General features: G+C 71.3%; 58 protein-coding genes (1 of these 58 running past the window's edge). 30 read left to right on the plus strand and 28 right to left on the minus strand.

All coding sequences use genetic code 11. The features are described 5' to 3' along the window. Positions 1-122 precede the first annotated feature (122 nt). Together ABCR83_RS21555 and ABCR83_RS21560 are read right to left on the minus strand one after the other, a co-directional pair. On the minus strand, positions 123-986 hold the full coding sequence (locus tag ABCR83_RS21555) for a GNAT family N-acetyltransferase (protein ID WP_462696749.1): 864 nt from the start codon (positions 984-986) through the stop codon (positions 123-125). Between the two features lie 54 nt (positions 987-1040). Beyond that, positions 1041-1328 carry a hypothetical protein gene (locus tag ABCR83_RS21560; RefSeq protein ID WP_462696814.1) on the minus strand — a complete coding sequence of 96 codons (288 nt, stop codon included), beginning with the start codon at positions 1326-1328 and terminating at the stop codon, positions 1041-1043. A gap of 470 nt (positions 1329-1798) precedes the next feature. Here ABCR83_RS21560 and ABCR83_RS21565 point away from each other — a divergent pair, with 470 nt between their 5' ends. Continuing rightward, positions 1799-2317 carry an RNA polymerase sigma factor gene (locus tag ABCR83_RS21565; protein WP_462696750.1) on the plus strand — a complete coding sequence of 173 codons (519 nt, stop codon included), beginning with the start codon at positions 1799-1801 and terminating at the stop codon, positions 2315-2317. Next, on the plus strand, positions 2314-3027 hold the full coding sequence (locus ABCR83_RS21570; protein ID WP_462696751.1) for a hypothetical protein: 714 nt from the start codon (positions 2314-2316) through the stop codon (positions 3025-3027). The genes ABCR83_RS21565 and ABCR83_RS21570 overlap by 4 nt, the downstream gene beginning before the upstream one ends. 13 nt (positions 3028-3040) lie before the next feature. On the opposite strand, the gene ABCR83_RS21575 is transcribed toward ABCR83_RS21570, so the two are convergent. The 3 genes from ABCR83_RS21575 to ABCR83_RS21585 all read right to left on the minus strand — a co-directional run bounded on the left by ABCR83_RS21575 (position 3041) and on the right by ABCR83_RS21585 (position 5155). Next, the gene (locus ABCR83_RS21575) at positions 3041-3979 is read right to left on the minus strand and encodes a M56 family metallopeptidase (RefSeq protein ID WP_462696752.1); all 939 of its coding nucleotides are present in this window, start codon (positions 3977-3979) and stop codon (positions 3041-3043) included. Between the two features lie 77 nt (positions 3980-4056). Further along, positions 4057-4641, minus strand: a complete 585-nt coding sequence (locus tag ABCR83_RS21580) for a DUF5134 domain-containing protein (protein WP_462696753.1) — start codon at positions 4639-4641, stop codon at positions 4057-4059. 121 nt (positions 4642-4762) lie between these two features. Beyond that, complete coding sequence (locus tag ABCR83_RS21585) at positions 4763-5155, minus strand: VOC family protein (RefSeq protein WP_462696754.1); 393 nt, start codon at positions 5153-5155, stop codon at positions 4763-4765. Between the two features lie 88 nt (positions 5156-5243). Here ABCR83_RS21585 and ABCR83_RS21590 point away from each other — a divergent pair, with 88 nt between their 5' ends. The 4 genes from ABCR83_RS21590 to ABCR83_RS21605 all read left to right on the plus strand — a co-directional run bounded on the left by ABCR83_RS21590 (position 5244) and on the right by ABCR83_RS21605 (position 9309). Further along, positions 5244-5771 carry a GNAT family N-acetyltransferase gene (locus ABCR83_RS21590; RefSeq protein WP_462696755.1) on the plus strand — a complete coding sequence of 176 codons (528 nt, stop codon included), beginning with the start codon at positions 5244-5246 and terminating at the stop codon, positions 5769-5771. A 288-nt stretch (positions 5772-6059) separates the two neighbouring features. After that, positions 6060-7454 (plus strand): DUF6421 family protein, encoded by a 1395-nt coding sequence (locus ABCR83_RS21595; RefSeq protein ID WP_462696756.1) that lies wholly within the window; start codon positions 6060-6062, stop codon positions 7452-7454. 29 nt (positions 7455-7483) lie between these two features. Next, entirely contained in the window at positions 7484-8245 is a 762-nt protein-coding gene (locus ABCR83_RS21600) for an SDR family NAD(P)-dependent oxidoreductase (protein WP_462696757.1), read from the plus strand. Continuing rightward, positions 8224-9309 (plus strand): threonine aldolase family protein, encoded by a 1086-nt coding sequence (locus tag ABCR83_RS21605; protein ID WP_462696758.1) that lies wholly within the window; start codon positions 8224-8226, stop codon positions 9307-9309. Before ABCR83_RS21600 ends, ABCR83_RS21605 begins: the two co-directional genes overlap by 22 nt. A 74-nt stretch (positions 9310-9383) precedes the next feature. Here ABCR83_RS21605 and ABCR83_RS21610 read toward each other — a convergent pair whose 3' ends face one another. Beyond that, entirely contained in the window at positions 9384-10115 is a 732-nt protein-coding gene (locus ABCR83_RS21610) for a lysophospholipid acyltransferase family protein (protein ID WP_462696759.1), read from the minus strand. Between the two features lie 191 nt (positions 10116-10306). Between ABCR83_RS21610 and ABCR83_RS21615 the strand changes: the two genes are divergently transcribed. From ABCR83_RS21615 to ABCR83_RS21635, 5 genes are all read left to right on the plus strand, one after another. Further along, complete coding sequence (locus tag ABCR83_RS21615) at positions 10307-10705, plus strand: TlpA family protein disulfide reductase (protein ID WP_462696807.1); 399 nt, start codon at positions 10307-10309, stop codon at positions 10703-10705. Between the two features lie 97 nt (positions 10706-10802). After that, a complete protein-coding gene (locus ABCR83_RS21620) occupies positions 10803-11306 on the plus strand; it encodes a flavin reductase family protein (RefSeq protein ID WP_462696760.1) in 504 nt (167 codons plus the stop codon). 188 nt (positions 11307-11494) lie between these two features. Beyond that, a complete protein-coding gene (locus tag ABCR83_RS21625; RefSeq protein ID WP_462696761.1) occupies positions 11495-12280 on the plus strand; it encodes an electron transfer flavoprotein subunit beta/FixA family protein in 786 nt (261 codons plus the stop codon). Positions 12281-12339: 59 nt separating this feature from the next. Beyond that, positions 12340-13320: an electron transfer flavoprotein subunit alpha/FixB family protein gene (locus ABCR83_RS21630; RefSeq protein ID WP_462696762.1), complete on the plus strand. Its 981-nt coding sequence runs from the start codon at positions 12340-12342 to the stop codon at positions 13318-13320. 160 nt (positions 13321-13480) lie between these two features. Then, on the plus strand, positions 13481-14752 hold the full coding sequence (locus ABCR83_RS21635) for a DUF6986 family protein (protein ID WP_462696763.1): 1272 nt from the start codon (positions 13481-13483) through the stop codon (positions 14750-14752). Between the two features lie 6 nt (positions 14753-14758). Here ABCR83_RS21635 and ABCR83_RS21640 read toward each other — a convergent pair whose 3' ends face one another. From ABCR83_RS21640 to ABCR83_RS21655, 4 genes are all read right to left on the minus strand, one after another. Continuing rightward, complete coding sequence (locus ABCR83_RS21640) at positions 14759-14974, minus strand: DUF397 domain-containing protein (protein WP_462696764.1); 216 nt, start codon at positions 14972-14974, stop codon at positions 14759-14761. Next, entirely contained in the window at positions 14950-15792 is an 843-nt protein-coding gene (locus tag ABCR83_RS21645; protein WP_462696765.1) for a helix-turn-helix domain-containing protein, read from the minus strand. Before ABCR83_RS21645 ends, ABCR83_RS21640 begins: the two co-directional genes overlap by 25 nt. Positions 15793-15895: 103 nt before the next feature. Further along, positions 15896-16885 (minus strand): LacI family DNA-binding transcriptional regulator, encoded by a 990-nt coding sequence (locus tag ABCR83_RS21650; protein ID WP_462696808.1) that lies wholly within the window; start codon positions 16883-16885, stop codon positions 15896-15898. 223 nt (positions 16886-17108) lie between these two features. Further along, the gene (locus ABCR83_RS21655) at positions 17109-17546 is read right to left on the minus strand and encodes a nuclear transport factor 2 family protein (RefSeq protein ID WP_462696766.1); all 438 of its coding nucleotides are present in this window, start codon (positions 17544-17546) and stop codon (positions 17109-17111) included. Between the two features lie 75 nt (positions 17547-17621). On the opposite strand from ABCR83_RS21655, the gene ABCR83_RS21660 reads away from it, so the two are divergent. From ABCR83_RS21660 to ABCR83_RS21675, 4 genes are all read left to right on the plus strand, one after another. Continuing rightward, positions 17622-18476, plus strand: a complete 855-nt coding sequence (locus ABCR83_RS21660) for a helix-turn-helix domain-containing protein (RefSeq protein WP_462696767.1) — start codon at positions 17622-17624, stop codon at positions 18474-18476. A 79-nt stretch (positions 18477-18555) separates the two neighbouring features. Continuing rightward, the gene (locus ABCR83_RS21665; RefSeq protein WP_462696768.1) at positions 18556-19512 is read left to right on the plus strand and encodes a GlxA family transcriptional regulator; all 957 of its coding nucleotides are present in this window, start codon (positions 18556-18558) and stop codon (positions 19510-19512) included. A 107-nt stretch (positions 19513-19619) separates the two neighbouring features. Continuing rightward, on the plus strand, positions 19620-20618 hold the full coding sequence (gene gap / locus ABCR83_RS21670; protein ID WP_462696769.1) for a type I glyceraldehyde-3-phosphate dehydrogenase: 999 nt from the start codon (positions 19620-19622) through the stop codon (positions 20616-20618). 288 nt (positions 20619-20906) lie between these two features. Beyond that, positions 20907-21335 (plus strand): VOC family protein, encoded by a 429-nt coding sequence (locus ABCR83_RS21675; RefSeq protein WP_462696770.1) that lies wholly within the window; start codon positions 20907-20909, stop codon positions 21333-21335. 281 nt (positions 21336-21616) lie between these two features. Here the strand turns inward: ABCR83_RS21675 and ABCR83_RS21680 are convergent, their stop codons facing one another. Then, positions 21617-22339 (minus strand): dienelactone hydrolase family protein, encoded by a 723-nt coding sequence (locus tag ABCR83_RS21680; RefSeq protein ID WP_462696771.1) that lies wholly within the window; start codon positions 22337-22339, stop codon positions 21617-21619. A 448-nt stretch (positions 22340-22787) separates the two neighbouring features. Between ABCR83_RS21680 and ABCR83_RS21685 the strand changes: the two genes are divergently transcribed. Together ABCR83_RS21685 and ABCR83_RS21690 are read left to right on the plus strand one after the other, a co-directional pair. Further along, the gene (locus ABCR83_RS21685) at positions 22788-23753 is read left to right on the plus strand and encodes an ROK family protein (RefSeq protein WP_462696772.1); all 966 of its coding nucleotides are present in this window, start codon (positions 22788-22790) and stop codon (positions 23751-23753) included. 133 nt (positions 23754-23886) lie between these two features. Beyond that, on the plus strand, positions 23887-24924 hold the full coding sequence (locus ABCR83_RS21690) for an NUDIX hydrolase (RefSeq protein WP_462696773.1): 1038 nt from the start codon (positions 23887-23889) through the stop codon (positions 24922-24924). A gap of 14 nt (positions 24925-24938) precedes the next feature. Here the strand turns inward: ABCR83_RS21690 and ABCR83_RS21695 are convergent, their stop codons facing one another. Then, entirely contained in the window at positions 24939-26327 is a 1389-nt protein-coding gene (locus ABCR83_RS21695; RefSeq protein ID WP_462696774.1) for a M20/M25/M40 family metallo-hydrolase, read from the minus strand. A gap of 177 nt (positions 26328-26504) precedes the next feature. On the opposite strand from ABCR83_RS21695, the gene ABCR83_RS21700 reads away from it, so the two are divergent. Beyond that, positions 26505-27734: a geranylgeranyl reductase family protein gene (locus ABCR83_RS21700; RefSeq protein WP_462696775.1), complete on the plus strand. Its 1230-nt coding sequence runs from the start codon at positions 26505-26507 to the stop codon at positions 27732-27734. Positions 27735-27927: 193 nt separating this feature from the next. Here the strand turns inward: ABCR83_RS21700 and ABCR83_RS21705 are convergent, their stop codons facing one another. Then, the gene (locus tag ABCR83_RS21705; protein WP_462696776.1) at positions 27928-28371 is read right to left on the minus strand and encodes a nitroreductase/quinone reductase family protein; all 444 of its coding nucleotides are present in this window, start codon (positions 28369-28371) and stop codon (positions 27928-27930) included. A 126-nt stretch (positions 28372-28497) separates the two neighbouring features. Between ABCR83_RS21705 and ABCR83_RS21710 the strand changes: the two genes are divergently transcribed. Then, positions 28498-29223 carry a TetR/AcrR family transcriptional regulator gene (locus tag ABCR83_RS21710; RefSeq protein ID WP_462696777.1) on the plus strand — a complete coding sequence of 242 codons (726 nt, stop codon included), beginning with the start codon at positions 28498-28500 and terminating at the stop codon, positions 29221-29223. Between the two features lie 52 nt (positions 29224-29275). On the opposite strand, the gene ABCR83_RS21715 is transcribed toward ABCR83_RS21710, so the two are convergent. Together ABCR83_RS21715 and ABCR83_RS21720 are read right to left on the minus strand one after the other, a co-directional pair. Next, complete coding sequence (locus ABCR83_RS21715) at positions 29276-30166, minus strand: DUF2797 domain-containing protein (protein WP_462696778.1); 891 nt, start codon at positions 30164-30166, stop codon at positions 29276-29278. 17 nt (positions 30167-30183) lie between these two features. After that, positions 30184-31395 carry an MFS transporter gene (locus tag ABCR83_RS21720; protein ID WP_462696779.1) on the minus strand — a complete coding sequence of 404 codons (1212 nt, stop codon included), beginning with the start codon at positions 31393-31395 and terminating at the stop codon, positions 30184-30186. 17 nt (positions 31396-31412) lie between these two features. Here ABCR83_RS21720 and ABCR83_RS21725 point away from each other — a divergent pair, with 17 nt between their 5' ends. Then, positions 31413-32636 (plus strand): ROK family protein, encoded by a 1224-nt coding sequence (locus tag ABCR83_RS21725; RefSeq protein WP_462696780.1) that lies wholly within the window; start codon positions 31413-31415, stop codon positions 32634-32636. Positions 32637-32680: 44 nt separating this feature from the next. Here ABCR83_RS21725 and ABCR83_RS21730 read toward each other — a convergent pair whose 3' ends face one another. Beyond that, positions 32681-33208 carry an ATP-binding protein gene (locus ABCR83_RS21730; RefSeq protein ID WP_462696781.1) on the minus strand — a complete coding sequence of 176 codons (528 nt, stop codon included), beginning with the start codon at positions 33206-33208 and terminating at the stop codon, positions 32681-32683. Positions 33209-33341: 133 nt separating this feature from the next. Then, positions 33342-33671 (minus strand): hypothetical protein, encoded by a 330-nt coding sequence (locus tag ABCR83_RS21735; protein ID WP_462696782.1) that lies wholly within the window; start codon positions 33669-33671, stop codon positions 33342-33344. 222 nt (positions 33672-33893) lie between these two features. On the opposite strand from ABCR83_RS21735, the gene cds1 reads away from it, so the two are divergent. After that, complete coding sequence (gene cds1, locus ABCR83_RS21740; RefSeq protein WP_462696809.1) at positions 33894-34976, plus strand: L-cysteine desulfhydrase Cds1; 1083 nt, start codon at positions 33894-33896, stop codon at positions 34974-34976. On the opposite strand, the gene ABCR83_RS21745 is transcribed toward cds1, so the two are convergent. The 6 genes from ABCR83_RS21745 to ABCR83_RS21770 all read right to left on the minus strand — a co-directional run bounded on the left by ABCR83_RS21745 (position 34939) and on the right by ABCR83_RS21770 (position 41194). Next, entirely contained in the window at positions 34939-35472 is a 534-nt protein-coding gene (locus ABCR83_RS21745) for an SRPBCC family protein (protein ID WP_462696783.1), read from the minus strand. The genes cds1 and ABCR83_RS21745 overlap by 38 nt on opposite strands. 70 nt (positions 35473-35542) lie before the next feature. After that, positions 35543-36391 carry a DeoR/GlpR family DNA-binding transcription regulator gene (locus ABCR83_RS21750; protein ID WP_462696784.1) on the minus strand — a complete coding sequence of 283 codons (849 nt, stop codon included), beginning with the start codon at positions 36389-36391 and terminating at the stop codon, positions 35543-35545. A 99-nt stretch (positions 36392-36490) separates the two neighbouring features. Continuing rightward, the gene (locus ABCR83_RS21755) at positions 36491-38923 is read right to left on the minus strand and encodes a right-handed parallel beta-helix repeat-containing protein (protein ID WP_462696785.1); all 2433 of its coding nucleotides are present in this window, start codon (positions 38921-38923) and stop codon (positions 36491-36493) included. Positions 38924-39034: 111 nt separating this feature from the next. Further along, positions 39035-39649 (minus strand): Rv1733c family protein, encoded by a 615-nt coding sequence (locus tag ABCR83_RS21760; protein ID WP_462696786.1) that lies wholly within the window; start codon positions 39647-39649, stop codon positions 39035-39037. A 160-nt stretch (positions 39650-39809) separates the two neighbouring features. Beyond that, complete coding sequence (locus tag ABCR83_RS21765; RefSeq protein WP_462696788.1) at positions 39810-40643, minus strand: MOSC domain-containing protein; 834 nt, start codon at positions 40641-40643, stop codon at positions 39810-39812. A gap of 59 nt (positions 40644-40702) precedes the next feature. After that, a complete protein-coding gene (locus ABCR83_RS21770) occupies positions 40703-41194 on the minus strand; it encodes a DUF6643 family protein (RefSeq protein WP_462696789.1) in 492 nt (163 codons plus the stop codon). A gap of 191 nt (positions 41195-41385) precedes the next feature. Between ABCR83_RS21770 and ABCR83_RS21775 the strand changes: the two genes are divergently transcribed. Continuing rightward, positions 41386-42672: a TerD family protein gene (locus tag ABCR83_RS21775; protein WP_462696810.1), complete on the plus strand. Its 1287-nt coding sequence runs from the start codon at positions 41386-41388 to the stop codon at positions 42670-42672. Between the two features lie 3 nt (positions 42673-42675). Here ABCR83_RS21775 and ABCR83_RS21780 read toward each other — a convergent pair whose 3' ends face one another. After that, on the minus strand, positions 42676-43836 hold the full coding sequence (locus tag ABCR83_RS21780) for a glycosyltransferase (RefSeq protein ID WP_462696811.1): 1161 nt from the start codon (positions 43834-43836) through the stop codon (positions 42676-42678). Positions 43837-43960: 124 nt separating this feature from the next. Here ABCR83_RS21780 and ABCR83_RS21785 point away from each other — a divergent pair, with 124 nt between their 5' ends. From ABCR83_RS21785 to ABCR83_RS21800, 4 genes are all read left to right on the plus strand, one after another. After that, entirely contained in the window at positions 43961-44749 is a 789-nt protein-coding gene (locus ABCR83_RS21785) for a glutamate racemase (protein WP_462696790.1), read from the plus strand. A 63-nt stretch (positions 44750-44812) separates the two neighbouring features. Continuing rightward, positions 44813-45433 carry a hypothetical protein gene (locus ABCR83_RS21790; protein WP_462696791.1) on the plus strand — a complete coding sequence of 207 codons (621 nt, stop codon included), beginning with the start codon at positions 44813-44815 and terminating at the stop codon, positions 45431-45433. A 509-nt stretch (positions 45434-45942) separates the two neighbouring features. Further along, positions 45943-47337: an MFS transporter gene (locus ABCR83_RS21795; protein WP_462696792.1), complete on the plus strand. Its 1395-nt coding sequence runs from the start codon at positions 45943-45945 to the stop codon at positions 47335-47337. Positions 47338-47413: 76 nt separating this feature from the next. Beyond that, on the plus strand, positions 47414-48832 hold the full coding sequence (locus ABCR83_RS21800) for an NADP-dependent succinic semialdehyde dehydrogenase (RefSeq protein ID WP_462696793.1): 1419 nt from the start codon (positions 47414-47416) through the stop codon (positions 48830-48832). Positions 48833-48861: 29 nt separating this feature from the next. Here ABCR83_RS21800 and dhaK read toward each other — a convergent pair whose 3' ends face one another. From dhaK to ABCR83_RS21815, 3 genes are all read right to left on the minus strand, one after another. Continuing rightward, positions 48862-49854: a dihydroxyacetone kinase subunit DhaK gene (gene dhaK / locus ABCR83_RS21805; protein WP_462696794.1), complete on the minus strand. Its 993-nt coding sequence runs from the start codon at positions 49852-49854 to the stop codon at positions 48862-48864. A 150-nt stretch (positions 49855-50004) separates the two neighbouring features. Then, on the minus strand, positions 50005-50565 hold the full coding sequence (locus ABCR83_RS21810; RefSeq protein WP_462696795.1) for a cation efflux transmembrane domain-containing protein: 561 nt from the start codon (positions 50563-50565) through the stop codon (positions 50005-50007). 66 nt (positions 50566-50631) lie between these two features. Further along, positions 50632-50985: a zinc ribbon domain-containing protein YjdM gene (locus tag ABCR83_RS21815; RefSeq protein ID WP_462696796.1), complete on the minus strand. Its 354-nt coding sequence runs from the start codon at positions 50983-50985 to the stop codon at positions 50632-50634. A 155-nt stretch (positions 50986-51140) separates the two neighbouring features. Between ABCR83_RS21815 and ABCR83_RS21820 the strand changes: the two genes are divergently transcribed. Genes ABCR83_RS21820 through ABCR83_RS21830 form a run of 3 tightly spaced genes read left to right on the plus strand, consistent with a single transcriptional unit; the run spans position 51141 to position 53655 of the window. Continuing rightward, a complete protein-coding gene (locus ABCR83_RS21820; protein ID WP_462696812.1) occupies positions 51141-51482 on the plus strand; it encodes an ArsR/SmtB family transcription factor in 342 nt (113 codons plus the stop codon). 5 nt (positions 51483-51487) lie between these two features. Continuing rightward, on the plus strand, positions 51488-53209 hold the full coding sequence (locus ABCR83_RS21825; RefSeq protein WP_462696813.1) for a SulP family inorganic anion transporter: 1722 nt from the start codon (positions 51488-51490) through the stop codon (positions 53207-53209). After that, the gene (locus ABCR83_RS21830) at positions 53206-53655 is read left to right on the plus strand and encodes a pyridoxamine 5'-phosphate oxidase family protein (RefSeq protein WP_462696797.1); all 450 of its coding nucleotides are present in this window, start codon (positions 53206-53208) and stop codon (positions 53653-53655) included. The genes ABCR83_RS21825 and ABCR83_RS21830 overlap by 4 nt, the downstream gene beginning before the upstream one ends. A gap of 359 nt (positions 53656-54014) precedes the next feature. Here ABCR83_RS21830 and ABCR83_RS21835 read toward each other — a convergent pair whose 3' ends face one another. Next, entirely contained in the window at positions 54015-54206 is a 192-nt protein-coding gene (locus tag ABCR83_RS21835) for a hypothetical protein (RefSeq protein WP_462696798.1), read from the minus strand. Between the two features lie 60 nt (positions 54207-54266). Here ABCR83_RS21835 and ABCR83_RS21840 point away from each other — a divergent pair, with 60 nt between their 5' ends. Beyond that, positions 54267-54407: the 5' end (the start) of a hypothetical protein gene (locus ABCR83_RS21840; protein WP_462696799.1), read on the plus strand. The gene runs 162 nt beyond the window's last position; only the first 141 of its 303 coding nucleotides appear in the window; it begins with the start codon at positions 54267-54269; its stop codon lies beyond the right edge, outside the window.

The following is a 54407-nucleotide window of genomic DNA, read 5'->3' on the forward strand; positions in this document are numbered from 1 at the left end:
CCGATAGTGCGTTTCTATCGGCGGATTCGGCCAACGCGGCAGATGTGCGTGCCGGGCGTCGCGAGCCCGGCATAGATCTTCAGTGCGCTCCTAGGGGGTGTCCTGGTCCATCGGCGATGCCGCTATCCCAGCTCAAGGGTGGTGACGCCAAAGGTACGGTCCACCGGGGTCAGGGGAGCGGGGCCGTGATACATGCGCACGGTCAGGGAGTCGGCCGTCAGGCCGCGGCTCTCCGCCAGCGCGCAGGCGGTGGCGTGGGGCTCGGGGATGTCCAGGGACACCTGCTCGTCCGGGGCGAGGTGGGCGGCGAGCGCGTCGAAGAGCGCCTCGGCGTCCTCGGTGGTGTCGGCGAACAGCGGGCCGATGCGGTGCCCTTCGACGGCGGGACGGATCACTCCATAGCCGGTGACGCGTCTTTCGCGCAGCAGGACACGGGCGGTGTGGCCGTCGGCCGTCAGCCAGCGGGCGAGGAATCCGGCGCGCTCGGCGGGGAAGCACTGCCGGTCGTATGCGGTGATGGCGTCGAGGTGGTCCGGGGTGACGGCCACCGGGCCGTCGGGGCGAGCGGCGGCGCGGACCGGGTGGCCACCGTAGCGGAGGGTGCGGTAGGCGGGGGTGAACCCGGCGCGCCGATAGGTGTTCTGCTGGGCGGGCACGGCGTCCAGCCCGACGGTCCGGTCCGCGGCATGGGGGAAGGCGGCCTGCCAGGTGGCCAGGCCCAGGCCGCGGCGGCGGTGGTCGGGGTGGACCAAGTAGAAGCCGAGGAAGGCGAATTGCGGGGAGTAGGTGACCACGGATATCGCCGAGACCGGCCGGGAGTCGCCGTCCAGGCGCCCGAGGAAGAAGCCGTCCGGGTCGGTGGGGTGGAAGCAGGCGTGGTCGCCGCGGCCGGGGTTCCAGCCCTCCTCGGTGGCCCAGGCGACCGCCTGCCGCCATTCGTCGAGGGAGGCGCGGTTGACGGTGAGCCGGTCGGTCGGGGGAATCATGGTGCTCGGTGGTCCTTTCGGGAGAGTCCGGGAGAGAGGGGTCAATCCGCACGGTCAGATGAGGTCCATGGCGGCGACTTCGTCGGGACTGCCGTAGCTCACCGGTCCCTTGAAGCGTCGTCGGGCGGTGGTGAACCACCACACGGTGGCGATCAGCAGCACCGCGGCCAGGACCAGCGACCGATGGGCCCGCACCCCGAAGTCCCGCTGGGTGTCCTGCAGCACGGCGAGCGCGCTGTGACAGAGCCCGGCCTGGACGTCCACACACGCCTGGGCCAACTGGTGGTCGTCGGCGGCCGGATGCCACACATACCGGCCCTCGAACGCGCCCGCGCCCATCATCACCCGCCACCTCATCGACGGCCCGGCCCGTCATCGCGCGCTCCGCTGATGCCGGGTCCGGCCGAGTGTGCTCACCGTTCGCACCGGCAGCAGGTCACACCTTACTCACCATCACTTCAACCGGAAGACGCATCCGGACGATCGACTGCCGTATCTCGCAGAGGAGTTACCGGACGGCAACGTTCCGTAAGATTTTACGGGCGCTCGATGCACAAACCTCCCTCAATGAACGCCATTAACGGCGGAGGGGGAGAAGGATGTCCCCTCCCGGGCCGGGGCGGACGAGGGGAACGGACGCCACGCCCGGTTACGACCGTCACAACCGGAGGGACCACCAGTTCCGTGAACCCACACCACGCAGGCGATCTGCCGAGCGCAGCGGCCATCGGCATCAGCGAGCTGCGCCGTGGTCCGCACCGGCGGCGGGGAGGCGAAAGGTGACCTTCTCCTGCCCTACGAGTACGCTTCCCATGACCGAACTACCTGCCGATTACCGGGCCTTCCACCAGCTCTACCGCAGCGCCTATGTGCACTGGGCCGAGCTTTATCTCGGCAACCGCCACGATGCCGAAGAAGCCGTCGACCAGGCCTTTGAAGACCTCTACTTCGTCTGGGGCGATGTGCTGCGGGCGGAGAACCCCAATGCCTATGCCTGGGCGGTGGTCCGGCACCGCACCATCGACTGCGCCCGGGCCCGCGGACGGCGCCCCACCGTCATCGACACGGCCGTCTTCGAGACCACCGCACTGTGCCATGCGGCCGACCCGATCGGCGAGCTGGAACAGAGCCTCTCCATCTACAAGGCCATTTGCGCCTTACCGGCCCGCCAGCACGATGTCATCGTGTTGCACTACTGCCTCGGCTACAGCGTCCGCGAGACCGCCGACATCATGGGCATCACCCAGGGCGGCGTGCGCTCCACCGCCCGGCACGCCAGACATCGCCTGCATGACGCGCTCGGACTGGAGAAGGAAGAGGAGCACCGGTGACCGGATCTCTCGACCACGCGCTGGCCAAGGCCCGCCTGGACCGGCGCCCTTACACCGGAGGTGACCTCGACCGGGCCGAGGCCCGGCTCGCGGCGCGGCTCACCGAACGCATGTGGCACGGGGCCCTCTACTTCGACGACCAGATGGAACCCGCGCGCACCGCGGCCGCCCGGGCCGCCCAGCGCAACTACCTTCCGCATCGCGCCTTTTATCGCCGTTTGCGCACTCTGTGCAAGACCGTGGTGGCCCAGGATCTGCAGAAACTCGGCACCTTTCTCGCCCACCGACTGCTGGAGCCCGATGGCGCGCTGGTCCTCGGCTGCGTCCTGCAGCTGGCCGACCGGGAGGACAGCGCCAGATTCTGGTGGCAGTTCGCGGCCGGGGCCGATGCCACCGGGGCCGCCTGCTGCCTGTATCTGCACCATATGGCGCTGGGCGAACGCCGCGAAGCGGAACTCTGGCGTCGCCAGGCCGGATTGGAATCCCTGATTCCGGAGATCCCCGAAGAGATCGACCGCAATGACCTCAATACGGCCCTGCAGATGCTGGACGGCCTGCGTGACGGCGGGGAGGTCTTCGTCTTCTCACCGGCCGCGACCGCCGTCATCGCCTTTGTCCCCGATGCCCTGGGATTCGTCGACGAGGTCGACCTTCCCTTGCCACAGCCGGACTTCCCCGAGCGGATCGAGGAACTGACCGCTGCCCACTAGAAGTTGGACCGGCTCAGCCGAGCGCGCTGAGCCCCGGGACGAACGTCACCAGCAGTGGCACGGCGAGGACCAGCGCCGCCATGGCCGTCAGCCGCAGCCGCCGGGCCGTGCTCAGCCGGGGGGCGGGCGCCAGCAGCCGGTGCACTCGGCTCGGCACCTGGGAGAGCTGGGCCGGGCAGGGGCCGAACACCCCGCGGTCCTCGTTGAGTTCGACCAGCGCCAGCGCGGTCGTCAGCCGGCCGAAGCGCCGGGAGGCCACATCGTCCGCCGCCAGCTCCACCAGCCGGTGCACCTGGTCGCGGAACGCGCCGAAGACGGGCACCTGGGGAAAGCCGGTGGCGAGCGCGGACGAGCTGTGCAGCAGCCAGTCGTGGCGCGCCCGGGCATGCCCCTGCTCATGCGCCAGTACGGCATCCAACTGGGAACCGCTGAGCCGTCGCAGCGCCCCTGTGGTGATCACCAGCTGCGGCGTCGCACCACCGCGCAACAGCCAGGCGTCGGCCCGGTCGCCCTCCAGCAGCACCAGCCGGTCCGCCTCCGGCTCCTCGCCGGGCAACCGGGGGGAGCGCACCAGCAACTCGGCGCGACGCTGTCGGCGGCGGGCCCGCGCCCCGCGGATCTCCCGGGTCAGCATCGCCGCGGTCCATGCCGCACCGCAGGCGAGGGTGACCGCCAGGGAAGCGGCCCAATGGCCGTAGGCGGTGAGCGCATACGCCTCCACCACCCCGCTGGGCGCGGGCGCAAAAACATTGCCGCGCACTGCCTCCCAGGCAGCGGCGGCGCTCAGCGCCATGGCGAGCACACAGCACAGCAACACGGCCGCCACCACGCACTGCCACACCCACAGGGCCAGGACCGGTTCACGGTCCGGCCAGTCGGCACGGGCCAGCACGCGCGGCGCCATTGCCGCGACCAGCCCGCCGAGAACCAGTAGGGCGAGCGGGACCATCATGGCGTCAGCCTATGAGCGGGACGCGCACGGCCGGTATGGGGCGGCAGGCGAAGTGACGCACGCCACTGAGGCGTACTTCACAAAGCCAGCAGCATCGCCAGCATTCCTATGCCCATCGACAGGCGGCAGGCGCGGGTCAGCTCCGGCCGGACCCGCGGCTCCGGCCCGCCGGACCAGGCCACCGCGCCATGGGCGGCGGCCGGAACGGCCAGGATGCCGACCGCCGTTCGCACCACATAGACCGCGAAATACGCCAGCAGCACCCCGGTCAGCAAGGGAACTCCCGCCGGCAGGTGCCCGCTTCCGGTGTGCCCGCCGTGCCCGCCGGCCGAGGCACCGGGCATGGCGAGAGCCATGTACACCATGGCGAACGCCCCTATGGCGTGGTGCAGATGACGGGTGCCCCCATGGCTGCGCGACGGCACCAGCGCACGCAGCCCGGCGGCCCCGAAGACGACGGTGAACAGGGCCGCGCTCCAGGGCCGGGCGGCCGCCGCCGGGACCGGCAGCGCCATGACCGCCATGCCCAGCCCCATCAGTGCGTCGCCGCGCGCGGCCCGGCGCTCCCCTGTCCCGCCGGCCCGCGCTCTGTGCAGGCAGTACGCGCCCGTCGCCGCGCACAGCACCACCAGCAACCAGCCGACCAGTGGCGGTCCATGCACGGCACACCTCCCCGGGGCGCACGCCTACCCCGGAAGGATGCCCAACTCGGGGCGTACACACGGGAGCGCACGGGCGCACGAGGGGAGCACGGCCACCCCATGGTGTGCGCCCGCGCAAGCGTCAGATGCCCGGCCGGTAGCGCAGCGGATGCCCCTCCGGCACCTCCACCACCCCGATGCGCACCCCGTCCGGATCCGCGATCCACATCTCCAGCAGACCCCAGGGCTTGCACTCGGGAGGTTCCAGGATCTCCACGCCCCGCCGGAGGAACTCCCGGTGGGCCTCGGCCACGTCCGCCACCTGGAGCCACAGCTCGAGCCCGGGGGCGGGCGCCGCCGGGGAGCGCCCCGAGATCTCCAGGAATCCGCCGCCCAGGAAGTAGACGGTGCCGCGCTCGGGGCCGGCGCCGAACTCGCGGTAGACGGCGAGCCCCAGTGCCCCGCCGTAAAAGGCCCGGGACCGCTCGGGATCGGTCGGCCGCAACAGTACTCGGCTGCTCAATACGTGCGCCATGCCCGCAGACTGTACGCAACTCCCTGCGGATAGGCTCGGGCCAGGCCGTATCCAGGCCCGAAGCCGCATGGAGAGGATCCACGGAACGATGGCAACCCCGACCTTCCGGACCGCGACCGCCGCCGATGTGCCCGGCCTGGTCCAGCTGATCGATTCGGCTTACCGCGGTGACGCGAGCCGTGCGGGCTGGACCACCGAGGCCGATCTGCTCGACGGCCAGCGCACCGACCCCGACGGCGTCCTGGGCGTGATCGCCGACGAGAACAGCCGCCTGCTGGTCGTGGAGATCGATGGCGAGGCCGCGGCCTGCTTCCAGCTCGAACACCGCGGTGCGCACGCCTACTTCGGCATGTTCGCCGTCCGGCCGTCGATGCAGGGCGGCGGGCTGGGCAGGACCGTGATGTCGGAGGCGGAGCGACTGGCCCGCGCCGAATGGGGCGTGGACGAGATGCACATGACCGTCATCCGGCAGCGCGACGAGCTGATCGCCTGGTACGAGAGGCGCGGCTACCGGCGCACCGGGCGGATGCTTCCGTTCCCCTACGGCGACGAGCGGTTCGGCGTTCCCCGGCGGACCGACCTCGAATTCGAGCTGCTGATCAAGGACCTTTGGTGACGTAGTGCGATCCCCCGGTGTGACCCGGGTGACACCGAGGGCACCGGGGGCAGTGGGGAACGGGGGAGCGGTCGGGCGATGGCCGGAACCCGGCTAGGACGGTCCCGGGGGAGACTGTGCGGCAAGTGACGGGCGCCCGTGAATCAGCCGCAAACGATCGTGAGCAACAGGAAAATCGACGGCCGGACCGGGGGTCCGGCAGGATAATTTACTGCCTCTCCTCTTGAGGAGAAGAACCTCACATGGATACGGTGTCTTAACGCCAGGTTCTCTCGAGGAGGGGAAGTCATGACGGAAATATTTGCGTCAGGGGCGATAGGCACCGGCGTTTTGCCCGTGGATCGCGTGATCGAGCACCCCGCCTGGGCGGCGCTCAAGAGCGCCGTGGAGACGATCCGGCCCTGGCAGTCGCCGGACGGCTCGATTCCGCTCGCGGCCGAGGGCGCACCGCCGGGCGAGATCGTGCGTGCCGAGTTCGATCGTGTGATCGCCGCCGTGGAGCGGCTCTCGCCGCTCCTGCCGCACGACGCCGCCTATCATTCGGCGCTCATCGCCGATCTGCGCCGCTGGGCCGACACCGATTTCGGGGTGCCGGACTTCCTGGACTCGCTGCTCGCCTTCCAGCCCGCCGCACAGCGTGCCGACGGCCGCCAGCACCTCGTGGTGTTCCCCATGTACACGCAGAACGGCAACCCCGACCGCAACCTCGAGGCCGTCGTCCTGCGCGTCGTCTGGCCCGAGTGGCTCGCCGAGCTGGAAGCCATCCGCTACGACAACCCGCTCTTCGTCGGCATCACCTTCGAGGGCTTCACCTCGGGCTATGACACCAACTCGGCCGTCCTGTTCCCGGAGACCGTCGCGGTCCGCGAGGCACCCGAGCGCTTCACCTGGGGAGCCATCTTCTGCGACCGGGAGGCGGCCCGCTTCCGCCGTGTCACCGAGGCCGCCGTCGCCGCCCTGGGACTGGAGCTCCCCGCCGACATCCAGGCCATGCTCGGCGACCAGCAGCGCTGCCAGCAGGCATTCGTCCTGTGGGACATGGTCCACGACCGCACCCACAGCCATGGCGACCTGCCGTTCGACCCCTTCATGATCAAGCAGCGGCAGCCATTCTGGATGTACGGCCTGGAGGAGCTGCGCTGTGACCTCACCGCCTTCAAGGAGGCCGTGAAGCTTGAAGCCGACGGCTATGCCCAGGGCCGCGATGTGCAGTACGCGGTCCTCTTCGACCGGATGTTCCGCTTCCCGGTGACCGGCCAGCGGATCCGCAACTACGACGGCCTTGGCGGTCAGCTGCTCTTCGCCTACCTCCACCAGCACGACGTCGTACGCTGGACGGACAACACCCTGCATATCGACTGGGACCGCGCTCCCCAGGTCACCAACCAGCTGTGCGGCGAGATCGAGAGGCTCTACCGCGACGGCATCGACCGGCCCAAACTCGTGCACTGGTTCGCCGCCTATGAGCTCGTCTCCACCTACCTCGCTCCGCACCCCGGATCCGTATGGGCCAAGGGCGCCGAAGCCCTCGACCTGACCCAGCCGCCCCGCAAGCTCGTGGACGACGTGCTTCCGGACGAGTTCCCGCTCAGCATGTTCTACGAGGCCCTTGCCAAGAAGCTGCGCGGCGTGATCGCCTCCACCAAGGGGATCACCGCCGACAGGGAGCAGGTGGCCGCGTGAGCGAGCGGAAGCAGAAGGAGGCGACGGCCATGAGCACTCCGACGAACGGCAATGGCCCGCTGGACGGCGCTGTCGTGGCGGTGGCGGGAGCGGCCGGTCCGGCGGGCCGTGCGACCCTGGCCCGGCTGGCCGAGGCCGGGGCGACGGTCGTCGCCGCCGACGCCGACGCGGCTCGGCTGGCCGAGGCCGTCGACGCGGCCCGCTACGCACACGGCGGTGCCACCGTCATCGGGGACACCGTCGACCTCCTCGACCTGGCGGCGGCCCGCGCCTGGGCGGACCGCACCGAGAAGGAGTTCGGCCGGATCGACGGCCTGATCCACCTGGTGGGCGGCTGGCGCGGCTCGGCGACCTTCGCCGAGACCGACCTCGCGGACTGGGAGCTGTTGGAAAAGCTCCTCATCCGCACCGTGCAGCACACCTCGCTGGCCTTCGAGAGCCCGCTGGCCCGCACCGGCAACGGCCGGTATCTGCTGGTCAGCGCCGCCGGCGCCAGCAAGCCCACGGCGGGCAACGCCGCCTACGCCGCTTCCAAGGCCGCGGCCGAGGCATGGACCCTGGCCCTCGCCGACTCCTTCCGCAAGGCCGGCGGCGAGAGCGGCCCACCCGCCGCCGCCGCGATCCTGATCGTCAAGGCACTGGTGCACGACGCCATGCGCGCCGAGCGCCCGAACGCGAAGTTCGCGGGCTTCACGGACGTCAAGGACCTGGCCGAGGCCATCGTCGGCGTCTGGGACAAGCCCGCGCCGGAAGTGAACGGAACCCGTCTGTGGCTGACTCCCCAACCGTGAGCGGAACCGATGCGATACGCCGCCACGACCCCGCACTGCGCGGCTTCGCCAGCGACAACTACGCGGGCGCCCACCCCGAGATCCTGGCGGCGCTCGCCCTCGCCAACGAGGGCCACCAAGTCGCCTATGGCGAGGACGAGTACACCGCGCATCTGCAGGAGGTGATGCGCGCCCACTTCGGGCCGTCCGCCGAGACCTTTCCGGTGTTCAACGGCACGGGCGCCAATGTGGTCGCCCTGCAGGCCGCCAGCGAGAGATGGGGCGCGGTGATCTGTGCGGACACCGCCCATATCCATGTCGACGAGTGCGGTGCGCCGGAGCGGGTCGGCGGGCTCAAACTGCTGACGCTGCCGACCGAGCACGGCAAGCTCACCCCCGGGCTGATCGACCGCGAGGCCTTCGGCTGGGACGACGAGCACCGTGCCCAGCCACAGGTCGTCTCGCTCGCCCAGACCACCGAACTGGGCACCTGCTACACCCCGGAGGAGATCCGGGAGATCTGCGACCACGCCCATGAGCGCGGCATGAAGGTCCATCTCGACGGCTCGCGCATCGCCAACGCGGCGGCCACGCTGGGTCTGCCGCTGCGGGCCTTCACCACCGATGCCGGAGTGGACCTGCTCTCCTTCGGCGGCACCAAGAACGGCCTGCTCTACGGGGAGTGCGTGGTCGTCCTCGACCCGGGGTCGGTGCGGGCGATGAAGCATCTGCGCAAGCTGTCCATGCAACTCGCCTCCAAGATGCGCTTTGTCTCGGTCCAGTTCGAGGCCCTGCTCTCGGGTGACCTGTGGCTGCGCAGCGCCACGCACGCCAATGCCATGGCCACCCGGCTCGCGGCGGGGGTACGGGCGGTGCCCGGGGTGCAGGTGCTGCACCCGGTGCAGTCCAATGCCGTCTTCGCCCGGCTGCCGCACGATGTGAGCGAACGCCTGCAGAAGCGCTACCGCTTCTACTTCTGGAACGAGGCGGCGGGCGACGTCCGTTGGATGTGCTCCTTCGACACCACCGAGGCCGATGTCGATGCCTTCACCGCCGCGGTCGCGGAGGAGATGGCCCGGCAGTAGCCGTACCGGCCCATCAGGCGCCGACCGCCCTCCCGGCGGCCGGCGCCTTCACCGCCCCCCGGATGCCGTCCCTGCTATCCCTGGCTCGAGGCCGCCGCGGCCTCCGCCGGGGTCGGGGCCGTGCCGCCGAGGTGGGCCGGGACCCACCAGGTGTCTTCGGGGCCCTTGGGGCGGACGGGATAGGCGCGCTGGGCCGCTTCCAGCAGGCCCTGGACCCGGGAGCGCAGGCGTTCGGTCACGGATTCCGCGGGCTCCTCCCGGTTGGCCGCCATCGGCTCGCCCACCCGTATCGCCACCGGGATATGGCTGCGGCCCATGTCCCGCTTGTGCCCCTTGGTCCACAGCCGCTGGGTGCCCCACAGCGCCATGGGCAGCAGCGGCACGCCCGCCTCCTGGGCCAGCCGCGCCGCGCCGGACTTGAAGTTCTTCAGGGTGAACGAGGTGGAGATCGTCGCCTCCGGGAAGACGCCGATGATCTCCCCCGAGCGCAGGGCGTTGAGCGCGTGCTGGTACGCCCCCACCCCCGCCGAGCGGTCCACGGGGATGTGCTTCATCGCGCGCATCAGCGGCCCGGACACCTTGTGCCGGAAGACGGACTCCTTCGCCATGAACCGCACCAGCCGCTTGGCGGGCCGGGCGGCCAGGCCGCAGAAGATGAAGTCGAGGTACCCGATGTGGTTGCTCACCAGGACCGCCCCGCCGCGCTGCGGAACGTGCTCGGTGCCCTGGACATCGAAGCGCAGGTCGAGCGCCTTGAACATGGTGCGGGCGGCACCGATCACCGGGGGGTAGACGAGTTCTGCCATATCGGGGACATCCTTAGAGCCTGGGGAGGGTTCCTCCCGCCGAGGCTACGCGGCCGTAAGCCGATGGCTTCCGTAAGTTGGTGGCTTCCGGCAGATCGTGCCCGAATGTCCGGCCCACGGGCCAGTCGGGGCACATCACCGGCCGGGAGATTCTCATCACGTCGGCCGGATCTCCGCGCCGCGGGGCCGGAATTTTCCGCCGCCCCGTCGGCGCTGCACCTGGCGGACCGGACCGGGCGACAAGGAGGACCAGGGTGCCCAGGCGGGTGGACCGTGCACGGGCCGCGCGGTTGAGCGCGGCCGAGATCGGCGTGGAGCTGGGGGAGCGGGCCACGCTCGTACAATTCTCCAGCGCCTTCTGCCGGCCCTGCGGGGCCACCCGGCGCATCCTCGGGGAGGTCGCGGCGATGGTGGAGGGCGTCGCGCACATCGAGATCGACGCGGAGGCACGGCTCGAGCTGGTGCGCGCTCTCGATATCGGCTCCACCCCGACCGTGCTCGTCCTCGACGCGGACGGGCGGATCGTGCGCCGGGCCGTGGGCCAACCGCACAAGGCTCAGGTCATCGCGGCCCTCGGCGAGGCGATATGAGATGCCGGGTGCGTACGCAGCGACGCGCGCGATGTCCCAACCCGTGAGCAACCGTGACCGTATCGATCCGGCTCAACTCACCGGAAGGACACCTCCCATGACAGCCTCGCCCGAACTGGGCGCCTCCCGCCCCGGCACCGATCTGCTGCGCTCGGTCTTCCGCCGCCATGCGGCCGGAGTCGCCGTGATCACCGCGCGGGGCCCGCGTCCGGTCGGCTTCACCGCCACCTCGGTGACCTCGGTGGCCGCCGAGCCTCCGCTGGTCTCGTTCGGCGTCGGCACCGGCTCCTCCAGCTGGCCCGTCCTCGCCGAGGCGGACCATGTCGGGGTGCACATACTCGGCGAGCACCAGCGGGAGTTGGCCGCCACCTTCGCGCTCAGCGGTGCCGACCGCTTCGCGCCGCCCACCTGCTGGCGCACCGGCCCCGAGGGGGTGCCGCTGCTGGAGGGCGTGCTGGCCTGGCTGGTGTGCCGGGTGGTGGCCCGGGTGCCGGCCGGTGACCACCGGGTGGTGCTCGCCGAGGCGGTCGCCGGAGACCCCGCCGGGGCGGGCCGTCCGCTCCTCTACCACCAGGGGCGCTTCAACGGATTGCGGGACTGAGACGTCCCGGTCTCCCGCGTTGGACAGATCACAGTTCACCGGCCTTGCAATCGGTGGGACGGCTGTATGTACTGACGAGTAACATTCTGCTCGAGGTGAAGCCCCGACCGAGCGGTTATCCGCCCCACAAGGCGCCTATGCTGCCTGGCAAGGCAGCTACGAAGAGACGATGCAGTAGGAGAGCCGGCGTGAGCTTGAGGATCGTTGTCTGTGTGAAGTACGTGCCCGACGCCACCGGCGACCGGCACTTCGCCGAAGACCTGACCGTCGACCGCGACGACGTGGACGGCCTGCTCTCGGAGCTCGACGAGTACGCGGTCGAGCAGGCGCTGCAGATTGCCGACGAGGCGGATGACGCTGAGATCACCGTGCTGACCATCGGCCCCGAGGACGCCAAGGACGCGCTGCGCAAGGCGCTGTCCATGGGCGCCGACAAGGCCGTCCATGTCGAGGACGACGACCTGCACGGCACCGATGTGCTGGGCACCTCGCTGGTGCTGGCCAAGGCCGTCGAGCACGTCGGCTACGACCTGGTCGTCTGCGGCATGGCGTCCACCGACGGTGGCATGGGCGTGCTCCCGGCGATCCTCGCCGAGCGCCTGGGTGTCCCGCAGGTCACCCTGCTCTCCGAGGTCGCGGTCGACGGCGGCAAGGTGACCGGCCGCCGGGACGGCGATGCGGCGAGCGAGCAGTTGGAGGCCTCGCTCCCGGCCGTGGTGTCGGTGACCGACCAGTCCGGCGAGGCCCGTTACCCGTCCTTCAAGGGCATCATGGCCGCCAAGAAGAAGCCGGTGGAGTCGCTGGACCTCTCCGACCTCGGCATCGAGGCGGACGAGGTCGGTCTCGAGGGCGCCTGGAGCAAGGTCGACGAGGCCAATGAGCGCCCGGCCCGCACGGCCGGGACGATCGTCAAGGACGAGGGCGAGGGCGGCAAGCAGCTCGCCGAGTTCCTCGCGGGCCAGAAGTTCATCTGAGGCTTCCGAGTCCGTACGAACCGTCAACCGCCCCATTCTCTAAGCAGGAGAGCAATCCCATGGCTGAAGTCCTCGTCTATGTCGACCATGTGGACGGCGCCGTCCGCAAGCCCACCCTCGAACTGCTCACCCTCGCCCGTCGCATCGGCGAGCCGGTCGCGGTGCACCTCGGCCCCGGTGCCGAGGAGGCCGCCAAGGTGCTCGGCGAGTACGGCGCGGTGAAGGTGCTCGCCGCGGACGCGCCCGAGTTCGCCGACTACCTCGTCGCACCCAAGGTGGACGCGCTGGAGGCGGCGTACCGGGCCGTATCCCCGGCCGCCGTGCTCGTACCCTCCTCCGCCGAGGGCAAGGAGATCGCCGGCCGCCTCGCGGTCCGCACCGGATCCGGTCTCATCACCGACGCGGTGGACCTGGCGGCCGGGGCCGAGGGGCCGGTGGCCACGCAGTCCGTCTTCGCGGCCTCGTACACCACCAAGTCCCGGGTCACCAAGGGCACGGCGGTCATCACCGTCAAGCCCAACTCCGCCGCGCCCGAGGCCGCTCCGGCGCCCGAGGCCGCTCCGGCGGCCGGGGCCGTCGAGCAGCTGGCCGTCTCCTTCGGTGCGAAGTCCACCGGCACCAAGGTCGTCTCCCGCACGCCGCGCGAGTCGACCGGCCGCCCCGAACTGACCGAGGCCGCGATCGTGGTCTCCGGCGGCCGCGGGGTGGGCAGTGGCGAGCAGTTCTCCGTCATCGAGGCGCTGGCCGATTCGCTGGGTGCGGCCGTCGGCGCCTCGCGCGCCGCGGTGGACGCCGGCTGGTACCCGCACACCAGCCAGGTCGGCCAGACCGGCAAGTCGGTCTCGCCGCAGCTCTACATCGCGGCGGGCATCTCCGGTGCCATCCAGCACCGGGCCGGCATGCAGACCTCGAAGACGATCGTCGCCATCAACAAGGACGCCGAGGCTCCGATCTTCGAGTTGGTGGACTACGGCGTCGTCGGCGACCTCTTCACCGTCGTGCCGCAGCTGACCGAGGAGGTCAAGTCCCGCCAGGGGTGACCCTTCCGGGCGGTCCTGGATTTCCGGGTTCCGGGGTTCCCGCACGCGGTGGCGTGCGGGAACCCCGTTTTCCATGGGGTGTTGACCGCCAGGCGGCGGCCCGGATAGCTTCATCCGGCGAATTGCTTCAACGAACTGTTGAATCGACGGGGGTGGGGCGATGCACCATACGGTGGCGACGACCTTCGGCAGGGAGATGGGCGAGCGTCTGGCGGCCGGACTGGCCGGAGTCGATGAGGAGCTCGCGCGCCGCTACCCGGGCGATCCCGGCACCCGGCAGCCGGTGCACACCGTGTACGTACCCGCTGATCTCTTCGCCGTGGACACCGTCCGCTCGTGGGGTGACCGGGCACTGGCCGCCCTCGATGAACACGCCCCCGACGCGGGCGCCTTGGCGGCCGCCCTCGGCCTGCCGGACGAACTGGCCGTACCCGTCCACGACCGGGTGCGGGCCAAGCTCGCCCATGAGCCGGTGGAGGACCTGCGCATCGACTTCGAGGACGGCTACGGCCGCCGCCCCGACGCCGAGGAGGACGAGGCGGCGGCCCGCGCGGCGGAACTGCTGGCCGCGGCCGTCCGTGAGGGAACGGCCCCGCCCTTCCTGGGCATTCGCGCCAAATGCATGGAGGCCGACGTCCGCGACCGGGGCATCCGGACGCTCGACATCTTCCTCACCCGACTGATGGCGGAGGGCGGCCTGCCCCTCGGCCTCGTCCTCACCCTCCCCAAGGTCACCTACGCGGAACAGGTCGCGGCCATGGCCCGGTTGGCCGAGGAGTTCGAGAAGGCACATGCCCTGGAGACGGGCCGGATCCGCTTCGAGGTCCAGATCGAGACCACCCAGGCGATCCTGGGCCCGGACGGGCGCGCTACGGTCGCCCGGCTGGTGGCGGCGGGGGAGGGGCGCGTCTCCGCCCTGCACTACGGCACCTTCGACTACAGCGCGGCGTGTGGCGTCAGCCCCGCCCATCAGTCCCCTGACCACCCGGCGGCGGACCACGCCAAGGCGGTCATGCAGGTGGCGGTCGCGGGCACGGGTGTACGGCTGTCGGACGGCTCGACGAACGTACTGCCGGTCGGCACCCGGGAACAGGTGCACGCGGCATGGCGACTGCATCACGGGCTGGTCCGGCGGGCGTTGTCGAGGGCCTACTACCAGGGCTGGGACATGCACCCGGGCCATCTGCCGAGCCGCTACGCGGCGGTGTACGGGTTCTACCGGGAGGGGCTGGAGGCGGCGGCGGGCCGGTTGGTGGCGTATGCGGGCGGGGGAGGGGATGGGACGGTGCTGGATGAACCCGCGACGGCACGGGCGTTGAGCGGGTATGTGCTGCGGGGCGTGGACTGCGGCGCGGTCGGCGCGGGAGAGGTCGCCCGGCTGACGGGGCTGACACGGGCGGAACTTGAGGTGCTTGCGGGGCGTAGGGGGTAGCGGCCGTCACTGCCGGTCGGCGGCGGCGAGGGCGGTGATGAAGGCGGACCAGGCTGCGGTGTGGAAGATGATGGGGCGGCGGGTGGGAGCGAGTTTGCTGTCCCGCACGGGTATGAGGTCGGGGTACTGGTTGGCGACTTCGACGCACCCGTCACCCTGGCCTCCGCAGTAGGAGCTCTTGCGCCATATCGCCGTGGTCAGGTCGGGCCTGGGTATGTACACGGATATTTCTCCTCAACTACCTTGCGAATGAACGTCCTTGATGCAACTTCGGTCAGTGCCCCGCGTTGCACGTGGTCGTATAAGGCGTCGTGACGTTCAACCTCACCGGGGTTCGTGCTGAAGATGCCTCGCTCGAACGTCACTGTGTAGAGCGTCGGTCGCTTCCCTGTCCGGGGGGATATGACTGTCAACTGAGAGTGAACTGTCAGTCCATTGCTGTCGAACGGGACGACTCGTAGGTGCACATGTGGCTGCTCGGACATGTATACGAGATGTTTGAGCTGTTCCCGCATGACATCGGCAGTGCTCGCGATCGTACATAGTGCGGCTTCGTTGATGACAGCGGAGAACGACGGAGGGTTGGGGCCATGGAGCACCGCCCTCCTGCGCACGCGGTACTGAACTTTCTCGTCGAGGTTTCCCCCGAAGAATTCCATCCCGCGGGCCAGCATCGCCCTGGCGTAGTTCTCGGTCTGGAGCAGGGCGGGAATACCGGCGGTCAGATGGCGGATGGCACCCGCATTCGCTTCGAGTTTCTGCAGCCGCCAGGCCCAGCGTGCGTCCGGGCCGTCGTTGAGCTTGTCCCACTCCTCGAGCAGAGTGCCCTTCGCATTGAGCACCCTGTCCAGCACTTTCGCGATATCCGGTGTGGGGATCCGCTCGCCGGACTCGAACTTCGCGATCGCGCTATAGCTCAGGGCCACTTCCTTGCCGAGCCTGGTCCGGGACCAGGCCTTCCGCAGTCGCAGCTCCCGGACCTTCGCCGCGTACTGCGCGACAATATCCGGGGAGGGATCAAGCCGCTTGGGTGCGGGCATGGTTGCAACCCCCATTGCGTGATCTGAGCCGTCACATCCCTGGTAAGGCCGAGCATAGGGGCATGGACAGGCGCCCGGAACCGGAAGTCCTCATCAACGGACCTCACGACCCCGCCGGCCGCAGCTCCCCGGACCCTCGTACGATCAGCCGGGTCGGCAGCTCCACCCGCCGGGGTGGCTCCCCGCTACCCTCCAGTCGACGGAACAGCAACTCGGCGGCGGTTCGCCCGAGTTGGGCCGCATCCTGGGCCACCACCGTGATCGCGGGGGACAGCAGGTCGGCCAGTTCGAGATCGTCGAAGCCGACGAGGGCGACCGGGCACGGCAGTTGGGCCAGGACGCGTACGGCCGTGGCCGTCACCCGGTTGTTGCCGGTGAACAGGGCGGTGACCGGGCGCGGGCCCGCCAGCATGCGTTCCGTCTCGGCCCGTACCCGCTCGGGGGCCGTCGGGCCCAGAGAGACCCAGGCGTCGTCCACCGGCAGGCCGGCCGCCGCCATCGCGGCCCGGTAGCCGCGCAACCGCTCGGTGGCGGTGTGGATGTGCGGCCGGTCACCGATGAAGCCGATACGGCGGTGGCCATGGGCGATGAGATGGGCGACGCCGTCGCGAGCGCCGCCGAAGCTGTCCGAGAGCACCACGTCGGCGTCTATCAGCCCGGCCGGACGGTCGACGAAGACCGTGGCGACCCCCGCCGCCAACTCCGGTTCCAGATAGCGGTGGTCATCGCCCGCCGGGATGACGACCAGGCCGTCGACGCGGCGGGCGCAGAGGGCCAGGGCCAGCTCGCGCTCCCGCGCCGGATCCTCGGCACTGGAACCGTTGAACAGCAGTGCGCCGTAGTCGCGGGCGACCTCCTCGACGGCACGGTTGAGCGGCGCGTAGAAGGGGTCGGCGAGGTCCTCGAGGATCAGGCCGATGGAGGCGGTACGGCCCTTGCGCAGCACCCGGGCGCTGTCATTGCGGCGGAAGCCGAGGGCGGTGATCGCATCCCGGACCCGGTGCTCGGTGTCCGGGGTGACCCCGGGCTCGCCATTGACCACCCGGGACACGGTCTTGAGCCCGACACCGGCGCGCGCGGCCACGTCCTTCATGGTGGGGCGGGCGCCATAGCGGGAGGACGGCCGGTGCGGGGTCTCGGGCACGGCGGTCACGTCCGCTTCGCCCACAGCGAGCGCATATGCCCCAGATGCCCCATGGTTTCCCTTCCTGCCGCCACGGAGCACCAGCGTACAAGGTCACGTTGTCTTCATGAGGGTGAGGGTGGAGGTGTGGAACTCCACCCGGGGAAAGGCCCGTTGCATCGGTTCCAGTGGGTCACGGCCGAGTCGGGGATGTCTGCTCCGGAACTTCGCCAAAGATCATGCGGTGCCCGCGGGCTGTGTCCACGTACTCACGGACGCGGTGGATCAGCCCGTCCCGGAGCTCAAAGAGGAAGCAGTAGTCGTTGGTGTAGGGGTTGCCGTTGGCGAGCGTCGCTGTCATGGTCGCCTCCACGGTCACCCGCTCGCCGTCGGTGTGGGACCCGTGGAAGGCCATGGTGACGTCACGCGCGAACAGGCGGGGGAAGTCCTCGGCGAAGAAGCGCACGATTGCTTTCCTGCCCACCATGTGGTTGGTCGACTTGAGCGCGACGGCAGTGGCGTTTCCAGGGGGTGACAGCCATTCGGCGTCCTCGGTGAGGACCGCAGAGATCTGGTCAGGGTTGTTGCCGGCGAATGCCTGGAAGGCGTCCTGGATGATGTTGTGGCTCATGAGTCCACTGTCACCGTGGCTGCGCGCCGACGTCTTGGACAAATGTTCAAGGCGCTCTCCTCTTAGCATGGGGCCATGCCGTCCACCGAGTACGAGCGTGGGGCCGGGGCCGGGTGGGATGTCGCGAGGCCGCTGAGGCCCAGCCGGACGGCCGGCGTCAGCCTGGCCGGATTCCGGGACCGGAGTGCGGGCCCTGTCGACCTGCCGGTGATCCCGCACCCGGCCGTCACTCTGGTTGTCGAGTTCGGCGACGGCTCGCTCGCCGTGGGCGACGCCACCGGTTGGCAACAGCGCGGAAGTCTCGTCGCCGGGCTCGTGCCTGGTGCGGTCCGCATGCGGGGCGAGAACGTCATGTGCGTAGAGGTGCACCTGTCCCCGGTGGTCGCGCACACTGTGCTGGGTGTCCGCCCGGCGGAGCTGGACCGTACCGTGGTCGCCCTCGACGACCTGTGGGGCCGGGACGCGGCACGGCTCCGGGAGCAACTGGGCGATGCACCGTCGTGGGAGGACCGTTTCGTGTTGACGGATGCCTTGCTCTCCCGTCGCCGTGGGACGGGACCACCGGTGGACCCGGAAGTGATCCGGGCCTGGGACCGGATCGTCGTCAGCCGCGGCTGGGTCAGGGTCGAGGATCTGGCGGCCGAGGTCGGCTGGAGCCGCAGGCGCCTGTGGTCCCGGTTCCAATCGCAGATCGGCCTGCCTCCCAAGCGCGCTGCGACGCTGGTCCGCTTCCGCCATGCCGCCCATCGCTTGACCGCGGGTGACAGCGCGGCCCGGGTCGCGGCGGAGTGCGGTTACGTCGACCAGTCCCATCTCCACCGGGAGATCGTGGCGTTCACCGGAATGACTCCGGGGACATTGGCCGGTGACCCGGGGCTGGCGGTGGACGACATCGCGTGGGCGGGCACGGCATCGGCGGAGACGGGCTGACACCCCGCCACCACGCCCTCACGCCAGGCCCGGCGCGGGCATACCTGCTGGTCAATCACGCCCCACGTAACCTCTTCCTGTGCCAGCCTCCCGCCTGCATCGCGTCGCCGTCCTTGTGCTCGAGGGTGCGAAGCCGCTCGATGTCGGAATTCCCGCGCAGGTTTTCACGACCCGCGCGAGCATGCCGTACGAGGTGCGGGTGTGCGGGGCGACACCCGGTCTCGTGGCCGGTGGCGATGGCCTCGCGTACTACGTCGCCCACGGCCTCGACGCGCTGGAGTGGGCCGACATCGTCTTCGTCCCCGGCTACCGATTCCCGGACCGCGACGACCCGCCGCAGGCCGTCGTCGACGCACTGATCGCCGCCCACGACCGGGGCGCGCGGCTCGCCGCCATCTCGACGGGCGCCTTCGCGCTCGCCGCCACGGGCCTGCTCGACGGCAGGCGCGCCACGACGCACTGGCACTACACGCGGGCACTCGTGGCCAGGCACCCGCTCGTCCAGGTCGACGAGAACGTGCTGTTCGTCGACGAGGGCAGCGTGCTCACCTCGGCCGGCGCCGCCTCCGGCATCGACCTGTGCCTGCACATCCTGCGCGGCGACCTCGGAGTGGCCGCGTCCAACCACGCGGCCCGGCGTCTGGTTGCCGCCCCCTACCGCAGCGGCGGCCAGGCCCAGTACCTGCCGCGCAGCGTCCCCGAGCCACTCGGCGAGCGGTTCGCCACCACCCGCGAGTGGGCGCTGCACCGGCTCGGCGAGCCCCTCACCCTCGACATACTGGCGCGGCAGGCCGAGGTCTCGCCGCGCACGTTCTCCCGGCGCTTCGTCGAGGAGACCGGCTACACGCCGATGCAGTGGGTGATGCGCGCCCGCATCGACCTGGCCCGCGAACTGCTCGAGCGCTCGCAGCGCAGCGTCGAACAGATCGCCGCCGACGTCGGGCTCGGCACCGGCGCGAACCTGCGCCTGCACTTCCAGCGCATCCTCGGCACCACACCGAGCGAGTACCGGCGCACCTTCACCCGAGGCGAGTAACCCGCCCGGCACCGCGTGGCGGGATCCTTTTGAACCATGGCGATCCCGCCACTGTCGGCGGCACGTGCCGCGGGCGACCCTGGTGGCGAAGGGAAGGGGCATCACTCATGACTCGCATCGCCATCAACGGATTCGGCCGCATCGGACGCAATGTGCTGCGCGCACTGCTGGAGCGCGACAGCACCCTTGAGATCGTCGCCGTCAACGACCTGACGGAGCCCGCCACTCTCGCCCGGCTGCTCGCCTACGACAGCACGGCTGGCCGGCTCGGGCGCCCGGTGACCGTCGACGGGGACGCCCTCGTCGTCGACGGCCGTCGGATCACGGTGCTGGCCGAGCGCGAACCGGCGCAGCTGCCGTGGGCCGAACTCGGCGTCGACCTCGTCCTGGAAGCCACCGGCCGCTTCACCTCGGCCAAGGCCGCCCGCGCCCACCTCGCCGCGGGCGCGAAGAAGGTGCTCGTCAGCGCGCCGTCGGACGGTGCCGACGCCACGCTCGCGTTCGGGGTCAACACCGACGCCTACGACCCGGCCGTGCACACGATCGTCTCGAACGCCTCCTGCACCACCAACGCGCTCGCGCCGCTGGCCAAGGTGCTCGACGAACTCGCCGGTATCGAGCACGGGTTCATGACGACGGTGCACGCCTACACGCAGGAGCAGAACTTGCAGGACGGTCCGCACCGCGACGCCCGTCGCGCCCGGGCCGCCGGCGTCAACATCGTGCCGACCACGACCGGCGCCGCCAAGGCGATCGGCCTGGTGCTGCCGAACCTCGACGGCAAGCTGTCGGGCGACTCGATCCGCGTACCGGTGCCGGTGGGCTCGATCGTCGAGCTCAACACGACCGTCGCCCGCGACGTGACGCGTGACGAGGTGCTGGCGGCGTACCGCGCCGCGGCGGAGGGGCCGCTCGCCGGCATCCTCGAGTACTCGGACGACCCGCTCGTGTCGTCCGACATCACGGGCAATCCCGCCTCGTCGATCTTCGACTCGGCCCTCACCCGCGTCGACGGCCGGCACGTCAAGGTGGTCGCGTGGTACGACAACGAGTGGGGCTTCTCGAACCGGGTGATCGACACGCTCGAGTTCCTCGCCACCCGCTGACCGGACGCCGCGGTGGTACCCCGCCTCCGGCGGGGTACTTCCGCCGACCAGCACTTCCTTTGACGGCCGAGACGCTGTCATCCGCGGAATCCGTCGACGACGCGCTGACGCAATGGCTGCGCGCGTTCCTCGTCCATGCCCGGGTCAACCAAGGGCTGGGGGCGCGTTGATGGTTGAGGAGCCGCCTGCGCTGGGGCTCGACTGTAAGGCGGCCTGGGCGCGTTGGGGGGCGGGCAGGTCCACCCGGGGGGACGTGCGGCAATGTCCGCCTGCTGCTACGGTGCGCCGATGTCAGCGATCAAGCAGTTCCAAGTCACCTTTGACTGCGCAGAACCTGAGCGTCTCGCTCGTTTCTGGTGCGAAGTGTTGGGGTACGTCGTACCGCCTCCGCCGGAGGGGTTTGCCGCCTGGGACGATTTCAAGCGTGCGCAGCCACCTGAGCAGCGGGATTCATGGTTCGCCTGTATAGATCCCTCAGGTGTGGGCCCGAGACTGTACTTCCAGCGCGTTCCCGAGGGGAAGGCCGTCAAGAACCGGGTGCATCTTGATGTGCGGGTCGGCACCGGTCTCGTGGGTAAGGAGCGTCTCGCCGCGCTTGAGGCCGAATGCGCGCGGCTGGTTCCTCTCGGTGCGGTACACGTGCAAACGCTGTATGACGGCAATGATGCGTGCATCCCGATGCTGGACATCGAGGGCAACGAGTTCTGTATCGACTGAGCATTGTCCCCAGATGCGAGGACCATGTTGCTGGGCGCGCAGGTCGCCAGGACTTCGGAGACGTGTACTTCGGGCTTGGTTTCCGGCCCGGCGCTGGTGGTCGAGTCGGTTGCCTGCCCGGCGATCCGCAAGGTACGGGCCGAGTGCCTCACGGCGTGGGCCCAGTTGATGGAGGCGCTGGTGGCCGGGCGCCACCATCGAGGAGGGCCGGGGCCTGTCCTCGACGAGTGGCGTCCCGGCCGACCTCGCCTATCGTCTACTGCCGGCCTGGCGGCCCGGTCTCACTTCAGGTGCCGGGCGTAGAACCGGTTTGTGTCCTCGGCCTCGAACCACGGGGTGCCGAGGTGTCCGCCCGGATTGGCGTGCAGCGTCTTCTTCTTGCTGCCGAAGGCGTCGAACAGGTCCAGGGCCCGCTGCCGGGGGTTCCCTTCGTCGTCCCACTGCAGCAGGAGCAGCAGCGGAATGGTGACCTGTCGGGCCTCCTTGCGCTGGGCATGGGGCACGTAACCTCCGGCGAAGAAGCCGGCGGCCGCGATGCGCGGTTCGACCGCCGCAAGGCGGATGCCGAGGGCGGTCCACCCCGAGTACCCGACCGGGCCGCCGATCTCGGGCAGCGAAAGGAGGGCGTCCAGGGTGGTTCGCCATTCCGGGGCTGCCTTTTCGACCAGTGGGCCGACGAGGGACTCGAAGATCTCGTCGACCGGCTCGCCGGCCTGCATCGCCCGGCGGAGCTCGGCGCGGGCCTGCTTGTCGGCGGCGGAACGGGGCCGGTCGCCGCACCCGGCGGCGTCGATGGTGGCTACCGCGTAGCCGTGCGCCGCGGTGTGCCGGGCCCGGGCCACCAGCCGGGGTTCCCGCTGGGGCAGGCCGTTGTTGTGGGCCATCAGGATCAGCGGGGCCGGTGCGGCGGATTCAGGCGTCCACAGGGTGCCGGGGATCTCGCCGAGGGTGAATTCGCGCTCGAGGACGCCGTCGTCGAGGCGCTGTTCGGAAGTGAAGTGCATGGTCGTGCCTTTCAGGAGTGCTCTGGAACGGCGCTCCCGGACGACCTGTCTAACGTCCGACCGTGACCCCGGAGGGGAGCACCCATGTCGATACTGCGTTCACGGGTACCACCTCCTCGTCCTCTCGCACGGCCTCCGGAAAAGTAGCAGTGGTCGCCGTGGTCCGCCAACGGGTTTTTGCGGAGGCCCCGTGGCCGGATGCCATGGAGCCGCTCGCCGTCGCGCAGCCGACCGGTCCGGCTCCGCGGTCCCATGAGCGGTCCTTTGCAACGGGTGTGCCGTACCGCAGCGATCCGGCACACCCGGCCGCCTGGTGGGAGGGCGGGCACAGCGCCTGGACAACGTTGTCAACTCTGGAGAGACTGGCGGAATACCGACGGTCCGAGCGACCCCTGCCGCCCCGTGCGGCTGCCCGCCGATCTCGATGGAGCAGGAGAGACCACCGCGCATGCCGACCGATTTCGATGCCCTGATCGCCGCTCTCGACATCGGCGGAACCAAGATCGCCGGTGCACTGGTGGACGCTCGGGGGCGGTTGCTGGTGCGTGCGCAGCGGCCGACGCCCGCGGGGGGTGACGGCACCACGGTGATGGGCGCGGTGACTGCCGTGCTCGATGAGCTCGTCCGGTCCGCCGACTGGTCGCGGGTGCGGGCCGTGGGCATCGGCAGCGCGGGGCCGGTGGACGCCTCCCATGGGACCGTCAGTCCGATCAACGTCCCCGGGTGGCGCGGATATCCGCTGGTCGCGGAAGTGGCCCGGGTGGTCGGCGGGCTGCCGGTGGTGCTCGTCGGCGATGTGGTCGCGATGGCCGCCGCCGAACACTGGCAGGGTGCGGCGCGGGGGCATGCGAACGCGCTGTGCATGGTGGTCTCCACCGGGGTCGGCGGCGGTCTGGTGCTCGACGGCCGACTGCACACCGGACCCACCGGCAACGCGGGGCATATCGGGCATATCTGCGTCGATCTGGATGGGGCCATCTGCCCCTGCGGAGCCAGGGGTTGTCTCGAGGGCATCGCCAGCGGTCCCAATATCGCCCGCCGGGCACGGGAGTCGGGCTGGAGCCCGGGTCCGGACGGTGACCTGAGCGCCGCCGCCGTCGCGGCGGCGGCCCGCGCCGGCGACCGGGCCGCGCTCGCTTCCTTCGCCCGTGCCGCACAGGCGCTGGCGGCGGGCATCGCCGCGACGGCGGCGCTGGTAGAGCTTGAGGTCGTGGTGATCGGCGGGGGCGTCGCGGGTGCCGGGGAGGTGCTGTTCGGTCCGCTGCGGGACAGCCTGCGGGACTATGCGACGCTCACCTACACCTCGGGCATCGAGGTCCGTCCGGCCCGGCTCGGCCCGGACGCCGGGCTGGTGGGGGCGGCGGCAGCGGTGGCACAGGAGTCGGGGCTGTGGGCGGTGGCGCCGGGACGGTGACGCCTCCCGGCCTGGGGCGACAGCCGGCCGGACGGCCGCGGTGGGGCGAGGTCGGTGCACCATGCCGCTCGTACGCACTTCCGTGGCAAGGTGTTCCGGGCACGTCATGGGGGCCGACGGAGAAGGGGGAACCGTGATCGTCTGGCTGAACGGCGCGTTCAGTGGCGGAAAGACCAGCACGGCAAGGGAACTGACCGGGCTCATTCCGGACAGCCATCTCTATGACCCCGAGATCATCGGCGGGGCGCTGCGCCACTTGCTGCCGCGCGAGAAACTGGGCCAGGTCACCGACTTCCAGGACCTGCCGATCTGGCGGCGGCTGGTCGCGGACACGGCGGCGGCGCTGCTCGCCGAGCTGGGCGGAGTGCTCATCGTGCCGATGACCCTGCTGCGGCAGGAGTACCGGGACGAGATCTTCGGGGCGCTCGCCGCTCGCCGGATCAAGGTGCGACATGTCCTGCTGACATCTGACGAAACGATACTGCGCGAGCGGATAGCGGGCCGGGTGGAGGACGCTGACAACCCCGGGCGCAGCGAATCCGTCCGTCGATGGGCGCGGGACCACATAGCCCCCTACCAAGCGGCGCTGCCCTGGCTGCGGGAGGACGCCTTTGTCATCGACACCAGCCGGCTCACGCCCCGCCAGGTCGCCGAACAGGTCGCGGAGGCCGTGCGCAATGGAGCCGCCGGAGCCTGCCAGATCGTCCAGACTCCCGAGCCCCGGGCCGAGACGCTCGCCGCCGGAGTGCTGCTCTTCGACGAGGACGACCGGGTGCTGCTCGTCGACCCCACCTACAAGCCCGGCTGGGAATTCCCCGGCGGGGTCGTCGAACCGGGGGAGGCGCCCGCCCGTGCCGGGATGCGCGAGGTCGCCGAGGAGATCGGCATCGAACTCACCAAGGTGCCACGCCTGTTGGTGGTCGACTGGGAGCCGCCCAGGCCGCCCGGCTTCGGCGGGCTGCGCCTGCTCTTCGACGGCGGGCTGCTGACCCGGGCCGACGCCCGCCGCCTGTTGCTGCCCGGTGCGGAACTGCGCGGCTGGCGGTTCGTCACCGAGGAGGAGGCGGCTACCCTGCTGCCGCCCGTGCGGCTGAGCAGGCTGCGCTGGGCGCTGCGTGCCCGGGAGCGGGGAAGCCCGCTCAACCTCGAAGCGGGCGTTCCCGTCGGCTGACGGCCCTGGCGCGGTCAGCCCTTGTCAGTGCCCGCGTAGTCGAGCAGGAACAGGGCCTCGGCGAGGGAGAGCCGCTCCAGCTCCTGGGGAGAGACGCTCTCGTTCACCGCGTGGATCCGGGCTTCCGGCTCGCTCAGGCCGATCAGCAGGATCTCCGCCTTGGGGTAGAGGGTGGCCAGGGTGTTGCACAGCGGAATCGACCCGCCGACCCCGGTGATCTGCATCTCCTCGCCCGGATATGCGGCTCGCATGGCCGTGGCCATGGATGCGTATGCCGGGCTGTCGGTGTCGGCGCGGAACGGCTGTCCCTGGCCGGTCTGCTTGACGGCCACCCGGGCGCCCCAGGGTGCCGCCGCCTCCAGGTGCGCGCTCAGCAGCCGAGTGGCTTCGGCGGCATCCGTGCCCGGCGGCACCCGCAGGCTCACCAGCGCCCGCGCGCTCGCGTGCACGGACGGGGTGGCACCGACGACCGGGGGGCAGTCGATGCCGAGCACGGTGACGGCCGGACGGGCCCAGAGCCGGTCGGCCACCGTGCCGGAGCCGATCAGGCCGACACCGTCGAGGACCTTCGCGTCGGTGCGGAAGTCTTCTTCCGGGTACTGCAGCCCTTCCCAGCTGCCGTCCGCCGGCAGGCCGTTGACGGTGGTCGAGCCGTCCGCCGCGCGCAGTGAGTCGAGCGTGCGGATCAACGCGGCCAGGGCATCGGGCGCGGCACCGCCGAACGACCCGGAGTGCAGATTGCCCTCCAGCGTGTCCACCTGGACCTGCATGAGCGTCATGCCGCGCAGCGTCGCGGTCACGGTCGGCAGCCCGAGCCGGAAGTTGCCTGCGTCACCGACGACGATGGCATCGGCCGCCAGCAGCTCGGGATGCGCCTCCGCGTACCGCTGGAGGCCGCCGGTGCCCTGCTCCTCGGAGCCTTCGACGATCACCTTGATGCCGACCGGCACTCCGCCATGTGCCTTGAGTGCCCGCAGGGCGGTCAGGTGCATGATGAACCCGCCTTTGCAGTCGGCGGCTCCACGTCCGTACCACCGCCCGTCGCGCTCGGTGAGTTCGAAGGGTGGCGAGATCCAGGCGGCTTCGTCCAGCGGCGGCTGCACGTCGTAGTGCGCGTAGAGCAGCACCGTGGGAGCGCCCGCCGGGCCGGGCAGATGACCATAGACGGACTGGGTGCCGTCAGGGGTGTCCAGAATGGCCACCTCCTGGAATCCCTCGGCACGCAGGGCCCCGGCCACCCAGCTCGCCGCCGCCTCGCATTCGCTCCGGGGGAACTGGGCCTCGTCCGCCACCGACTTGAAGGCGACCAGCTCGGCCAGCTCGGTCCTGGCACGGGACTGCAGGGCGGCGACCGTTGTCGCGAGCGCGGCGGGGTCCGGCTGCGGGGTCGAAGACGATTCCATGGAACGCTCCTTGCTGGCGCGGCGTTGAATCCGTACGTACGGGCGATTGCGTCATTGATCCTGCCATGGTCCCCTGCGCTTCTCAGCCACGGCTTCCCGCGGCGGGAGGGCCGGTGGCCGGGCCTTAAGATGCGGGCGACAGGCGTAGCCGGTGATCGAGCGGGAGTGGAAGCACAGGTGAGCAGCGACAACGCAGCCCGGGAAGCAGACCGGGGCGCCCCCGGGGACAGCGAACCGGTGTGGGACGTCATCGTGGTGGGCGCGGGCCCCGCCGGAGCCTCGGCCGCTCACGCCGCGGCCGCCGCCGGGCGCCGGGTGCTGCTTTTGGAAAAGGCCGAACTCCCGCGCTACAAGACGTGTGGCGGCGGGATCATCGGCCCGTCGCGTGACGCACTGCCGCCCGGCTTCGAACTGCCGCTGCGGGACCGTGTGCATGCTGTCACCTTCTCTCTCAACGGGAAGTTGTCGCGCACCCGCCGCTCCAAGCAGATGCTCTTCGGGCTCATCAACCGGCCGGAGTTCGACGCCGCCCTGGTCGAGGCGGCCACCGCCGCGGGTGCCGAGGTGCGCACCGGGGTGACCGTCTCCCGAGTCGAGCAGCACGGCCCGGCGGTGCCCGACCGCCGCACGGTGGCCGTTGTGCTCGGTGACGGCCGGACTCTCCTCGCCCGTGCGGTCGTTGGCGCCGACGGCAGCGCGGGGCGGATAGGCGCTCATGTGGGGGTGAAGCTCGACCAGGTGGATCTCGGCCTGGAGGCCGAGATCCCGGTGCCCGCCACGGTTGCCGAGGACTGGGCCGGCCGGGCCCACATCGACTGGGGCCCGATTCCCGGCAGTTATGGCTGGGTCTTTCCCAAGGGCGACACCCTGACCGTCGGAGTGATCTCCGCGCGTGGCGAGGGCGCGGGAACCAAGCGCTATCTGGAGGACTTCATCGCCCGCCTGGGACTGGCCGGCTTTGAACCGAGCATCTCCTCCGGCCATTTGACCCGCTGTCGCGCCGCCGACTCCCCGCTCTCCCGTGGCCGGGTGATCGTGTGCGGTGACGCGGCCGGACTGCTGGAGCCATGGACCCGCGAGGGCATCTCCTTCGCCCTGCGCTCGGGGCGGCTGGCGGGGGAGTGGGCCGTGCGGATCTCCGAGGCGCAGGACGCGGTCGACGCCCGGCGCCAAGCCCTCAACTACGCCTTCGCCATCAAGGCCGGGCTCGGCGTGGAGATGGGCGTCGGGCGCCGGATGCTCGCGATCTTCGAACGCCGCCCCGGACTGTTCCACGCCGCGGTCACCGGATTCGGCCCGGCCTGGCGGGCCTTCGCGAAGATCACCAGAGGTACGACCACGCTTGCCGAGATCGTGCGCACCCACCCCGTGGCCCGACGCGCCCTCACTTCGATGGACTGGGCCTGACCACGACGCCCGTCGTATCCACCCGGTCCGCCCCGTGCGCGGACCGGGTCGGCCGGCCGCCTGCCCGGACGCCGTCCGGCGCCACCGAAGGCCAAGCGCTCCGCTGGAAGTCCGCTACGTCATCTGCGGGTGCGTCGTGGCTGGTTGTGCCCACGCGGCGGAGCCGCACCGGATTTCGCCAAGCCCGCTTCGCTTAAACCGACTCCGTTATCCGGAAGACCGGGTGTCGCCCGGCGATCCGCAGCAGCTCCTCATCGGTCGATGCCGTGGTGACCCCGCCGAAGTACCGGCTCACTTGCCATCCCCAGCGCCCCAGGTAGGCGCGCAGCACCGCGGGCTTCTCCGCATCGGGCAACTCGGCCGCGGCAAAGGCCAGGACCCTCCGCCCCACCCGGAGCCGGCCGCCGCCGGCCGCCCGCATATTGCGCACCCACTGCCCCTCACCGCGCGCGGAGACGAGAAAGCGACCGCCCTCGAAATCCAGCGGATTGACCGGCACTTGCCGCCACTCCCCGCTGCTGCGGCCCCGCACGGACAGCTCGGCCGCGCCTGCGATGCTCAGACCGTGCCGCGCCAGTCGGCCGACCATGCCACTGGCGAACCGGTCGAGCCGCCCGGGCTTGAAATAAAGCGCCATCACAAACCCCTCACCATTGAGAGAGCGGTGCTCTCGTCTGGAATCAGTGTGCACGCTCGATCGGGTCAGCGCAAGAGCAGTGCTCTCGATATTGTGCACCGCTCCGGCAGCTGGCAGACTGGGTCCATGAGTGTCATCCGAGGGGTCCGGGAGCGGGCCCGTGACGAGATCACCGTCGCCATCAAGGACGAAGCCCGCCGCCAGCTCGCGCGAGAGGGCGCGGCCAAGCTCTCGCTGCGTGCCGTCGCCCGAGAGCTCGGCATGGTCTCGTCCGCGCTCTACCGCTACTTTCCCAGCCGTGACGAGCTCCTTACGGCCCTCATCGTGGATGCCTACGACGCGGTGGGAGCCGAGGCCGAGGCCGCCCTGGCCGCCGCCGATCCGCTCGATCCCCCGGCCCGCTGGGCGGCCGTCTGCCGGGCCGTCAGGGCCTGGGCGCTCGCGCACCCGCACGAGTACGCCCTGATCTACGGATCTCCCGTTCCCGGCTACCAGGCCCCACAGACGACCATCGAACCCGCGGGCCGGGTCGCGCTGACCCTCGTGGCCGTCGCCCGCGACGCCCATGCCGCAGGGCAGTTGCACACGCCGCCCGCGGACTCACTGCCCGCCGCAGTGTGCACGGACCTCGAGCGGCTCATCGCCGAGCAGGCCCTCGGTCTCCCCGCCCCGGCCGCGGCCGCGCTCGTCGCCTCCTGGGCCCAGCTCTTCGGCCTGATCGGCTTTGAGATCTTCGGCCAGTTCCACAATGTCATCGAGGCCCGCGAGGCGTTCTTCGCCCACTCGGTGCGCGGTCTCGCCCACCAGATAGGAATCACCGCCGCCGAGTCCGCCTCCACCACGGCCGGCTGACGCCGGGTATCGAGGCGGTGGTCCGGCGTGATGCGCTGCTCTCGGCTCGTCGTCAGAAGAGCGTCCCCGGTTCGGCCGCCTCCACAGTGCGCACCATCGCGGTCGTCTCCACCCCGGGCGCGGCCGCCGTGAGCGTCCAGCCGGCCAGCCGGCGCGCGTCGATCAGCAGCGGCCTCCCGTCCGCGGTGTCCAGGTGAACGTCCGGCCCCACCACGGCCGTCACCCGCCCCGCCACCGTGCGTCGCGCGGCGAGCTCGACCATGGCACCGCCAGGGCGGAGCCGGTCGAGGTGGAAGGTCTCGTCGTGGTGCACGGGTGCAAAGGCCCGTACGGTCAGGGACTCCGGCAGCTCAGGGAGCAGCCGAGCCCGCTCGTGCAGCCGGGCCAGTGCGGACGTGCGCAGGTGCCGGGGCGGTGGCGGATGGCGGCAGCTGCGCTTGGCCGCGTAGGGAATCCGGTCCGGGACGGCGAGTGCGGTGCCCAGCACCGCTTCCGCCCGGCGTGCCGCCATGAGCGGGCCACGCCCGAGCAACGCGTAGGACAGGGCGGCCTGTTCGAGCAGCCGGGCGCCCTCCCGCTCGGCGGCGGTGATGCCGACCTTGACCAGACCGGGTCCGAACCAGGCGAGGTAGACGTCATACGGGCGAGGGTCGTCGGCGGCCGTGTCCGCGGCCACGGAACGCGACCGGTCGAGCCGTGCGCACTCGGCACACTGCGCCGACACCGCCCGCACCGACACCTCGGCACCGGTCGGGCAAGGGGTGTACGTGCCGCCTCTGCGCACCCCGACGCAGTGCCGCCGGTCCCCCGTGGCGAAGGCCAGTGCCCGGCCGGGCGGCAGCGGGGAGTGCCGCTCCCCGCCGCCGCCCGGGCGAAGCCATGCCAGCGCCGGTCCCGAGCGGGACCAACGCACCCCGGTGCACTGCCAGTTGTGCCGCTCCATGTTTCCCCTCCGGCCCGTCAGGTGTGCCGTGCCACCGCGCCGCGGGTGCACCAGGCGATGACCGCCGCCACGGCTGCGAGCGCCGCGACCGTGGTCAGTGCGACGGACAGCGAGGAGCGGTCGGCGAGCAGACCGATCACCGGCGGCGGGAGCAGCATCCCGCCGTAGCCGAAGGTGGAGACGGCCGCGACCCCACTCGGCCCGGCCAGTTCACCCGCCCGTCCGACTGCCACCGGGAAGATGTTGGCCAGGCCGATGCCGGTGACCGCGAAGCCGATGAGCACCGCCCACAGCGTCGGGGCCAGCGCCCCGAGCAGCATGCCCGCCGCGGCGGTCGCGCCGCCCGCGACCAGGGCCCGGGTCTGGCCCAGCCGTTCGAGGAGCACGGTGCCGCTGAGCCGCCCGGCGGTCATGGCGAGCGCGAAGACCGAGTAGCCGACGGCCGCGACGCCCGCCCCGGTGCCGAGGTCCTGTTCGAGATGGAGCGCGCCCCAGTCCGCGAGCGCCCCCTCCCCGTAGGCGGTGCACAGGGCGATGAGACCGAAGACGACGACCAGGCCGCGCCTGTTCCGTGCCGGGGGTACGGCGGCCGCGGCCGTGGGCATGGCTCGGGGGGCGGGGTGGGCGAGCAGGGTACGGCCCGCCGCCGTGGCGGCGACAAGTCCGGCCACGGTCAGGAGCAGCAGGTGACGGGTGGCGGACAGGTGCCCGGCGACCAGTCCGCCGAGTCCTGCGCCGAGCATGCCGCCGAGGCTGAAGGCCGCGTGGAAGCCGGGCATCACCGGTCGGCGCAGTGCGGCGACGAGGTCGACGGCCGCGCTGTTCATGGCGACATTGACGCCCCCGTAGGCGGCGCCGAACAGGAGCAGCACAAGGCCGAGGGCGAGTGCCGAATGCGTCAGCGGCGGCAGGGCGATTCCGAGGGACATGCAGACCGCCGCGACGACCGTCACCGGGTGACTGCCGAAGCGCCGGCACAGCCGTCCCGTGAGCATCATGGTCGCGACCGCACCCGCCGAGACCCCGAGCAGGGCGAGTCCAAGAGCACCGGTGGAGGCCCCGATGTGGTGTTTGATGGCCGGGATGCGGACCACCCAGCCGGCGAAGAGAAAACCGTCGAGGGCGAAGAATACGGTCAGGGCGGTACGGAGGCGGCGCAGGGCGGGATCGGCGGCAGCCGGTCGTTGTCCGCCCGACATGGCCGCCCGTATTTTGTTTAACGTCGGCACAAAGTCAGAATAGAGGCGTGACCCAGACTCGGACAACACGTTTGGAGCGCGGCCGTGCCGCTCTCGGCCCGGCCTTGGAGCTCGTACACACCGGGCGCGCCCCCACTCGCGCCGTGCTCACCACCGAACTCGGCGTGACCCGCGCGACCGCCGGAGCCGTCGCCGCCGAGCTGGAGGCGCTCGGGCTGATTCGGATCGATGCCCGGCCGGGGGCCGCGGCCGGTTCCCAAGGGCGTCCTTCGCACCGGCTGTCCATCGCGCCGGACGGTCCCGTCGTCCTCGCCGCGCAGATCCATGCGGACGGGTTCCGCGCCGCCCTGGTGGGGCTCGGCGGCCGGCTGGTCGCCACCGCGCCCGGCTGTATGACGGTGCCCGCCGACCCCTCCCGGATCATCGGCGCCGTCGTCGAGGCCGGTGCGGGCCTGCTGCGGGACACCGGGCGCCGCTGCCTGGGCGCCGGGCTCGCGGTGCCGTCGGCGGTGGCCGAGCCGGATGGCACGGCGCTCCGTCCGCTCCACCTCTCCTGGCCCGTCGGGGCCCCCGTCCGTGCGCTGTTCACCGAGGCCCTGGCCAAGGCCGGTGTCGTCGGCCCGGGGAACGGAGCCATGGCCGGTCGCGCGGGCAACGACGTCAACCTTGCCGCCCTGGCCGAGCACCGGCATGGCGCCGGCCGCGGCGCCCGGCACCTGCTGTGCGTGGCCACCGGCCACCGTGGCGTCGGAGGCGCGCTGGTCCTGGACGGCCGTCTGCACACCGGCAGTTCGGGCCTGGCCCTGGAGGTCGGCCATCTCACCGTCAACCCGGCCGGGCTGCCCTGCCACTGCGGCGGCCGTGGCTGTCTCGACGTGGAGACCGACCCGCTGGCCTTCCTCACCGCCGCGGGCCGTCAACCGGGGCCGGCCGTCTCACTGTTGCAGCAGTCCTGCGATCTGCTCCGCTCGGAGTATGCGGACCCCTCCGTCCGGGCCGCTGCCGAACTGATCGTCGACCGGCTCGGATTGGGTCTCGCGGGTCTGGTCAACATCCTCAATCCCGACCGCATCGTGCTGGGCGGGCTGCACCGCGAACTGCTCAACGCCGACCCGGAGCGGCTGCGTGCCGTCGTCGCCGACCGCAGTCTGCTGAGCCGCAGCGGCAGTGTGCCGATCCTGCCGAGCACGCTCGACCACAACAGCCTGGTCGGCGCCGCCGAGGCGGCCTGGCAGCCGGTCCTCGACGACCCGCTGGCGGCTCTCGGCTGAGGCGGCGGGCCGAGGCGGCGCGAGACCGTGCGATGCCTGTCGGGTCAGCCCGGCATGGCGGTCCGGGTGGCGGCGTGTCCGCCCAGCGCGACCGGCCGGAGTCCGTCCGGGGCCCCCGCGAAGGCGGCAGCGGTCTCGGCGGCCGATGCCCGCGGGGGCGCCGCCACCGGCCCGGCGGGGGATACCGGCAGGGTGAACCAGACGACCTTGCCGCCGTCGTGCTGCTCCCGCACGCCCCAGCTCGCGCTGACCGCGGCGACCAGAGCGAGACCGCGCCCATGCGTGCCGGCCTCGCCCGGGGTGCCGAGGCGGGGCAGCCGGGGGTCGTGGTCCCGTACCGAGACCGTGAGCCGGTCGAGCACCAGGGCGATCTCCACCGTGCAGCGCTTGTCCGGTCCCGTGTGCTGGTGAACGTTGGTCAGCAGCTCGGTGACACCGAGCTCCGCGGGGTCGATGAGGGGATCGAGATGCCAGTAGCGCAATTGCGCAGATACGATTCTGCGGACCTGGCCGATCCGTTGCGGGAGGGCCTGGAGTTCAACGGTGCAGTGCTTGTTCACTCGGCTGATCACGGCTGCGACTCCCTGAAGAAGTAGGGCTAGCCTGATGCAGATCTGCGCTGCGGGACGCGTCCGTTCCGGTCCGGGATGAGACCGGTACCCGTCAAGGCCGGACCTCGCTGTCGCCTTCGCGACCTGTGCACCCTCAGCTTTCGATGCCGCCGTCGCGTGCGGAACGCACGGCGGCCAGGAAGCGGTTGACCGCGGTGGCCTCCACACCTCCGTCGGCCCGGTCGCGGGGGCCCAGGGTCAGCGTGTAGCGGATGCCGTTCACGGTCGCCCGGGCCCGGTCGCCGGCGGTGAACCAGGGTTTGCGTGCGTGAACCGAATCCACCGGCGCGCTGTCGATCTCCCGCCCGTAGCTGGTCAGCAGTTCCAGCCGGCCGTCATGGATCTTCACCTGGCCGGCCCGGGTGAGGGAGCGAAGAAAACGCTCGATCCGCACCCCTGTCGCAGTGAACTCCGGTTCCGCCACGGCGCACCGCCTCTCCGGCCGAAAGGTCTGTCCCGTGCGCAGTGTGCCCGCGGGGCGGCCCGCGCACCAGGGGCCGTTTATGATCGTACGATCGAAATGTCCAAGAGATCCCCATGGGCCCCAACGGACATCGCGAGGAGCGGCGTGAACGAGACAGAGCACTCCGAGACGAGCGGCACGGCGACACCGGCCCCGGGCGGAGACGTCTCGCCCACCGTCGATGTGGACCGCAGCGACCCGGCCCACCGGGCCTGGCTCAAGGAGGCGGTCCGCAAGGTGCAGGCCGACGCCAACCGTTCCGCCGACACCCACCTGCTGCGCTTCCCGCTGCCCGAGGAATGGGGCGTCGACCTCTACCTCAAGGACGAATCCACCCACCCGACGGGCAGCCTCAAACACCGCCTCGCCCGGTCGCTCTTCCTCTATGGGCTGTGCAACGGCTGGATCCGCCCCGAAGCCCCCGTGATCGAGGCGTCCAGCGGTTCCACCGCCGTCTCCGAGGCCTACTTCGCCAACCTGATCGGCGTGCCCTTCATCGCCGTCATGCCGCGCACCACGAGTCCGGAGAAGTGCCGGCTCATCCAGTTCCACGGCGCACGGTGCCACCTGGTGGACGATCCCCACCGGGTGTACGAGGAGGCGGCCACCCTCGCCCAGCGGACCGGCGGCCACTACATGGACCAGTTCACCTACGCCGAACGAGCCACCGACTGGCGGGGCAACAACAACATCGCCGAATCCATCTACAGCCAACTCCGCCTGGAACGCCATCCGGAGCCGGCCTGGATCGTCGCCACCGCGGGCACCGGCGGCACCTCGGCCACCATCGCGCGGTACATCCGCTATATGCAGTACGACACCCGGGTCTGTGTCGCCGACCCGGAGAACTCCTGCTTCTTCGCCGGCTGGCGGGACCACGATCCGGGTGCGCGAAGCGACCGAGGCTCGCGCATCGAGGGCATCGGTCGGCCGAGGATGGAGCCCAGCTTCCTGCCGGGCGCGATCGACCGGATGATGAAGGTGCCGGACGCCGCGAGCGTCGCGGCCGTACGGGCCCTGGAGCAGGCCATCGGCCGCAGGGCGGGCGGCTCCACCGGCACCGGGTTGTGGAGCGCGCTCAGGATCGTCGCCGAGATGGCCACCGAGGGGCGTACGGGCAGCATCGTCACCCTCATCTGCGATCCGGGCGAGCGCTACCTCGACAAGTACTACTCCGACGCCTGGCTCGCCGAGCAGGGCCTGCGCATCGAGCCTTATGCCCGGATCATCAAGACCTTCCTGACGGCCGGCCGGTGGTCCGGGTGATCCGGGACCCGCTCGGCGGAGCGGCCGCCAGGCGCCGGTCGAGGGCGTGCACCGCATCGCGAAAGGCGTGCCGGAGGGCGGGCCGGGCCAGCCGCAGCACCCAGCGCACCGGCGGCGGGGCGTCGACCGCGACCGTCCAGCGGACGACCGTGCCGCTCCCGGCGGGGAACAGCCGCCAGTCCTCCAGCATGGCCCGGACGCCGAGCGCGTTGGTCGCGTCCACCCGGTAGGCGTACCGCCGCGCGGATTCCGCCGCCATGATCGTTTCAATGAAGCGGGTCCCGCCCATCAGCCCGATCACCCGGCCCCTGCGCCCGGACGTCTCCACCGGCCGGGCCAGCGTCACCGCGCGGAACCAGCGCGGCCACGCCGCCACCTCCTCCGCCAGCGCACGGTAGACCGGCTCCGGTGCGGCGGCCGTATGGGTCGCGAAGGTCAGCCGTAATTGAGCGGTTTCGGCGAAATCAATGCCCACAGGGCGGAGTGCACGCGCCATCGAAGAACCCCCAGGGGGTCGGCTGGTCGACCGGGCCCGGACACCTTAGCCCGCGCGCCGCCGGATGTCTTCAGCGGCCCGTGGTGTCCCCGCAACCCTCCGCCACCACCAGGTGGGGCAGCCGCTCGGCGAGCTCCGCGCGTGCCACGGCCGGCAGCTCCCGGTCCGTCACCAGGGTGTCCACCTCGTCCAGCGAGGCGAATGAACTCAGGCCCACCGTCCCCCACTTGGTGTGATCCGCCAGTACCACCACGCGCCGGGCCGCGCGCACGAAGTGCCGGTTGGTCTCGGCCTCCGCGAGGTTGGGCGTGGACAGCCCCGCCTCGGCCGATATGCCGTGCACCCCGATGAACAGCACATCGAAGTGCAGCGAGCGAACGGCGGCGTCCGCGACCGGGCCGACCAGTGTGTCCGACGGTGTGCGTATGCCGCCCGTCAGGACCACCGTGGCCGGGCCCGGCCACGGTGGTGTGGAGCCGGCGGCCGTCACCGGGCGGCGGGCGCCGTGGAACACCTCGGCGACGCGGACCGAGTTGGTCACCACCGTCAGATCCGGGATCTCCACCAGCTTCTTGGCCAGGGCGAACACCGTCGTGCCGCCCGCCAGGGCGATGGCGCTGCCCGGCGCCGCCAGCTCTGCCGCCGCCTGTGCGATGTCCTCCTTGGCGCTGAGCTCCAGGGTCGCCTTCACCTCGAAGCCGGGCTCGTGCGCGGTCGCCTCCGCCACCGGCACCGCACCGCCGTGCACCTTCTCCACCACCCCTTGCCGGGCCAGTGCGTCCAGATCACGACGGACCGTCATATCCGACACATTGAGCCGCCGCGTCAGCTCATTGACCCGCACCCCTCCGCGCCGTCTGACCTCATCGAGGATCAGGGCGCGCCGCTGCTCCGCCAGGAGATTCTGGTTGTCGCTCACCCGGGCCCGTTCCCTTCCCCTCGGCCGCTGTCCGTTCATCCTCGCACGCCCCTGTGACAGCGCCGGGGCTTCTCTCCTCCCGGATGCGGCGGCCCCGCCTCACTCCGGCCCGGGCAGATCCTCCGCGTACAACAGCGTCAGGTCGTCGGTGCTCGGGTGCGACAGCTGTGCCACCCGCCCCGCGTGCCGCTCGACCATCGCCTCGAAGGTCTGCCGGGCCGTACGGCCGTTGCCGAACGCGGGACCCTTGGGGAGGACCGTGAAGTACTCGAGCAGCGCCTCGCCCGCGCCCGCCCCGATCCGGTACTCGTGCTCCTCCGCCTGCTGTTCCACGATGCGCAGCAGCTCCTGCGGCGCATAGTCGCCAAAGGTGATCGTGCGTGAAAAACGGGATGCCACACCGGGGTTGACCGTCAGAAAGCGTTCCATCTCGGCCGTGTAACCGGCGACGATCACCACCACCGCATCCCGGTGGTCCTCCATCAGCTTCACCAGGGTGTCGATGGCCTCGCGCCCGAAGTCCCGCCCCGAGTCCTCCGGGGCCAGGGCGTATGCCTCGTCGATGAAGAGCACCCCGCCGCGGGCCCGGTCGAACGCCTCCTGGGTGCGGATGGCGGTGGAACCGATGTGCTCGCCCACCAGATCCACCCGGGACACCTCCACCAGGTGACCGCGCTCCAGCACCCCCAGGGAGGCGAGGATCTCCCCGTAGAGGCGGGCCACGGTGGTCTTGCCGGTGCCGGGGGAACCGGTGAAGACCAGGTGCCGGCGCACCGAGGCGGCCTTGAGGCCGGCCTCCCGACGGCGGCGCCCCACCTCGATCATGTCGGTGAGGGCACGGACCTCGCGCTTGACGCTCTCCAGGCCTACCAGCGCGTCGAGTTCGCCGAGCACGGAGGCCGGAGCGCGCACCGCCTCCTCGGCGGCGGGGCCGACGGCCGGAGCGGAGCGCGGCCGCGGTACGCCCTCCGGCGCCCCCGGTCCGCGGTCGGCCGTCTCCACCGCGGTCACCGCGACCCCGGACCGCATGGCGGAGGCCGGGGCCTCGTCGCTCGTACAGCCCTCGCAGACCGGCCCCCCGCCGTCCTCGGCGTGGCCGGTGCCCCCGTCCGCGAACTCGTAACCACCGCGCGCGCACCGCTCCGTACGGCACCCGGTCAGGGTCGCGCGGCATCCGTCGATCACATGGAAGCCATAGCCGCCGCTGCCGGTCACCCGGCAGCCGCGGAAAGTGCCCCGGCCCTCCGCCGACACATAGAAGCCCGCCTCCAGCGGCGAACTCACCACACAGCGTTCGAAAGTGGGGTCGGCGCCCTTGGTGACGATGACACCGGTCGCCGTGGCGTCGATGACACAGCCCGCCAGCGTCCCGCCGCTGCCGTGGTCACGAAACCAGGCGCCGGTCGTCGCCTCCCGGATCCGGCAGTCGTCCAGCCGCGCGGTGGCCCCGCCGCTCACCGACACGGCCGTGCCCCGGACCCGCGAGAGGTCGCTGTCCGCGACCTCCGCGGAGGAGCCGCGGTCCAGGACGAACAGCGCGTCCGGCACATCGTGCACCCGGCAGGAGGAGAGGGCCGCGGTCGCGCCGTCGCTCACCCACACCGCCGGATAATCGCCCGTACTGTCGTGGATTTCGCTCTGGACGGCCTCCGCCCGGGTGCCCGGATCCCACACCGACAGACCATTGCGCCCGAATCGGCGCACGGTCGAGCGCGTCATCGTCAGCACGGAGCGCGCCCGCAGGTCGACCGCGTTCTCCGGCACATCGTGGATGTCGCAGTCCGCCAGCGTCAGCACGGCCTCGTTGTCGAGGGTCACCCCGTCGGCGGCCACCCGGTGCACCCGGCAGTCGGAGAGCCGCCCGGCGGCGCGCGACGCCACCTGCACCCCGGCCCCCTTGATCTCGTACACCTCGCAGCCGACCGCCTCCAGGGTGCTGCCCTCGCCGGTCACCGACAGACCGGCCCCACGGGCGTGATGGACCCGGCAGCGCTCCAGCCGGGGCTGGGCACCACCCCGCACGGCGACACCGGACTGGCCCGCCGCGACCACCTCGCAGTCCTCGAAGACACCACCCGCACCGTCCAGCACACTGATGCCGACGCCCGCCAGATTGTCAACGGTGCAGTTGCGCACGGTCGGACGCGCGCCGCCGCGCACCTCGATGCCCGCCGCGGAGCGCGTCACCACCCGCAGCCCGGCCAGCTCGGGCGCCCCCTGCTCGACCAACAGCGCGGGCGCGGCCGCGTCATGACCCTCCACATGCAGATCCAGCACCGCGGCCGACGCCCGCACGGTCAGCGCGACCCCCTCGGTCGGCGCGATCCGCACCGAGCCGCGCGAGCCGTCGGCGCCCCGCAGCGTGACGGTACGGGACAGGACCAGGTTCTCCCGGTAGGTCCCCGGAGCGATGGACAGCACATCCCCGTCGGCAGCCGCCTCCAGGGCCGCCGCGAGGGAGTCGTACTCTCCGGTGCGCCGCCGCCACCGCGACGTGCCGGTGTGCGTCACCTGGACCGAGCCCTGTGCCATGGTGCTGCTGCGCCCCCACCCCGTGCCTGCGTCCTCCGGTCCCGAGAACCGGCCGGCACTCGAGTCCCGGCCGCTCCACCGTAGCGTGCGCGGGACACGGGAGTTGACCGGTCAGCTCCCCGCATCCGCCCGGCCCCAGGTGTGCGCGGCCCGCTCCCAGGCACGGTCCCAGCGGGCGTACCGCCGGCGCGTCAGCCGCCAGACCACCAGCCGCCGCACCGCCTGCACCCCGCCCGCCGTCATGGCGGCCGCCCCGATCCCCGCCAGCACCGCATGCACGGAGGCCGTGGCGCCGTCCATGGGCCGGCTCGCCACCCGCCCCCGGTCGTCGGTCCACAGCGGGAACCGCCGCCCCGGATCCCCGGCGCTGCGCAGCGGCACCACACCGGTGTGGTGCGTACCGTCCGGGTTCTGCCAGCGGGCGATCACCCGGTGGTACCCCTCGCGCCCGGCGGTGGGCTCGTGGCCGGTCCCGGTGGCCCGGCCCGGCAGCGACCGCAGCGTGGTGGCACTCACCAGATGCCGGTGGCGGTGCTGCTCCCGGATCGAGTGCCGCAGCGCGTCATGCGCGAGCGAGCCCGCCGTCCAGCCGACGGCCGGCCCGGCCAGCAGCATCAGCACCACCGCGACCGGCCCCAGCCAGGCCTCGAGGACATCGCCCGGCCGACGCAGCGGATTGCGCATCCGGCGCCGGCCGAAACGCCGTACCGAAGGAGTCGCGCGCACGATGCTCACCCCCCTACGCGTCCGTCATTACCGCACCTGGGGCGGCGCATGCCGGAGCAGACGGGCGAGCGGGCGAAATCACCCCTGGTGACTGCGGGCCGGGGCAGTGCGTTGACGCGGGCCGTCGGCGACCTCGACGGACGCTGCGCGCGGCGGCGGATCAGTCGAGGACCTCGACACGGTCGCCGACGCGCAGCACTCCCCGGTGCTCCGGTATGAGGTTCTGGCCGAAAACGAGCCCGACCTCCTGGCGACGGTGCCTGGCGAGGGTGCGCAGCGGCTCCTTGCCCCGCTCGGCCGTCGACTGGTCGGTGGTGGTGATCACACAGCGGGCGCAGGGCTTGACGACCCGGAAGGCCACCTCGCCGATCCGCACCCGCCGCCAGTCGTCCTCGGCCCAGGGGGCGGTGCCGTCCACCACCGCGTTCGGCCGGAACCGGTTCATCGGCAGCGGCCCCTCCCCGGCCCGATCGCCCTCGGATATCAGCGAGTTGAGTGCCTTGAGGGAAGCCACGGTGGTGAGCAGCAGGGGATAGCCGTCGGCGAAGCTCACCGTCTCGCCCGGACGCGAGTACCGGGGATCGACCGCGCGCCGGTACTCCGGCCGGTCCAGGTGCACCAGCCTGGCCTCCACCCCGAGGAAGGCGCTCACCCAGCCATCGGCGGCGTCCCCCGCGGGCACCGCCTCGATCTTGTCCCGGAACAGCTCCACGACGACCATGCCGCCCGGCCGCTCCAGCACGGGCACGGCGACCTCCACCGGCTCGGCCCCCGGGGCAGTGAGCCGGACCCCGCCGCTCGGCGACGGCCGTGCCGAGGCCAACGCGAGCCGGGGCAGCTGCCGTTGGGTGATGGCCCGGCCGTCCGCGTCGATCAGCATCCACCTCCGGTCCCCGGCGAGACCCCACGGCTCTACGGCCGCCTCGCCGGGTGCACACCCCGTCATCGACTTGACCGGATAGCAATGGATCGCCTTCAGCACAGGGTCGGACATGGGGTCATCCTGCCAGCAGGGTCCGACAATTGAGGCCCCCGGCCACCTCGCAGCCCCGGTCAGTAGCCTCCCTGCTGCGGATGCTGACGGCCGTACGGGTCCTCGTACGGTGCGGGCGCCGGACGCGGGGCGACGGGGCGCATCGCCTCGTAACCCGACGGGCCCGGTCCGGCGGCCGGACGCTGCTGGTACTGCTGCGGGCCCGGATAGCCGCGTGGTGCCGCGGCCTGCTGCGGAATGTACGGAGCGGGCGTCTGCTGCAGTCCCGCGGGCTGCGCCGCGGCGCCCGGGTGCCCGTACTGCTGGGGCTGCGGGACATAGCCGGCCTGCGGCGGCGGGGCCTGGTAGCCGGGGGGACCCGATGCCATGGGGCCCGAGGGCAGCGCGGGCAGTGCCGGCAGCTGGCTGCCGGTGTCATACGGAGCCGACACCCGGATGGGCGCGATCTGGGGAGTGCCCCGCTCGGCGACGAGGCTGTCGTAAATGGGAGTGTCCGGGAACGACGACGCGGTGTAGTAACCGCTGCCGTAGGCACTGCGGGGGGAGGTCATAGCCCATAAGGTAAGCCCACCGTGTGCCGGTTGGGGAGTCAGGTACCGGGGTTGATTGGGGGGCCCGGGCGGCCGGGGATGAAAAAACCGGGCGAACGCGGAGAAAAGAGCGACTCGGCGACGTTGGGAAGGTGTAAAGACCGGCTCAACAGGGCTCCGCAGGAGCTCATTCCATAGGGGTGGCAGAGAACATGGGGATGCTCAAGGGCACCAACGTCCGCATTCCGGCACCGGCGGTGCGGATAGAACTGGGCTGGCGCGCCGGGCCCGGTGTTCCGGACGTCGATGCCTCGGCACTGCTGCTGACCGGCGGCAGGGTCCGCTCGGACGCCGACTTCGTCTTCTACAACCAGGCGATACACGCCTCCGGCGCGGTGCGCCACGAGGGCAAGACGCCCGCCGGCGAGACCCTGGCCGACTCCCTCGCCGTGGATCTCGCCGCCGTCGAGCCGGAGATCGAGACCGTGGTGCTCGCCGCCTCCGCCGACGGCGGCAGCTTCGGCCAGGTGCCCGGTCTGCACATCCGGGTCCTCGATGCCGCGGGCGGCGCGGAGCTGGCACGGTTCGACAGCCAGGACGCGACCGTGGAGACCGCGTTCGTGCTCGGCGAGCTCTACCGGCGGCAGGGGGAGTGGAAGTTCCGTGCCGTGGGCCAGGGTTACGACAGAGGGCTCGCGGGGCTGGCGACCGACTTCGGCATCTCGGTCGAGGAGCCCGCCGGGGAACCGCAGCCCGCACCGGCGGCACAGCCGCCCACGCCCCCGGCGCCCGCGATGCAGCCGCCCGTGCCCCAGGTGGCCGCTCCGGCCGCTGCTCCCGCGGCCCCGCAGCCGGTGCGCCTGACCAAGGTCACGCTCACCAAGGAAGCGCCGGCCGTCTCCCTCACCAAGCAGGGCGGCACCTCGGGCACCCTGCGGGTCAACCTCAACTGGCAGCTGCGGCAGCAGCCGGAGAAGGGTGGCTGGGCCCGGCGGCTCGGCAAGGCCATGGCGGCCCAGTCACCACTGGACCTCGACCTCGGTGCGCTGTACGAACTCAGTGACGGCACCAAGGGCGTGGTGCAGGCGCTCGGCAATTCCTTCGGCGCGGTCCACCGCCCGCCGTACATCCAGCTCGACGGCGACGACCGCACCGGTGCGGTGGAAAGCGGCGAGAACCTGACGGTCAACCTGGACCACACCAGCGCGTTCCGGCGCATCCTGGTGTTTGTGACGATCTACGAGGGCGCCGCCGACTTCGCGGGGCTGCACGCGACCGTCACCCTCCATCCGCAGTACGGCGCGCCCATCGACTTCTCGCTCGACGAGTGCACCGTGCCGTCGAATGTCTGCGCGCTCGCGCTCATCACCAACAACGGCGGAGAGCTCGTCGTCCAGCGCGAGGCCCGCTATCTGGTGCCGGACCGCGGAGTGAGCATGCAGCGCACCCTGGACCACGCCTACGGCTGGGGCATGAACTGGACGCCCGGGCGCAAGTGAGCATCAGGGCGCGGCCTCGGGGCGGGAGTACGTCCGCCCCTTCCAGGCCGCGCCCCGGCCCCGGTAGTGCTGGACCGCCGAATCCACGGTCATCAGCAGATACAGCACCGCGGTGCAGGGCAACAGCGGCGCGAGCCACAGCGGCTGGCGGTAGTAACGCAGCATCGGGACGTATGTCGCGGTCATCACCGCCCAGGCGACACCCCCGGCCACCAGGGGCGCGGTGGCTCCGGCGAGCGCCCCCGCCACCAGCGCCACCGGCGGCGCGAGATACACCACCGCCAGCCCGGCCACCGTCCCGGCCAGCAGCAACGGGTTGTGCCGCAGCTGCGCATAGGCGCTGCGGGAGATCATCCGCCAGAGCTCCCCGAGCCCCGGATACGGCCGCACACTGTCCACCCGCTCCGCGAGCCCCAGCCAGATCCGGCCACCGGCGCGCTGCACGGTGCGCGCCAGCGTCACATCGTCGATCACCGCCTGTCGGATGCTGTCCGGGATCCCGGCCCGCTCCGCCGCCGCACGGCGCAGCAGCACACATCCACCGGCCGCCGCCGCCGTGCGCGCGCCCGGCCGGTTGACCCAGCGGAAGGGGTACAGCTGGGCGAAGAAGTAGACGAATGCCGGAACGATCAGCTTCTCCCAGCAGGTCGCCACCCTCAGCCGCGCCATCTGCGACACCAGGTCCAGTCCGCCCGACCGGGCCGCCGACACCAACTCCCGCAGGCTGCCGGGTTCGTGCGCGATGTCCGCGTCCGTCAGCAGCAGATACTCGGCGTCCGTACGAGCCCGCGCGAGCGCCATGCCGTGCCGCACCGCCCACAGCTTGCCCGTCCAGCCGGGACCGGGCTCGCCGGGCGAGTCCACGGTCAGCGGGAGTCCGCCGCGCCCGGCCGCCAGCTCGCGGGCCAGTGCCCCCGTACCGTCCGTGCTGCCGTCGTCGACGAGGAAGATCTCGGCCCGCCCCGGATACTCCTGGGCGAGCAGCGACGGCAGGCTCCGCGGCAGCACCGCGGCCTCGTCCCGGGCGGGTACCACGATCGCCACCGAAGGCCACTCGTCGGGCGGGATGCGCTCCGGCAGCCGTACGTCCGTACGCCAGAAGAAGCCCTGCCCGAGCAGCAGCCACCCCCACGCGGCCAGGGAACCGAAGGAGATCCAGGTCAGCGCGTTCACCCGGCGAAGTCTGCCCCAACGGGGGGAGGCCACGCGGCGAATCGGCGGCCGATGTGGCGTGCACCGTGTCACAGGGCCCCCGGGCCGGTTCCGCGCCATCGATTAAAGTGACCGGATGAAGATCGCGCTTATGGACTCGGGCATCGGACTCCTGGCGACCGCGGCCGCCGTGCACCGGCTGCGACCGGATGCCGATCTGGTCCTCTCCACCGACCCCGACGGCATGCCCTGGGGGGCGCACACTCCCGAGGACCTCACCGAGCGTGCCCTGGCCTGCGCCCGCGCCGCCGCCGGGCATCGCCCGGACGCGCTGATCATCGCCTGCAACACCGCCTCGGTGCACGCCCTGGCCACCATCCGGGCCGAGCTGGAACCCGCGCTGCCCGTCATCGGCACCGTGCCCGCGATCAAGCCCGCCGCGGCCGGCGGCGGCCCGGTCGCTATCTGGGCCACGCCCGCCACCACCGGCAGCCCCTACCAGCGCGCTCTGATCCGTGACTTCGCCGCCGGTGCCGAGGTGACCGAGGTGCCCTGCCCCGGCCTCGCCGACGCCGTGGAGCGGGCCGACGGGCCGGCCGTCGACGCCGCGGTGGCGGCCGCGGCCGCCCGTACGCCGGGCGGGGTGCGGGCCGTCGTCCTGGGCTGCACCCACTATGAGCTCGTCGCCGAGCGCATCCGCGCCGCGGTCCAGCCCGCCTCCGCTCCGCCGGTGGCGCTGCACGGGTCCGCCGGGGCCATCGCCGCGCAGACCCTGCGCCGCATCGGTGCCTCCGCCGACCCCGGCGCCGAACCCCTGGGCCGGCTCACCGTGCTGCTCAGCGGCCGGGAGGCGGCCCTGGACGCGGCTTCGCTGAGCTACCCCGAGGGTCGCACGCTCGCCGCCGTCGCCGCCGCACACGCCTGACCGCTCCGTGCGGGCTCGCCCGCACCCCCTGCCTGACGGGCGGAAGGTGAGTACGCTGCCCGTATGAGGGACCACCCAAAGGCCCCGCAGGGTCATGAGGGCGCGCAGAGCCCCGACGACGCATCCCGCCCGGCCGGGGCCGGCCGCCACCCCCAGGACGACGGCGCCGAGCCCGTCGTCTGGACGGGACGCGCCACCAACCGGGTGCAGTGGCTGCTGGCCGCGGCGGGCGCCGCATGCCTGGCACTGGGCATCGAGCTGGCCGTCGACAGCGCCTGGACCCCCGGACTCGTCCCCTTGCTGATGTCGGTCGTCGGCTGCGTCGCGGCCGGGCTGCTGATGCTCTTCGGCACCCTTGCCTTCGTCCATGTGGCCGTCCGGGTGGACAAGGACACCCTGGAGATCCGCTGCGGCCACATAGGGCTGCCCCGCACCCGGATCCCGCTCGCCCATGTGGTCGGCGCCGACTTCGCGCCGCGCGTCAACCCCCGCCAGTGGGGCGGCTGGGGTTACCGGTGGCGCCCGGAGAAGGGCACGGCCGTCATCGTGCGGCGCGGCGAGGGCTTTGTGGTGCGGCTCGGCGACGGTCGTACGTACACGGTCACCGTGGACGACGCGGAGGCCGCCGTGCGAGTGATCAGGGACCGGCTCCGCCTGGTCGGCGGGCGTCCGGCGGCCGCCTGACTCTCCCCGCAGGGGGCACGCGCCGTATTGCGTGCCCCCCTTTTGCGTGCGTCGGCTCGCGCCGTGGCTCCGGCGGTCGGAGACCAGTTCTCAGTACGGAGGTTCCAGCGCTCGAAGAAAAGAGCGGAACAATTTCGGCCCGATCCCGGTGCCGTCACGTGAACTGCTCGCGTACCCGCTCTATCCGGAATCGGATTGCTTTGCTAAAGTGTCTGTCGCGTATTCTTCCGAGCGCAGTCGGGAGTCGTTGAGGATGCACCGCAAAAGCATATGATCGACCACTCGCTCAAGTCAGTGAGTGCGGCTGTTCCCGTACCGGGGAGAGCGATCTGACGAGCCGGAAGTCAGCCCGACCCGCCCCCTTGATCAGGTCTTGATTGGGGAGAAGTACGAGGTCAGTCCGGCCAACGTCCCCATCGCTTTGCGCACTGTCAAACCCGCTGGGCGTGTCACGCCCACTCGACTCAGGGTGGTCTTCCTGCCCGTTCGAGATGAATGCAGGGACGCGCATGAAAGCTTTTCGGGTGACCCGCGAGTTTCCGCTCGCATTGCGACTGCTATTGGTCAATCAGTTTGGGATCGACATCGGGTTCTATATCCTTGTGCCTTTTCTTGCGGCATATCTGGGACAGGAACTCGGAATGTCCGAGGCAATCGTCGGCCTGGTGCTCGGAGTGCGTAACCTCAGCCAGCAGGGACTGTTCCTGCTCGGCGGCTCCGCGGCCGACCGGCTGGGACCACGCACGGTCATCATCGCCGGGTGCGCCCTGCGCACCCTGGGCTTCGCGCTCTTCGCCTTCGGCAACGCCCTGCCGGTGGTCCTGGGCGCGTCCGTGCTCAACGGGCTGGCCGCGGGCCTGTTCTATCCGTCCGCGCGGGCCTATGTTGCCCTGGAGGCGGGCAACCGCAGGGCCGAGGCGTTCGCGCTGCTCAACGTCTATGCCACCATCGGCTCGCTGATCGGACTGGTGCTGGGCAGCGTCCTCTTCCTGACCGACTTCCGCATCTGCGCCGTCGCGGCGGCCGGGCTCTTCGGTCTGTTGACGGTCGGTCAGGCGATGGTGCTCCCCGAACGCCCGGCCGTCACCGGCTGCCGGGGCAGCGTCCTCGGAGACTGGCTGGAGGTCTTCGGCAATCGCCGGTTCCTGCTGTTCTCCTTCGCCACGACCGGCATGTTCACGGTGGAGAACCAGCTCTGCCTGCTGCTCCCCGACGGCGCCCGGCAGGCATCGGGCTGGGACGGTGCGGCCGGAGTGCTGCTGGGGACCGGGGCGGTGGCCAATCTGTTCCAGCTCCCCATCACCCGGGCACTGGAACGGCACGGTGGCGGCCCCCGTTGGGTCGGCGCCGGGCTGGTCGTCATGGGGTTCGGCTTTGTGCCGCCGCTGCTGATCTGCGATGCGGCACCACCGAGGGGCATGGGGGAGGTCGTGCCCCGGATACTGGTCATGATCGTCGGTTCGCTGCTGCTCTACTTCGGGACGATGGTCGCCCACCCGGCGGTGCTGGAGATGATCCCCCGGTTCGGGCGCGAGTCGCTCGCGGGCACCTACTTCGGGTTGTTCTACGTGTTCGCGGGGCTGACGGCGGCCGGCGGCAACGCGGTGGTCGGCTGGTCCATGGACGTCGGGAAGCAGGCAGGCCTGTCCTGGCTGCCCTGGGTGTGCTGCGTGGCCTTCGGACTGTCCTCCGCGATGGCCGTGGCAGTGATGTACCGCACCCGGACCCTGCCGGACCGGCCCGCCGTGCCCGTCGTGGAGGGCACGGTGATCTCGCCGGGCGTGCCGGCCACCACCGCCGAGGCCCAGGGGAATCCGACGGCCGATGCCGTGGGCTCCTGGGACGCGGCCCGGCTGCCCGGGCCCGCCCGGGCCACCGACGACATGGACCAGCCACCCCGCTGAGCGCTGACGCACGCCCGTCTTGCGCGGCCGCGCGGCGCGCCGCAAGGTCGAGGTACCAGCCCGAGGAAGGACACCCATGCCCATCGCGACGGTGAACCCCGCCACCGGCGAAACCCTCAAGACCTTCGACGCTCTGGGCCCCGAGGAGATCGAGCGGCGCCTGGCCACCGCCGAGGCGGCCTTCCGCCACCACCGCACCACGGACTTCGCCGAACGGGCACGGCTGCTGGGCGGGGCGGCGGGCCTGCTGGAGGACGACCGGGACGACATCGCCCGGACCATGACCACGGAGATGGGCAAGCCGCTGGCCGCCGCTCGCGCCGAGGCGGCCAAGTGCGTCAAGGCGATGCGCTGGTACGCCGCCAACGCCGAGCACCTGCTGGCCGACGAGCGCCCGTCCGACGCCGAGGTACGGGACGCCGGGGCCGTCCGCGCCCGGGTCCACTACCGGCCACTGGGTGCGATCCTCGCCGTCATGCCCTGGAACTTCCCGCTCTGGCAGGTCATCCGCTTCGCGGCGCCCGCCCTGATGGCCGGCAACGTGGGCCTGCTCAAGCACGCCTCCAATGTCCCGCAGACCGCGCTCTACCTGGAGGACCTCTTCCGCCGGGCCGGCTATCCCGAGGGCTGCTTCCAGACCCTGCTCATGGGATCCGGCGCCGTCGAGTCCGTCCTGCGCGACCGCAGGGTGGCCGCCGCCACGCTCACCGGCAGCGAGCTGGCCGGGCGTTCCGTCGCCGCCATCGCGGGCGACGAGGTCAAGAAGACGGTCCTGGAACTGGGCGGCAGCGACCCCTTCGTGGTGCTGCCCTCGGCCGACATCGGCCGCGCGGTGCGGGTCGCCGTGACCGCGCGGGTGCAGAACAACGGGCAATCGTGCATCGCGGCCAAGCGGTTCATCGTGCACACCGACGTTCATGACACCTTCACCGAGCGCTTCACGGCCCTGATGGCCGGACTGACCGTCGGCGACCCCATGGCCGACGGCACCGACGTCGGCCCGCTCGCCACCGAGCAGGGCCGGGCCGATCTGGAGGCCCTGGTCGACGACGCCCTGCACCGGGGCGCGACGGCGCTGTGCGGCGGGCGGCGGCCCAGCGCACCCCAGGAGCTGACCAGGGGCTGGTTCTATGAGCCCACGGTCCTCACCGGGGTCACCCCCGAGATGCGCATCCACCACGAGGAGGCGTTCGGCCCCGTCGCCACGGTCTATCGGGCCCGGGACCTCGACGAGGCGGTACGGATCGCGAACGACTCACCGTTCGGGCTGAGTTCCAACGTATGGACCCGGGACGAGGCCGAACAGCGCCGCTTCGTACGGGACATGGAGGCCGGCGGCGTCTTCTTCAACGGCATGACGGCCTCCCACCCGGCCTTCCCCTTCGGTGGCGTCAAGCGCTCGGGATACGGGCGCGAACTGTCCGGGCACGGCATCCGCGAGTTCTGCAACATCACCACGGTCTGGCACGGGGCCGAGCCCGACGGCAGGGCGTGACCCGCACGCCGGGCGCCCGGGCGAACCGGTCAGCGGCCCCAGCGGAGCCCGGGAGTCTGCACCGGCGCGTCCCACAGCCGCAGCATCTCGTCATCGACCTGACACAGCGTCACCGAGGCTCCCGCCATGTCGAGGGAGGTGACATAGTCGCCCACCAGCGTCCTGGCGACCGGCACCCCACGCTCGCGCAGCACCCGGTGCACCTCGGCATTGAAGCCGTACAGCTCCAACAGCGGTGTCGCACCGGCGCCGTTGACCAGCACCAGCACCGGGCCGCTCGGCCGGAGATCCTCCAGCACCGCGTGCACCGCGAAGTCCGCGATCTCACCGGACGTCATCATCGCGCGGCGCTCCCGGCCGGGTTCGCCGTGAATGCCGACCCCCAACTCCAGCTCGCCGGGCGGGAGATCGAAGGTGGGGCTGCCCTTGGCGGGTGTCGTACAGGCCGTCAGGGCGACCCCGAAGCTGCGCGAGGACTCGTTCACCCGCCGGGCGACCGACTCCACGCGCTCCAGCGGGGCACCCTCCTCGGCCGCCGCGCCCGCGATCTTCTGTACAAAGAGGGTGGCACCCGTGCCGCGCCGCCCGGCCGTGAACAGGCTGTCGGTCACCGCGACGTCGTCGTTGACGAGCACGCTGGCGACCTGGATGCCCTCGTCCTCGGCGAGCTCCGCCGCCATATTGAAGTTCAGCACATCGCCCGTGTAGTTCTTCACGATGAGCAGCACACCCCGGCCGCTGTCCACGGACGCCGCCGCCCGCACCATCTGATCCGGCACCGGCGAGGTGAACACCTCCCCGGGGCAGGCCGCGTCCAGCATCCCGGGCCCCACGAATCCGCCGTGCAGCGGCTCGTGCCCCGACCCGCCGCCCGAGACCAGCGCCACCTTCCCCGCGACCGGCGCATCCCGGCGGGTGATGATGCGCCGATCCACATCGACGGTCAGCTCGGGGTGGGCGGCGGCCATTCCGCGCAGCGCATCGGGAACGACGGACTCGGGCACGTTGATCAGCATCTTCATGCGGGGCTCCTCGGGTGATGGGCGGGCAGGCTGCTGACCTGCGTTTGCACAGGTCAGCGGCGATGTGGACGGTAGTTGACCTTGGCGGGTTCCGGCGGTCTGTGGCGACCTCTGGCGGGTCTGATGCCGGCTGAATGCCGATTTCCCTGACTAGCCGTCAGGTCTCCTCTGCTGCGTTGCCGGTCCAGGGAACAGTATCGAGACCGGAGGTGGATGCGGGAGGGCTGACAGGCCCTGTTGTCGGCTGCGCAGGCACCCTGCCCGCATGGGCCGCGAGCCGACGTACCCTGCGGCCGGGTCGGCCCACCACCAGCCGACGGCAGTGTTGAGGGCCGGACCGAGCAGCACCGCGGTGGCCGGCAGGCCGTCGATCAGCGTGACACGGCCCTCGGCCTGGAGCACCGGGTTGTCCAGGGCGGCGCCGGTTCGGGTCTTGCCTGCGGCGAGGGTGAACATCACGACGGCGGTGACCGTGGTCCAGCCGATGCCCAGCGGCGAGTGATGCGGGTGAAAGCCGGCGGCCAGTACCCAGGTGGACTGCACCAGCAGGTAGACGGCGAGCGCCGTGAACCCGATGCCGATCAGCAGCAGGGCGCGTCGTCGGCGGGCTTCGCCGGTGCCGGACAGTTCGCAGCTATCACGCCCCGATTCTCTCTGGCCGTCTCCTGTCGCAGGCAGCGCAGGAACCGCCGTCGCGATGCCGGACTTCACCGGGCTGGTGAGGTCGGTATCACGACGGCGGAACGGTTGCGCGGCTGTGAGCGCCGAAGTATGGGGTCAGGCCTTCTTGACCACGCTGGACTTGAGCTGCATGGAGCCGAATCCGTCGATCTTGCAGTCGATGTCGTGGCCGTCCACGCCATCCACGAGGCGGATGTTGCGGACCTTGGTGCCGGGCTTGATGCCGGTCGGGCTGCCCTTGACCTTCAAGGTCTTGACCACCGTGACCGTGTCACCGTCGGCGAGCACGTTGCCGACCGCATCCCTGATGGTCCCGTCCTCGGTGCCGCCCGTGGCCTCGGCGGACGCGGGCGTCCACTCGTGGGCACATTCGGGGCAGGCCAGGAGCGCACCCGTCTCGTAGGTGTACGTGCTGGAGCATTCGGGGCACGGCGGCAGGTTCTCGGTCACCGGGGCAGTGTGACCCGAGTGCTGCAGGGATGGCAAATTGCGAAAGTTTGCAATTCCCTACATGATGGTTTGGCCGTGCCTGCAGGTAGCCACAGGCACAGCACCAGACGTGGCCTCCAAGAGGAGGCCCAATGAGGCGAGAGGCTGAGGGTTTCGTGCCGGTTCCGCTGTATCAGGCGAAGGCCGAGTTCTTCCGGATGCTCGGGCATCCGGTCCGCATCCGGGTGCTGGAGCTGCTCCAGGACGAGCCCACTCCGGTGCGCGACCTGCTGGCCGCAATGCAGATCGAGCCGTCCGCGCTCTCCCAGCAGCTGGCGGTGCTGCGCCGTTCGGGGATCGTCACGTCCACTCGCACCGGCTCCACGGTCGTCTACGAACTCGCCGGCGGTGACGTGGCCGAGCTGATGCGCGCCGCCCGGCGGATCCTCACGCACATGCTCAACGGGCAGAACGCGCTCCTGGAGGAGCTGCGGGAAGCCGAGGTCGGCGCCAAGTGAGCACCATGGCTCTCCGGGCGTGGTCCCGGGTGCGTTCCCTGCTGCCCGGTCGCGAGGACCTCACGGCGGCGCGCCGTGATCCGAAGCGTGATCTGCTGGCGGGCCTGACCGTGGCGATCGTGGCCCTGCCGCTCGCGCTGGGTTTCGGCGTCTCCTCCGGCCTTGGCGCCGAGGCCGGGCTGGCCACCGCTGTCGTCGCCGGTGCGCTGGCCGCGATATTCGGCGGCTCGAACCTCCAGGTCTCCGGGCCGACCGGTGCGATGACCGTGGTGCTCGTGCCGATCGTCGCCCAGTACGGTCCCGGCGGAGTCCTGACCGTCGGGCTGATCGCCGGTCTGATGCTCATCGCACTCGCGCTCGCCCGTGCCGGGCGGTACATGCAGTACGTTCCGGCCCCCGTGGTGGAGGGCTTCACGCTCGGCATCGCCGGCGTGATCGGTCTCCAGCAGGTGCCGGGCGCCCTGGGGGTGCCCAAGCCGGAGGGCGACAAGGTCCTGGTGGTGACCTGGCGGGCCATTGAGGCGTTCGCCAAGGCGCCGAACTGGACGGCCGTCGCACTTGCGGCAGGAGTAGCCGCGATCATGCTCGTCGGTGCCCGCTGGCGGCCGACGATTCCGTTCTCGATCCTCGCCGTGATCGCCGCGACGGTCGTGGCCCAGGTCTGCCACCTGGACGCGGCCCGACCGATCGGCGACCTGCCCGCCGGACTGCCCGCGCCCTCCCTGGCCTTCCTCGACCCGGGCGCACTCGGCTCGCTGCTCGCTCCGGCGGTCGCGGTGGCGGCCCTGGCTGCGCTGGAGTCGCTGCTGTCCGCGTCGGTGGCGGATGGGATGACAGTGGGGCAGAAGCACGACCCGGACCGGGAGCTGTTCGGCCAGGGCCTGGCCAATATCGCCGCTCCGCTCTTCGGCGGCGTCCCCGCGACCGGTGCGATAGCCCGCACGGCCGTCAACGTCCGTACCGGAGCAGGTTCCCGGCTGGCCTCCCTGACCCATGCCGCGGTGCTCGCGGTCATCGTCTTCGCGGCAGCCCCGCTCGTCTCGCACATCCCGTTGGCCGCGCTTGCCGGCGTGTTGATCGCGACCGCGATCCGGATGGTCGAGGTCGGCAGTCTGCGTGCGATGGCTCGCGCTACCCGCTCCGACGCGCTCGTCCTGGTTCTGACCGCCGCCGCTACCTTGGCCCTGGACCTGGTCTACGCGGTCCTCATCGGCCTGGCTGTCGCGGGCGCGCTCGCGCTTCGGGCCGTGGCCAAGCAGGCCCGCCTGAATCAAGTCCCCATCAACGCGGACCTGCCCGGCGACCACAGTGCTGAAGAGCATGCACTGCTGGCCGAGCACATCGTGGCGTACCGGATCGACGGGCCGCTGTTCTTCGCCGCCGCTCACCGCTTCCTGCTGGAGCTCTCCGAGGTCGCCGACGCGCGGGTGGTCATCCTGCGCATGTCCCGCGTGACCACCATGGACGCCACCGGAGCCCTCGTCCTGAAGGACGCGGTGACCAGGCTGCACCGCCGCGGCATCATCGTGATGATCTCCGGCATACGCCCGTGCCAGCGCCAAGTCCTCGACTCCACCGGTGCACTGGACCTGTTGCGGGCCGAAGGCCGCGAGTACGCCACCACGCCCGAAGCCATCGCCGCCGCCCGAGCCCACTTGCAGTGCGCCGGAGTGCTGCCCGTCCCCGCGCAGAAGAGCGCCGTTCCCGCCGAGGAGTCCGCCCGATGACCGCCTCTCCCGCACCCCGACGCATGGTCGATGTTTCCGGCGAGGAAGCCCTGTACCTGCTCGGCGGCGCCTCCCAGGGCCGGATGCTCTACGAGCAGCGCGACGCGATTGCCGTACGGCCCGCCAGTCACGTCCTGGAGTACGGGCGCCTGATCGTCCGTGCTCCCGCCCCGAGCGCCGCATTCTCGGCCAGGGTCACCTACCACTGCGACTACCTCCACCCCAACACCGGTACCGGCTGGGCCGTGACCGCAACCGGCCCGGCCGAACTCATCACAGCCCCCGACGAGGCCGCCCACTACCGGCGCACCCTGCCCGGCTGGGCCCACGGCCCCCACGACGCACTGCTGCGCATCCACCCCCGCACCGTGCACGGCTACCGCTTCGGCCACCCCACCGACACCGGCCAGAACACCGGTGGTGCGCGGAAGCCGCGGGCCCGGTGAAGCAGCTCGCCAGTCTGCCGCACCGGCACGTGCTGACCTGCCCGCGTGCGCCCTCGTACCGGACGCCGACGGCGGCGGCAAGAACATCTGGATCACTCTGCCCATCTGACGCGTAAATAGCAGCAGTTCAGGGTGGGGGTGGGCAGGGTTGGGTGCCCGGTGGCCGTAGTGGTCGCCGGGTGTCCGGCCCTGGTGGTTCAGGCCGCGTTCTCGATCGGGTTGAGGGCAACGGTGTAGCCGAGCTGGTTGAGCTGGCTGATCGCGATGGTGAGCTGGTCGTGGATCTTGTTGCGGAGCTTGCGCCTGGCGAGGGCCGGGCTTGGGGAACATCGGTACAGCCATTAACGCTAAGCACTTGATCATGGTCGTGAGCTGAGCGTTGTGGCGTCCGGGCGGGGTCGGGGGGCGTCGGCGTTCTGGAGTGCGGCGAAGTCGGTGCGGGCCGCCTCGGTGGCTTCGGGGTACGCCTGGGTCTTCTCGCGTTCGGCGAGGGCCCGGTAGATGCTGGCGACGCTCGGGCTGAGACCTTTGCGTTTTCCGGTGGGGATCATCAGGTCGGGATCTGCTCGACGGACTCGCCGCCCGCGCGGCGCCGCAGCACGGTGTGCAGCATGTTGTCGGTGATGACCGGCGGCCGGTCGCCGTGCTTGCCCTTGCGGGCCGCGATGTGGAGGCTCTCCAGCGTCGATTCGCGGATGTTCTCCCGCTCGGTCTACGCCATCGCGGCGAAGAACGCGAACAGCAGCGGCGCC

The organism is Streptomyces xingningensis (assembly GCF_054957865.1).

What these genes read in the sequence shown, in the direction of transcription:
- ABCR83_RS21650 (WP_462696808.1), bottom strand. Translation starts at nt 16,885, where the DNA reads ATGAAGGACGTGGCCGCGCGCGCCGGTGTCGGGCTCAAGACCGTGTCC.
- ABCR83_RS21635 (WP_462696763.1), top strand. Translation starts at nt 13,481, where the DNA reads ATGCACCATACGGTGGCGACGACCTTCGGCAGGGAGATGGGCGAGCGT.
- ABCR83_RS21555 (WP_462696749.1), bottom strand. Translation starts at nt 986, where the DNA reads ATGATTCCCCCGACCGACCGGCTCACCGTCAACCGCGCCTCCCTCGAC.
- ABCR83_RS21705 (WP_462696776.1), bottom strand. Translation starts at nt 28,371, where the DNA reads ATGGCGCTTTATTTCAAGCCCGGGCGGCTCGACCGGTTCGCCAGTGGC.
- ABCR83_RS21800 (WP_462696793.1), top strand. Translation starts at nt 47,414, where the DNA reads ATGCCCATCGCGACGGTGAACCCCGCCACCGGCGAAACCCTCAAGACC.
- ABCR83_RS21600 (WP_462696757.1), top strand. Translation starts at nt 7,484, where the DNA reads ATGAGCACTCCGACGAACGGCAATGGCCCGCTGGACGGCGCTGTCGTG.
- ABCR83_RS21695 (WP_462696774.1), bottom strand. Translation starts at nt 26,327, where the DNA reads ATGGAATCGTCTTCGACCCCGCAGCCGGACCCCGCCGCGCTCGCGACA.
- ABCR83_RS21680 (WP_462696771.1), bottom strand. Translation starts at nt 22,339, where the DNA reads ATGCACTTCACTTCCGAACAGCGCCTCGACGACGGCGTCCTCGAGCGC.
- ABCR83_RS21745 (WP_462696783.1), bottom strand. Translation starts at nt 35,472, where the DNA reads ATGGCGCGTGCACTCCGCCCTGTGGGCATTGATTTCGCCGAAACCGCT.
- ABCR83_RS21775 (WP_462696810.1), top strand. Translation starts at nt 41,386, where the DNA reads ATGGGGATGCTCAAGGGCACCAACGTCCGCATTCCGGCACCGGCGGTG.
- ABCR83_RS21770 (WP_462696789.1), bottom strand. Translation starts at nt 41,194, where the DNA reads ATGACCTCCCCCCGCAGTGCCTACGGCAGCGGTTACTACACCGCGTCG.
- ABCR83_RS21560 (WP_462696814.1), bottom strand. Translation starts at nt 1,328, where the DNA reads ATGATGGGCGCGGGCGCGTTCGAGGGCCGGTATGTGTGGCATCCGGCC.
- ABCR83_RS21660 (WP_462696767.1), top strand. Translation starts at nt 17,622, where the DNA reads ATGCCGTCCACCGAGTACGAGCGTGGGGCCGGGGCCGGGTGGGATGTC.
- ABCR83_RS21830 (WP_462696797.1), top strand. Translation starts at nt 53,206, where the DNA reads ATGACCGCCTCTCCCGCACCCCGACGCATGGTCGATGTTTCCGGCGAG.
- ABCR83_RS21835 (WP_462696798.1), bottom strand. Translation starts at nt 54,206, where the DNA reads ATGATCCCCACCGGAAAACGCAAAGGTCTCAGCCCGAGCGTCGCCAGC.
- ABCR83_RS21785 (WP_462696790.1), top strand. Translation starts at nt 43,961, where the DNA reads ATGAAGATCGCGCTTATGGACTCGGGCATCGGACTCCTGGCGACCGCG.
- ABCR83_RS21710 (WP_462696777.1), top strand. Translation starts at nt 28,498, where the DNA reads ATGAGTGTCATCCGAGGGGTCCGGGAGCGGGCCCGTGACGAGATCACC.
- ABCR83_RS21715 (WP_462696778.1), bottom strand. Translation starts at nt 30,166, where the DNA reads ATGGAGCGGCACAACTGGCAGTGCACCGGGGTGCGTTGGTCCCGCTCG.
- ABCR83_RS21595 (WP_462696756.1), top strand. Translation starts at nt 6,060, where the DNA reads ATGACGGAAATATTTGCGTCAGGGGCGATAGGCACCGGCGTTTTGCCC.
- ABCR83_RS21585 (WP_462696754.1), bottom strand. Translation starts at nt 5,155, where the DNA reads ATGGCGCACGTATTGAGCAGCCGAGTACTGTTGCGGCCGACCGATCCC.
- ABCR83_RS21620 (WP_462696760.1), top strand. Translation starts at nt 10,803, where the DNA reads ATGACAGCCTCGCCCGAACTGGGCGCCTCCCGCCCCGGCACCGATCTG.
- ABCR83_RS21655 (WP_462696766.1), bottom strand. Translation starts at nt 17,546, where the DNA reads ATGAGCCACAACATCATCCAGGACGCCTTCCAGGCATTCGCCGGCAAC.
- ABCR83_RS21575 (WP_462696752.1), bottom strand. Translation starts at nt 3,979, where the DNA reads ATGATGGTCCCGCTCGCCCTACTGGTTCTCGGCGGGCTGGTCGCGGCA.
- dhaK (WP_462696794.1), bottom strand. Translation starts at nt 49,854, where the DNA reads ATGAAGATGCTGATCAACGTGCCCGAGTCCGTCGTTCCCGATGCGCTG.
- ABCR83_RS21795 (WP_462696792.1), top strand. Translation starts at nt 45,943, where the DNA reads ATGAAAGCTTTTCGGGTGACCCGCGAGTTTCCGCTCGCATTGCGACTG.
- ABCR83_RS21590 (WP_462696755.1), top strand. Translation starts at nt 5,244, where the DNA reads ATGGCAACCCCGACCTTCCGGACCGCGACCGCCGCCGATGTGCCCGGC.
- ABCR83_RS21565 (WP_462696750.1), top strand. Translation starts at nt 1,799, where the DNA reads ATGACCGAACTACCTGCCGATTACCGGGCCTTCCACCAGCTCTACCGC.
- ABCR83_RS21610 (WP_462696759.1), bottom strand. Translation starts at nt 10,115, where the DNA reads ATGGCAGAACTCGTCTACCCCCCGGTGATCGGTGCCGCCCGCACCATG.
- ABCR83_RS21755 (WP_462696785.1), bottom strand. Translation starts at nt 38,923, where the DNA reads ATGGCACAGGGCTCGGTCCAGGTGACGCACACCGGCACGTCGCGGTGG.
- ABCR83_RS21825 (WP_462696813.1), top strand. Translation starts at nt 51,488, where the DNA reads ATGGCTCTCCGGGCGTGGTCCCGGGTGCGTTCCCTGCTGCCCGGTCGC.
- ABCR83_RS21675 (WP_462696770.1), top strand. Translation starts at nt 20,907, where the DNA reads ATGTCAGCGATCAAGCAGTTCCAAGTCACCTTTGACTGCGCAGAACCT.
- gap (WP_462696769.1), top strand. Translation starts at nt 19,620, where the DNA reads ATGACTCGCATCGCCATCAACGGATTCGGCCGCATCGGACGCAATGTG.
- ABCR83_RS21685 (WP_462696772.1), top strand. Translation starts at nt 22,788, where the DNA reads ATGCCGACCGATTTCGATGCCCTGATCGCCGCTCTCGACATCGGCGGA.
- ABCR83_RS21630 (WP_462696762.1), top strand. Translation starts at nt 12,340, where the DNA reads ATGGCTGAAGTCCTCGTCTATGTCGACCATGTGGACGGCGCCGTCCGC.
- ABCR83_RS21790 (WP_462696791.1), top strand. Translation starts at nt 44,813, where the DNA reads ATGAGGGACCACCCAAAGGCCCCGCAGGGTCATGAGGGCGCGCAGAGC.
- ABCR83_RS21645 (WP_462696765.1), bottom strand. Translation starts at nt 15,792, where the DNA reads ATGCCCGCACCCAAGCGGCTTGATCCCTCCCCGGATATTGTCGCGCAG.
- ABCR83_RS21765 (WP_462696788.1), bottom strand. Translation starts at nt 40,643, where the DNA reads ATGTCCGACCCTGTGCTGAAGGCGATCCATTGCTATCCGGTCAAGTCG.